The organism is Rhizobium fabae (genome assembly GCF_003985135.1).
GTDB classification, from domain to species: domain Bacteria; phylum Pseudomonadota; class Alphaproteobacteria; order Rhizobiales; family Rhizobiaceae; genus Rhizobium; species Rhizobium pisi.
Window position 1 is genome coordinate 1 of record NZ_ML133652.1, and the last position, 57,671, is coordinate 57,671.

Below are 57,671 nucleotides of genomic sequence, written 5' to 3' on the forward strand. Positions count from 1 at the left end.
TGATCTCCAACAACGACGAAATGGCGATCGGCGCCATCCAGGCGCTGAAGGCGGCCGGCAAGGACATGACCAAGGTCGTCGTCGGCGGTGTCGACGCCACGCAGGACGCGCTTGCCGCCATGCAGGCAGGCGATCTCGACGTCACCGTCTTCCAGGATGCCGCCGGCCAGGGCAAGGGCTCGCTCGATGCTGCGCTCAAGCTCGCCAAGGGCGAAAAGATCGACAAGAAGGTTTATATTCCCTTCCAGCTCGTCACGCCTGCCAACGTCAAGGACTTCGTCACCAAGAACTGAGACGAGTGCCAACAGGATGCGGGCTTCGCCCGCATCCTTTCCGCCTGTCCGTATCCGGAGGAGATGATATGGCCGTCAGTCCGACAACCATGGCCGCCGTGCGCGCGAGCGGCGCAGTTCCGAACGCGGAATATCTGCTGAGCGCCGAGGGCGTTCGCAAGGAATTTCCAGGTGTCATCGCGCTGGACGACGTGCAGTTCCGGCTGAAGCGCGCCTCCGTGCATGCGCTGATGGGCGAAAACGGCGCCGGCAAATCGACATTGATGAAGATCCTCGCCGGCATTTACATACCCGACAAGGGCGATATCCGCCTGAAAGGCGTCGAGATCCGGCTGAAATCTCCGCTTGACGCACTGGAGAACGGGATTGCCATGATCCATCAGGAACTGAACCTGATGCCGTTCATGACGGTCGCGGAAAACATCTGGATCCGCCGCGAACCGAAGAACCGCCTCGGTTTCGTCGATCACGGCGTCATGCACCGCATGACCGAGGAACTATTTACCAGGCTCAATATCGACATCGATCCCGACATCGAGGTCCGGTACCTGTCGGTCGCCAACCGGCAGATGGTCGAGATTGCCAAGGCCGTTTCCTATAATTCCGACGTGCTGATCATGGACGAGCCGACTTCGGCGCTGACGGAGCGCGAGGTCGAGCATCTCTTCCGCATCATCCGCGATCTCAGATCTCAGGGCATCGGCATCGTCTACATCACCCACAAGATGAACGAGCTTTTCGAGATCGCCGACGAGTTCTCGGTCTTCCGCGACGGCCGATATATCGGCACGCACGCTTCGACCGACGTTACCCGCGACGACATCATCCGCATGATGGTCGGGCGCGAAATCACCCAGATGTTTCCGAAAGAAGAAGTGCCGATCGGCGAGGTCATGCTCTCCGTCAAGGATCTTTGCCTCAACGGCGTCTTCAAGAACGTCTCCTTCGAGGTAAGGGCGGGCGAGATTCTCGGCGTGGCCGGCCTTGTCGGTTCCGGGCGTTCGAATGTCGCCGAAACGCTGTTCGGCGTGACGCCGGCAAGCTCCGGCTCGATCGAACTCTACGGCAAGCCGGTGACGATTTCGTCGCCGACCGAAGCTATCCGTCACCAGATGGCGTTCCTGACCGAGGACCGCAAAGATACCGGCTGTCTGCTGATCCTCGATATTCTCGAGAACATGCAGATCGCCGTTCTGCAGGACAGATATGTCAAGGGCGGTTTCGTGCAGCAGGGCGCCATCGAAGCGACCTGCGAAGACATGGCAAAAAAGTTGCGGGTGAAAACGCCCAATCTTTACGAGCGGGTGGAAAACCTTTCGGGCGGCAATCAGCAGAAAGTGCTGATCGGGCGCTGGCTGCTCACCAATCCGCGGATCCTGATCCTTGACGAGCCGACGCGCGGCATCGATGTCGGCGCCAAGGCGGAAATCCACCGGCTGGTGACGGAGATGGCGCGAAACGGCGTGGCAGTCATCATGATCTCGTCCGAAATGCCCGAGGTTCTCGGGATGAGTGACCGCATCATGGTCATGCATGAGGGGCGCGTGACCGGTTTCCTCAATCGCGATGAAGCAACGCAGATCAAGGTGATGGAGCTGGCTGCGCAGTGATGCGCCGTCGGCCATCGCCCAAGGGAGGTTTGACATGAGTACCAAGGCAGTAGAGGGCGCGGCTCCGCTCGCAACCCGTCAACGGCGGCGGCGCTTGCCGACTGAGCTCAGCATTTTCCTCGTGCTCGTCGGCATTGCGCTCATCTATGAAGTGCTCGGCTGGATGTTCATCGGCCAGAGCTTCCTGATGAATTCGCAGCGCCTGACGATCATGATCCTGCAGGTCTCCGTCATCGGCATCATCGCCGTCGGCGTCACGCAGGTCATCATCACCGGCGGCATCGATCTTTCGTCAGGCTCGGTCGTCGGCATGACGGCGATGATCGCGACCAGTTTCGCCCAGTCCTCGACCTGGGGGCGGGCCGTCTTCCCATCGCTGACCGACCTGCCGGCCGTCGTGCCGATCCTCGTCGGCCTGTTGATCGGGGCGGCCGCGGGTCTGGCGAACGGCGCGCTCATTGCCTACACCAAGATCCCGCCGTTCATTGCAACGCTTGGCATGTTCGTGTCGGCCAGAGGCGTGGCGAAGTGGTACACCAAGGGCCAACCGGTTTCCGGGATCACCGAGCAGTTTCATTTCATCGGAACCAAGGCGTGGCCGGTCGTCGTCTTCCTGGTCGTTGCGCTGATCTTTCACATTGCGCTGCGCTATACCCGCTACGGAAAGTTCACCTATGCCATCGGCGCGAACCCGCAGGCGGCGCGCGTTTCCGGCATCAACATCGAGGCGCATCTCGTCAAGGTCTACGTGATTGCCGGATTGCTTGCTGGCCTGGCCGGCATCGTTACGGCGGCCCGCGCCGAAACCGCACAGGCGAGCATGGGCGTCGGATATGAACTCGACGCGATCGCCGCAACCGTCATCGGCGGCACTTCGCTCACCGGCGGTGTCGGGCGCATCACGGGCACCGTCATCGGCACCATCATCCTCGGCGTCATGACATCAGGCTTCACCTTCCTCAGGATCGACGCCTATTACCAGGAGATCGTCAAGGGCTTCATCATCGTCGCGGCCGTCGTCATCGACGTCTACCGACAGAAGAAACGCCGCAAGCACTGATCTGCGGCCATACGATCCGAGGTTTTTCGCGGGGGCTTCGGCCCCCGTTTCGATTCTGGCGAAGCTCCAGATGTCGATGACGAATTTCTGAAAAAAGAGGTGGCGAATTCCGTCAGCTTTTCTATTCTGACTGCTTCATTCGCCCTCTACAGCGCCGCGCGTCTGAAAAGACGCGCAAAGGACGCTGTAGCACTTTGAATGCTGCATAATTTTATTCATAAATCGATTCCGATTTAAGGAATTATGCAGTAGGGCAGCGCAGGAAGACAGATGCAATTCGTATTTGACGGTCACAACGACGTTCTCCTTCGACTCTGGACCCATGCAAAAGACGGCAGCGACCCGATTGCGGAATTCGCAGACGGCACGACGGTCGGCCATATCGATGCGCGTCGTGCGAGAGAGGGCGGTCTTTCGGGCGGTCTCTGCGCCATCTATATTCCCTCGGGCGATCTCGTCTTTGCCGATCCTGATGCCGAAGGCCGCTATGTGACGCCGATGGCGGCTCCCCTCGATCCGCTGCCTTCCCTTGCCATCGCCAATGAGATGGCGGCGATCGCGCTGCGGCTCGACCAGGCAGGCGCCTGGCGGCTCTGCCGGACGGTGAAGGATATCCGCAGCGCCATGGCGGACGACATTTTCGCCGCCGTCATGCATATGGAAGGCTGCGAGGCGATCGGCGCCGATCTTTCTGCGCTCGAGGTATTCTATGCGGCGGGGCTTCGCTCGCTGGGGCCGGTCTGGAGCCGGCACAATGTCTTCGGCCACGGTGTGCCCTTCGCCTTCCCGATGTCGCCGGATACGGCACCTGGTCTCACCGATGCCGGTTTCGCGCTGGTGAGGGAATGCAATCGCCTCGGTATCCTGATCGACCTCGCCCATATCACCGAGAAGGGGTTCTGGGATGTGGCAAAAACGACGGACCAGCCGCTGGTCGCAAGCCACTCCAATGCCCATGCGCTGACCCCGGTCGCACGTAACCTGACGGACAAGCAGCTCGACGCGATCCGCGAAAGCCGCGGGCTTGTCGGCATCAACTATGCCACCGCCATGCTGCGCTCCGACGGCCGCTCGGACAGTGATACGCCGCTGGCCGACATGATCCGCCACATCGACTATCTCGTGAACCGTATCGGCATCGACTGCGTGGCGCTCGGCTCGGACTTCGACGGTGCTACCATTCCCGAGGAAATCGGTGATGCGGCTGGCAATCAGAAGCTGATTGCCGCTCTCAAGGAGGTTGGCTATGCTGATGCCGACCTCGCAAAACTTGCCCGTGAAAACTGGCTTCGCATTCTGGCCCAAGCTTGGCGGGAGGACCGCGCCTAAGCCTTTTCATCCAATCAAAAACAGGGGAACAAACCATGATGATCACCAAGCTCAGCCGCAATTTCCGTGTGCTTTCCGCCGGAGCCGCTCTTTCGCTCCTGATGATGGCGGCGCCTGCCGCTTTTGCAGAGACGCCTAAGGATACGCTGGTCGAGGGTTTTGCCATCGATGATATCATCACGATGGATCCGGGCGAGGCTTTCGAGCTTTCGACCGCCGAAGTCACCAGCAACAGCTACAGCCTGCTCGTTCGTCTCGACATCAACGATACGTCCAAGGTGAAGGGCGATCTCGCCGAGAGCTGGAGCGTTTCCGATGACGGCCTGACCTATACGTTCAAGCTGAAATCAGGCCTGAAGTTCGCCTCCGGAAATCCGATCACCGCCGAAGATGTCGCATGGTCGTTCGAGCGCGCCGTCAAGCTCGACAAGAGCCCGGCCTTCATCCTCACCCAGTTCGGCCTGACTGGCGACAATGTTGCCGAAAAGGCCAAGGCGACCGATGCCAATACCTTCGTCTTCACGGTCGACAAGCCCTATGCGCCGAGCTTCGTGCTGAACTGCCTGACGGCAACTGTCGCTTCCGTCGTCGACAAGAAGCTGGTGCTGGAGCATGTGAAGGCGGTGACGCCGGATGCCGAGCACAAATACGACAATGATTTCGGCAATGAATGGCTGAAGACCGGTTATGCCGGTTCCGGCGCCTTCAAGTTGCGCGAGTGGCGGGCCAATGAAGTCGTCGTGCTGGAACGCAACGACAATTATTACGGCGACAAGCCGAAGCTCAACCGCGTGATCTATCGCTACATGAAGGAAAGTTCGGCGCAGCGGCTGGCGCTCGAAGCCGGCGATATCGACATCGCCCGCAACCTGGAGCCGGGCGACATCGACGCCGTTTCCAAGAATGCCGATCTGGCAACGACAAGCGCACCCAAGGGCACGATTTATTACGTCAGCCTGAACAACAAGAACGAGAACCTGAAGAAGCCTGAGGTCCAGGAAGCCTTCAAGTACCTGGTCGACTACGATGCGATCGGCGCGACCCTCATCAAGGGGATCGGCGAAATCCATCAGACCTTCCTGCCGAAGGGCCAACTGGGCGCCCTCGACGAAAATCCCTATAAGCTCGACGTCGCCAAGGCCAAGGAACTGCTCGCCAAGGCCGGCGTGCCCAACGGTTTCTCGATCACGATGGATGTGCGCAACACCCAGCCGGTGACGGGTATCGCCGAATCCATGCAGCAGACGCTGGCGCAGGCCGGCGTGAAGATGGAAATCATCCCCGGCGACGGCAAGCAGACGCTGACCAAGTATCGCGCCCGCACCCACGACATGTATATCGGCCAGTGGGGCTCGGACTATTTCGACCCGAATTCCAACGCCGATACCTTTACCGGCAATCCCGACAATTCCGATGCGGGCACGGTGAAGACGCTTGCATGGCGCAACACCTGGGAAGCGCCTGAACTCGACAAGGAAGCCAAGGCCGCCCTTCTGGAACGTGACGCCGCCAAGCGCGCCGCCATGTACCAGGATATCCAGAAGAAGTATCTGGCAAACAGCCCCTTCGTCTTCATCTTCCAGCAGACCGAGGTGGCCGGCTACCGCAAGAGCGTGAAGGACTTCAAGCTGGGTCCGAGCTTCGATACCAATTTCGTCGGTCCGATCGCCAAGGAATAATCCGGCGGGATTGACTGGCTTGAGTTCCGTGGAAACAACACAGGAGGCGCGGCCCCGAAAGGGCCGTGCCGGCGCCTTCGCAAAGGCGCTAGGGCGGTTCCTGTTTGCCGCCGTCACCACCTATTTCGGCCTGCTGGCCGTTACCTTCTTCATCGGCCGCGTCGTGCCGATCGATCCCGTGCTCGCCATTCTTGGCGATCGCGCACCAGCTCATGTCGTCGAGCGCGTACGACGCGAGATGGGCTTCGACCTGCCGCTCTATGAGCAGTTCTATATCTATATCAAAGGCATCCTGTCCGGCGATTTTGGCAATTCGGTGCTGACGACCAATCCTGTGATGGTGGATATCCGCCGTGCATTCCCGGCAACGGTCGAGCTTGCGACGCTCGGAACGCTCATCGGAGCCTGCGTCGGCGTGCCGCTCGGCGTTCTTGCCGCGGTGCGCCGCGGCAGCATCGCCGACCAGGTCGTGCGCGTCGTCGGCCTCATCGGTTATTCGGTGCCGATCTTCTGGCTGGCGCTGATCTCACTGGTGATCTTCTATGCGCAGCTGCGCTGGGTGGCCTTTCCCGGCCGCATCGACATCGTCTTCGAATATACCTTCACGCCGATCACAGGCTTCTATCTGCTGGACAGCGCCTGGCAGGGGCAGTGGGATGTCTTCTACGATGTCTTTCGCCACATCATCCTGCCGGCATCCCTGCTCGGCTATTTCTCCCTCGCCTATATCAGCCGGATGACGCGCAGCTTCATGCTGAACGAGCTTTCCCAGGAATATATCGTTGCCGCGCGCGCCAAGGGGCTTTCGGAAACGCGGGTAATCTGGGGCCATGCCCTGCGCAATGCCGCCGTGCCGCTTGTCACCGTCATCGCGCTTTCCTATGCCGGCCTGCTTGAAGGATCGGTATTGACCGAGACTGTCTTCTCATGGCCGGGCATCGGGCTATACATCACCAATTCGCTGCAGAACGCCGATATGAACGCCGTGCTCGGCGGCACGATCGTTATCGGCACTGTTTTCATCGGCATCAACCTTCTGTCCGATCTTCTTTACCGGACACTCGACCCGAGGACGCGAAACCGATGACGGTTCCCGCCAGCCCATCCCCTGCGATGAGCCGCCGCGAATGGCTGCTTTCCGACCGGCCGCAATCGCGCACGCAGGCCCGCCTCGGCCGCGCCTATGTCACTTGGCGACAGTTCACGGCAAACAGGCTCGCCGTCGTCGGGCTGCTTGTTATCGTGGGGCTGCTCCTGGTGGCGGCTTTCGCCGATCTCATTGCCACGCATGATCCGGTCGTCGGCGATCTGCGCAATGCCCGCCTGCTGCCGCCTGGAACGGACGGCTTTCTGCTTGGTACGGACGACCAGGGCCGTGATATCTTTTCGCGGCTGATCTACGGGTCGCGGCTGACACTGCTCGTCGTCGGGCTCGTCGCCATCATCTCCGCGCCGATCGGGCTGATCGTCGGCACGGTATCGGGTTATGCCGGCGGCTGGGTCGATGCGACGCTGATGCGCATCACCGATATCTTTCTCGCCTTTCCGAAGCTGGTGCTGGCGCTTGCCTTCGTCGCCGCCCTCGGCCCCGGCATCCAGAACGCGATCATCGCCATCGCCATTACCTCGTGGCCGCCCTATGCCCGCATCGCCCGCGCCGAGACGCTGACGGTCAGGCGTTCCGACTATATCTCGGCGGTGAAGCTGATGGGCGCCTCGCCGCCGCGCATCATCGTGCGTCACGTCATGCCGCTCTGCATTTCCTCGCTGATCGTGCGGGTGACGCTCGACATGGCGGGCATCATCCTGACGGCGGCCGGTCTCGGCTTTCTCGGCCTCGGCGCACAGCCGCCGCTGCCGGAATGGGGTGCGATGATCGCCTCGGGACGACGCTTCATCCTCGATCAATGGTGGGTCGCGGCGATGCCCGGCATCGCCATCCTCATCGTCAGCCTGGGCTTCAACTTGCTCGGCGACGGCCTGCGCGATGCGCTCGATCCGAAGGAGAGCGGGCAATGACGACGCTTCTGACGGTCGATAACCTCAAGGTCAGCTACCCCACGCGGACCGGCGTGATTGAGGCCGTGCGCGGCGTCTCCTTCACGCTCGGCAAGGAAAGGCTCGGCATCGTCGGCGAATCCGGTTCCGGCAAGTCGCAGACCGGCCGGGCCATCATGGGGCTGACGCCGAAACACGGCATCGTCACGGCCGACAGGCTCGATTTCAGCGGCATCGACCTCATCAAGGCCTCTGCCGCGCAAAGGCGCAGCCTGCGCGGCAAACGCATCGCCATGATCCTGCAGGATCCGAAATATTCGCTCGACCCCGTCATGACGATCGGGCGGCAGATTTGCGAAACGTTGCGCACGCATGAGAAGGTCGGCAAGGCGGAGGCGCGCGATCGGGCGCTCGCCATGCTGGAAGCGGTGCAGATCCGCGATCCGAAACGGGTGTTCGACCTGCACCCGCACGAGGTCTCGGGCGGCATGGGGCAGCGCGCGATGATCGCCATGATGCTGATTGCCGGACCCGAACTGCTGATCGCCGACGAGCCGACCTCGGCGCTCGACGTGACGGTGCAGCTCGATGTGCTGAGGATCATGGACAGGCTGGTGTCGGAGCGTGGCATGGGGCTGATCTTCGTCTCTCATGACCTGAGGCTGGTCTCTTCCTTCTGTGACCGCGTCATCGTCATGTATGCCGGAAAGATCGTCGAGGAACTCGCGGCCGCCGATCTCAAACATGCGCAGCATCCCTATACGAAAGGGTTGCTGAACTGCATGCCCGAGATCGGCGTAAACCGACATCCGCTGCCGGTGCTCGACCGCAGGCCGGAGTGGGCGGCATGAACGCAGCTCTCGCGATCGATAATCTTAGCGTCGTCTACGATCAGTTTCATGCGCTGAAGGATGTCGACATTACCGTCGAACGCGGCGAATCCTTCGGCCTCGTCGGCGAGTCCGGCTCGGGCAAGTCGACCTTGCTGCGCGCAGTTGCCGGGCTTGCGCCCGTTAGCGGCGGGACGATCCATATCGACGGCGAAGCGCTGAGAGGTTCGAAACGCAGCAAAGCCTTCTACCGGCGCGTGCAGATGGTCTTCCAGGACCCCTATGGCTCGCTGCATCCGCGCCAGACGATCGACCGGCTTCTGCTCGAACCGCTTGCCATTCACGGTATCGCCGACGGCGAAAGGCGCATCGCGCGCGCCCTTGACGAGGTTGGTCTCGGCAATGGTTTCCGTTTCCGCTACCCGCACCAGTTGTCCGGCGGCCAGCGGCAGCGTGTGGCGATCGCAAGGGCGCTGATCGTCGAGCCGTCCATTCTTTTGCTCGATGAGCCGACCTCGGCGCTCGATGCCTCGGTGCAGGCGGAGGTGCTGAACCTGCTGGAACAGATCCGCCGCGACCGCAAGCTCACCTTCGTGATGGTGAGCCACGATCTCGGTGTCATCACCCATATGTGCGACCGGCTCGCCGTGATGCGCAACGGCGCTGTCGTCGAGCGGTTGAGCTCGGAAGAGCTGGCGAAAGGCTTAGTTCAGGCGGACTATACGAGAAATTTGATGATCGCCAGCAAGGGTTTCGTCAAAGCCTGAAGGGTAATCTTTTCAAGCTCTTGAAAAGAAAAGATCGGCGACGGCGTTAAGGATAATGGTTTCCTAAAAGACGACCAATCAGCTAGACTATTGACAGTTGCCCCGGTTCTGTCATGATCCCGTTAACGATTGTTAGCTTTCGTGATCGATGGAGGTTGAGGCATGTTCTTTCTCGGTGGGATGACCATGGGTTACCTCGATCCTCCCGTCAAAGCCGAGCGCAGGGAACAGGGTTCAGTATCCCTTCCTGCGGAAAAAGACCGCCGGCTGATCGACACGCCTGCCAATCCGCTCGAGAACGAGAACGTCGTTGAACGCTCGTTGATCTGGGCATGGCGTACGCTCTGCTAAAAGGGCTGGTTGAATTTTTCCTTCCGTTCGCTCTAGACGGAAATTTATCTCTACCTACCTGATAGAGAATATAAGAATATGACCGCGAGCCGCACAACCGGCCGCATAATAACAACGGAGGCGACATATGGCAGATCTGGGTATTTCGCATGCTCACGTGAACCACTATGGTTCCGCATCAAACAAGAAGCCGCTGACGACGCGCAACAGGTTTCAGGCGGCGCTGCATGGAGCGATCTTCACAGCGGCCTTCCTGTTCGTCGTAGCCATGGTTTGCGGCGTCGTCGGTTAATCCGACGGATCATAAGCTTCGGCAGGTGCCGGAGCTGCAGCGGTTTCCGCTCTCTCGAATTCCGGAACATTTAATCTGTCTCGGCATTCTCCTGACAATCGAATGTCAAAAGGAGAATGATCATGAGAGGTATTCTATTGTGGTTGATCGGTATTCCAATCCCGATCATCATCCTTCTTTACCTTTTTCACGCCGTCTAGAGGCCGTCGTATCGAATTTATTCGTGCGACGTGCTTGGATTCTTGTTGCAATCGGCTGCACGAGATTGCTGTATTCTTCTTGATACATCAGCAATCGGCCGTCAGGCGGGCGAAGCAAGCTCTATTCCACACGCGGACCAACCGTCACCGGGCGCATGATCCATGCGATCATGCGCCTTTCCTTTGTCCGAAATCGAAGAGCTCTTGCATTGACGGACCTAAACGTGCCGCGACCTTCAAATTCGCTTGCCACGTTTCAGGTCTTTGGTTTTGCGCGACATCTCTAAATGGCCGATATTTCCGTCACCCGCGGGCCGGAAAAACCCGCCCGAGGCCGCAATTCATACCCCTTGACTTGAATTATCCCGATGGTGTCCAAATTTTCGCCATGGCTTTCGCAGAGAGGATACCGATGGTCCCTATCACCCGTCGGGCTGCGCCCCGAACCAGGGCTTAACCCATTCGAAAACGCTTGGCCCTAGCGTCATTTGTCCCGCCTTCATCGATCTTCGAAGAATCGGGCTCCGTTCATGTAGCAGTCATGATAAGCAGTGCAAAAGGCTGAGCAAAACAGCCATAACTTTGTTTGGATCCAGAACCGAACCCATGTCCATTTCCAATCTTTCTCCGAGCCTTTCGCGCGAACCCGATACGAAGCAGATCGATCACAACGATTCGATCCGCTCGACCTACCTTTCCATTGAAGACATCAAGGCGATGGGCGATGCCGTCGCCCGCAACGGCGTCGACCGGCTGCCGGCTTTCGCCCCCTTCGATTTCTTCGCGCGCCATAAGGAAAACGAGAAGGAAATCCTTCGCGTCTACCGCACCACGGCGACTGATGTCGAGGCCGGCGAGACCATCACGCCGGCGGCAGAATGGCTGCTGGACAATCACTATATCGTCGAAGAAGCGATCCAGGAGGTGCGGCGCGACTTCCCCCGCCGCTTCTACCGCGAATTGCCGACCATGTCCGTCGGCGGCGTCGAGGTGCCGCGCACGCTCGTGCTTGCCTGGCTCTATGTCGCCCATACCCATAGCACGATCTCGCAGGAGAGCCTGACGGCGCTGGTCGACGGTTTTCAGGCCAACGAGACGCTCAGGATCGGTGAACTCTGGGCATTGCCCTCACTCGTGCGCTATGTGCTCGTGGAAAATCTTCGCCGCATTTCGAGCCGCGTCGAAGCCAGCCGGCGCCTGCGCCGCCGCGCCAACGAAGCGGCCGACGAGCTGGTGCGCCTGAGCGATCCGACGAAAGCCGCCGCCTATCTGAAGACGCTGGAGCCGCTTGCCGAGGACAATACGTTCTCGACGCAATTCCTCTACCGCCTGCGCGACGGCTCGCAGACCTCGAGCCTCGCGATCACCTGGCTCGACGAGCGGCTGGAAGAACTCGGCCGCAATACCGAAGAGGCGACGACGGCCGAACACAGCCGTCTCTCCTCCGGCAATGTGACGATGGGCAACATCATCCGCAGCCTTCGCGAGATCGACGATACCGAATGGTCGGTCTGGGTCGAGCAGGTGAGCCATGTCGACAAGCTGCTCTGGGAGCATTCGGACTACGGCATTCTCGATTCCGGCTCGCGCAACAAATACCGCAAGCAGATCGAGAAACTGGCCAAGCGCTCGCCGTTGACGGAAATGGAAATCGCCCAGCTGGCGCTCGACATGACCGATGCCGCCAAGGCCTCGGGCGAGCCGCAGCCGCATGAACCGAATGTCGGTGGCTTCCTGTCCGGCGCACAGCGGCCGAAGCTCGAGGCGCGGGCGAGCTACCGCCCGACGATCACCCAGCATTTCGTGCGCGCCGTGCGCCGCTTCAACTGGCTGTCGATCGCCGTGCCCGTCATGCTGCTGACGATCATTGCCATGGCGATCGTCGGCAAATTCATGGCGAATGCCGGCATGGGCCCGGTTGAAATCGCCGTCCTGCTGATCATGTTCTCGCTGCCGGCGTCGGAGGGGGCGACAGGTCTCTTCAACACCGTGCTTTCCTTTTTCGTGACGCCCGCCCGTCTCGTCGGCTACGAGTTCAAGGAAGGCATTCCGGAGGATGCGCGCACCCTGCTCGTCGTGCCCTGCCTGATCTCGAACCGCGACAGCGTCGACGATCATGTGCGCAATCTCGAGGTTCATTATCTCGCCAATCCGCGGGGCGAAATCTATTTTGCACTGCTCAGCGACTGGCCGGACAGCGATGTCGAGGAAACGCCCGCCGATCTCGAGGTTCTCGACTATGCCAGGCGCGAGATCGCCAATCTTTCCGCCCGCTATGCCTACGACGGCAAGACGCGTTTCTACCTGCTGCATCGCCGCCGCCTCTACAATCCGTCCGAAGGCGTGTGGATGGGTTGGGAGCGCAAGCGCGGCAAGCTGCACGAGCTGAACATGCTCCTGCGCGGCGACCGCGACACCACCTATCTGCCGGGCGCCAATGCCGTGCCGGCCAATGTGCAATATGTCATGACGCTCGACGCCGATACACGCCTGATGCGTGACGCCGTCACCAAGCTCGTCGGCAAGCTCTATCATCCGATCAACCGCCCGGTCATCAATCCGAAAACCGGCCGCGTCGAAAGCGGCTACGGCGTGCTGCAGCCGCGCGTCACACCGTCTCTGACGACGGGCAAGGATGCGTCGGTCTTCCAGCGCGTCTTTTCGATCAACCGCGGCCTCGACCCCTATGTCTTCACCGTTTCCGACGTCTATCAGGATCTCGCCGGAGAGGGCACCTTCACCGGCAAGGGCCTCTATCATGTTGATGCCTTCGAAGCGTCGCTGAAGGGGCGGATCGAAGAGAACTCGGTGCTCAGTCACGATCTTCTCGAAGGCTCGATGGCGCGCTGCGCGCTCGTCACCGACCTCGAGCTGGTGGAAGATTTCCCGATCCGCTACGAGGTGGAAACCTCGCGCCAGCATCGCTGGGCGCGCGGCGACTGGCAGCTCCTGCCCTATATGTTCAATCCGAAATACGGCGTCACGGCACTCGGCCGCTGGAAGATGTTCGACAATCTGCGCCGCTCGCTGACGCCGATCGCCTGGTTCTTCGCCTCCGTTCTCGGCTGGTATTTCATGGGTCCGCTCGGCGCGCTCCTCTGGCAGATTCTCTTGATCTTCTGCCTCTTCGTCGCGCCGACGCTATCCCTCATCAATGGCATCATCCCGCGCACCAGCGATATCGTCGCCCGCGCCCATCTCTATACGGTCTGGTCCGATATCACCGCCGCCAACGCGCAAGTTGCGCTGCGCATCGTCTTCATCGCCGATTCGGCCTGCATGATGGCGGATGCGATCGGCCGTTCGCTCTACCGTCTGTTGGTCAGCCGCAAGCTGATGCTGCAGTGGCGGACCGCCGCCAGCGTTCAGGCCGGCGGCCAGGGAACGCTGATCTCCTATTACAAGGCGATGTGGCATGCGCCGGTATTGGCGCTGCTGGCGCTCGGTTTCGCAGCCCTTCCCGGCGGCAGTGCCTTCTTCGTCGGCATTCCCTTCGCACTGCTCTGGATCCTGTCGCCTGTCGTTGCCTGGTATGTCAGCCAGTCGGCGGAGACCGAAGACCGGCTGGAGGTGGCCGATTCCGTGTCGAGCGAACTGCGCAAGATCGCCCGGCGCACCTGGCGTTATTTCGAGACCTTCACGACGGCCGAGCAGAACTTCCTGCCGCCGGACAATATCCAGGAAACGCCGCATGTCATCGTTGCGGCACGCACCTCGCCGACCAATATCGGCGTCTATCTGCTCTCCGTCGTCTCCGGCCGGCATTTCGGCTGGTTCTCCTTCGAGGAGACGCTCGAGCGGCTGGAGCAGACGATCGCGACGATCGACAGGATGGAGAAGTTCCGCGGCCATCTGTTCAACTGGTATCACACCGATACGCTGCAGACGCTTGGGCCGCGTTATGTCTCCGCCGTCGACAGCGGCAATCTCGCCGGTCATCTGATCGCCATTTCGTCTGCCTGCCGCAACTGGGCCGAGGCACCGTCGGCTCATATGCAGGGCAATCTCGACGGCGTCGGCGATACGGCTGGCATTCTCGGCGAAGTGCTGGCGGACCTGCCTGACGACCGCAAGACCGTGCGTCCGCTGCGCCGGCGGCTGGAAGAGCGCATCGTCGGCTTCCAGAACGCGCTTGCCGCCGTCAAGCGCGAGCACGAATTCGCCTCGATCCGCATCATCAACCTCGCCGTTCTCGCACGCGACATCGAGAAGCTCGCAGCCAATCTCGACCATGAGGTCAAGTCGAAGCAGAGCGAAGAGGTCACCCAGTGGGCGGCATCACTGGTAAAGGTCTGCGAGGCGCATATATCAGACAGCACCTTCGACCTTTCCAAGGTCGATGCGCTGAGGCCGCGCCTGGTGGCGGTGCGCGACAAGGCTCGCGATCTCGCCTTCTCAATGGATTTTGGCTTCCTGTTCCGGCCGGAGCGGCGCCTGCTGTCGATCGGCTACCGCGTCGAAAGCGGCGAACTCGACCAGGCCTGCTACGATCTTCTCGCTTCGGAATGCCGCCTGACCAGCCTCTTCGGCATCGCCAAGGGCGATCTGCCGACGGAGCACTGGTACCGCCTTGGCCGCCAGGTCGTGCCTGTGGGTTCACGCGGCGCGCTGGTTTCCTGGTCCGGCTCGATGTTCGAATATCTGATGCCGCCGCTCGTCATGCAGGAGCGCGGCGGGGGTATCCTCAACCAGACCAACAATCTCGTCGTCGTCGAGCAGATGAACTACGCCCGCAAGCTCGGCATTCCGTGGGGCATTTCGGAAGCGGCCTTCAATGCCCGCGACCATAACCTCAACTATCAATACACCAATTTCGGCGTGCCGACGCTGGGCCTGAAGCGTGGCCTCGGCCACAATGCCGTCATCGCACCCTATGCCTCGCTGCTTGCCAGCCAGTACGACCCGCCGGGTGCGCTCGAAAACCTGCAGAAGCTGCGCAAGGTCGGTGCGCTCGGCAAATTCGGCTTCCACGACGCCGTCGACTTCACGCCGACGCGCGTGCCGGAAGGCAAGAAATGCGCGGTGGTCTACAACTACTATGCCCACCATCATGGCATGTCGATCGCAGCCGTCGCCAATGTCGCCTTCAATGGCCACCTGCGCGAGCTCTTCCATTCCGATCCCGTCATCGAGGCGGCCGAACTCCTGCTGCAGGAAAAGGCGCCGCGCGACATCCCGGTCATGAGCGGCAAGCATGAATCCGATACGCCCGCCAGCATCCAGGACGACCTCCTGCGTCCGGAGCTCCGCAAGATCAGCGATCCGGCTTCGCGCGACCGCGAACTCGTGTTCCTGTCGAACGGCCATTATTCGATGATGCTGACGGCGACGGGCGCCGGCTACTCCCGCTGGAACGGCCTTTCCGTTTCGCGCTGGAAGGCCGATCCGACCGAAGACCGCTGGGGCACCTTCATCTTCCTGCGCGATACGGCCACCAACGAGTGGTGGTCGGCGACCGCTGAGCCGAAGGGCGTCGAAGGCGAGAAGATCAAGGTCGAATTCGCCGACGAGAAGGCGCACTTCACCAAAACGGTTGGCGAGCTGACGAGCGAGGTCGAATGCATCATCGCGACCGAGCATGATGCCGAGGCCCGCCGCGTCACCCTGCTCAACATGGGTGGAGAAGACCGTTTCATCGAAGTCACTTCCTACCTCGAACCCGTCATCACCTCCGACGATACCGACAATGCGCATCCGGCATTCGCCCGGATGTTCGTCAAAACCGAGATCGGCAAGCGTGGAGACGTCATCCGGGCGGAACGCAACAAGCGCGATCCGAACGAGCCGAACATCAGCGTTGCGCATCTGATCGTCGACAATGCCGGCGACACCCGCCATACCGAATTCGAGACCGACCGTCGCAAGTTCATCGGCCGCGGCCGTAGCCTTGCCGATGCGGCCGCCTTCGATCCGGGTGCTGTGCTTTCCGGCAGCGACGGTTTCGTGCTCGATCCCGTGATGTCGCTGCGCCGCACCGTGCGTGTGCCGGCCGGCAAGAAGGTCAGCGTGTTCTTCTGGACGATTGCCGCGCCGACCCGCGACGAGGTCGACAAGGCAGTCAACCGCTACCGTCATCCCGACGCCTTCAACCACGAGCTCGTCCAGGCCTGGACGCGCACGCAGGTGCAGATGCGCCATGTCGGCGTCACCTCGCAGCAGGCGGCTGCCTTCCAGCATCTCGGGCGCTATCTTGTCTATCCCGATATGCAGCTGCGCAGCGATCAGGGGACCGTCGAGGCCGGCCTGCAGTCGCAATCGGCGCTGTGGCCGCTGGCAATCTCCGGCGATTTCCCGATCTTCACGCTGCGCATCAACGACGACATGGATCTCGACATCGCCCGTGAGGCGCTGCTGGCGCAGGAATATCTGCGCTCGCGCGGTGTCACCGCCGATCTCGTCATCATGAACGAACGCGCCTCTTCCTATGCGCAGGACATGCAGCACGCGCTCGACGCCATGTGCGAAAACGTGCGCCGCATGGGCCAGGCCGACGGTCTGCGCCAGCATATCTTTGCTGTCCGCAAGGACCTGATGGAGGAGGCTACCTATCACGCGCTGATCGCGGCTTCCCGCGTCACCCTGCATGCGAAGAACGGCAAGGTGGTCGATCAGATCAACCGCGCAGTCGCGTTGTTTGCACCCTCCAAGGAGGAGCTGCAGGAGATGGAACGGGCCGAGCGCGCCAAGCCTCCCGTCAAGCGTGTTGCGCCGGTGCCGCCGCCTGCCGTGCCCGCCGTCGTCATCGAGGAGGAAGGCGATCTCGACTTCTGGAACGGCATCGGCGGCTTTGCCCGGGACGGGCGCGAATATGTCGTTCGTCTCGCCGGCGGCCATGCGACGCCGCAGCCGTGGATCAACGTCATCGCCAACGACAAGTTCGGCTTCCATGTGTCCGCGGAAGGCGCGGGCTTCACCTGGAGCGCCAACTCGCGCGACTACCAGCTGACCTCCTGGTCGAACGATGCGGTGGTCAACCGTTCCGGTGAGGCGTTTTATCTCGCCGATCTCGACAGCGGCGCCGTCATGACGCCGTTCGCAGCACTTTCCCGCCGGCCGGACATCCGTTTCGAAGCCCGCCACGGGCTCGGCTATTCCGTCTTCTCCAGCATCCAGAACGATATCGCACTGGAACTGACGCAGACGATCGCCCGCGAAAAGCCGGTGAAACTGCAGCGCCTGCGCCTGCGCAACACCGGTTCGACCGGCCGCAGACTACGTCTCTACGGTTATGTCGAATGGATCCTCGGCAACAATCCGGGACGCACGGCATCTTTCATCCTGTCGAAGCATGACGAGGAGACGGGGGCGCTGTTTGCCACCAATCCCTACAGCATCGATTATTCCAACCGCACCGCCTTCTTCGCGGCGAGCGAGACGCTTTCGAGCTTCTCGGCAAGCCGGCGCGAATTCATCGGCAAGGCGGGAACGATCCATGCGCCGCAGGCCGTCACCTCTTCAGCCGTCCTTTCCGGCACGACGGAACTCGACGGCGATCCGGCCGCGGCACTGGCGATCGACATCGAGCTCGCTGCCGGCGAGGAGCGCGACTTTACCTTCTTCCTCGGCGATACCAGGACGGAAGAGGAAGCGCGCGCCGTCATCGCCGATATCCGCAAGGCTTCGTTCGACGGTACCGTCGAGGCGAACCGTGCCTTCTGGCAGGACTTCACCGGCAGGCTGCAGATTTCGACGCCGGATCAGGGGATGAACAATCTCGTCAATACCTGGCTACCCTATCAGAGCCTCGGCTGCCGCATCATGGCCCGCACCGCCTTCTATCAGGCAAGCGGCGCCTTCGGCTTCCGCGACCAGCTGCAGGACACGCTGGCCTTCGTGCTGCACGAGCCTTCGATCGCCCGCCGGCAGATCCTGAACGCCGCCTCGCGCCAATTCCGTGAGGGCGACGTGCAGCATTGGTGGCTGCCGGGAACGGGAGCGGGCGTTCGCACGTTGATCTCGGACGACGTCGTCTGGCTGAGTTACGCAATCCATCACTATTGCAGCGTCACCGGCGACAAGAGCGTGCTCGACGAAGAGCTTGCCTTCCTGGAAGGCCCGGCTCTTCTCGAAGGCCAGCACGACTCCTTCTACAAGCCGGAGATTTCCGAGGACAAGGCAAGCGTCTACGAACACGCGGCGCTAGCGCTCGATCTCGCCATCGCCCGCAAGGGGAAGAACGGCCTGCCGCTGTTCCTCGGAGGCGACTGGAACGACGGCATGAACCGCGTTGGCATCGGCGGGCGCGGTACCAGCGTCTGGCTCGGCTGGTTCCTGGCGGGTGCATTGCGCTCCTTCATTCCCTATGCCGAAGAACGTGGCGACACGGCGCGCTCGGAGCGCTGGTCGGTGCATCTCACCGAATTGAAGAAGGCGCTCGAAACTGCGGCCTGGGATGGCGGCTACTACCGCCGCGGCACGTTCGACGACGGTACGTTGCTCGGCTCCAAGGAAAGCCCCGAATGCCGGATCGACTCGATCGCGCAGTCCTGGAGCGTGCTTTCTGGCGAGGGCGATCCCACCCGGGCCGTCAAGGCGATGGATGCCGTGCTCGATCAACTGGTCGACGAAGATGCCCGCATCATCAGGCTGTTCACCCCGCCTTTCGTCAATTCCGCCAGGGATCCCGGCTATATCAAGGCCTATCCGCCGGGCGTGCGTGAAAACGGCGGGCAATATACCCATGCCTCGACCTGGGTGGTGATGGCGCTGGCGGAGCTGAAGCGGGGTGACGACGCCTTCCGCTGCTTCCAGATGCTCAACCCGATCACCCATGCGCTGGACAAGGCTTCGGCGGAGCAATACCGCGTCGAACCCTATGTCGTTGCGGCCGACGTCTACGGGCATGATCCCTATACGTCGCGTGGCGGCTGGACCTGGTACACCGGTTCCGCCGGCTGGCTCTACCGTGCCGCCGTCGAAGGCATTCTCGGCATCCGCCTGAAGGCCGGCCGGCTTTACGTAAAGCCGGCGCTCCCTTCGGAATGGGACGGTTTTGCGGCAGAGGTGGAACAGGGCGGCGGCAAATACCGCATTTCGGTCTCAAAAGCGTCCAATGCCAGCGGCTACACTCTGTCGATCAACGGCAGCGAAGTCACCGATCCCGAAGAGGGATATCCGCTCGGATAACAGCGTTCTCCACGCTGAAAAATACGGCGATTCGCGACGGCCAAAAGGGAACCCTTTTGGCCGTCGTCGCGTTTGCAAAAGCGGATAATAAGGAGAGACCCATGGCAAGCACGCCGACCCAAGCCATCGTCCCTGGGCGCAGTTCCCTATCCGCAGCTGCGCCAGCGCGTGACACGAGGCTCGACGTTTTGCGTGGCCTGGCTCTGATCATGATCTTCATCAATCATGTTCCCGGGCAGATCTTCGAATATGCGACAACGAAGAATTTCGGCTTTTCCGATGCGGCCGAGGCCTTCGTGCTGATATCGGGCATTGCCGTCGGTCTTGCCTATGGCTCGCGTTTCGAGCCGGGTAATCGGCTCAGGATGGCGATCAAGGCGGTCAAGCGTGCCTTCACGCTCTATCTCGCCCATATGATCACGACCTTCATGACGCTGGCGCTGTTCATGTGTGGTGCCTGGCTGTTTCATCGGCCGGGCCTGCTGGTCGAAATCAATATCCTGGCGGTGCTGATGAACCTGAAGGAAGGCATTCCGGCGCTTCTCCTGCTCGGCCACCAGATCGGCTACAACAACATTCTGCCGATGTACGGCGGAATGATGCTGATGGTGCCGGTCATTCTGCTCCTGAACGCGCGAAGCCCGCTTCTGGCGCTCGCCGTCTCGGCCACGGTCTGGCTGCTTGCCGGCATCTATCAGGTGGCGCCGCACAACATGCTGATCGAAGGCTACTGGTTCCTCAACCCGCTCTCCTGGCAGTTCCTGTTTTCGATCGGCATCGTCTCGATCCTGCATATCAAGCGCGGCGGCACGATCCCGCGCCATCCGCTGCTGTTTGCCGCCGCTGCCGGCTATGTCGCGCTGTCCTTCGTCTGGGTGACGGGCCATCTCTGGATTTTCGGCAACTCGCTGGCAGCACTTGGCCTACCGACCGTCGTCACCGGCTTCGACAAGACCTTCCTGTCGCTGCCGCGGCTGCTGCATGTGCTGGCGCTGACCTATCTCGTGATCAGCATTCCGGCGTTCTCGCGTATCCTGCGCCGTCCCGCAGACAATCCACTGACGATCCTCGGCCGTCATTCGCTGAACATCTTCGTCGCCGGCACGATTCTCGCCATGATCGGCCAGGTGGTGCTCTACATCACCAACAAGGACCCGCTGGTCGGCCCGCTCTTCGTCATCGTCGGGATCGCGACCCAGTTCACCTATGCCTATTATCTCGAGCGCAAGCGCCGGCAGGACAAGGTCAAGGCAAAGCTCGTCACCGAGAGGGCCACGATTCCCGTTCCCGTCCGCATCGGCGGAACAGCGAATGCCTATCGCCGGAACGACCGGAAATAAGGATCGGGTTTGTAGATCGACGGCAAGGAGCTGGTGGCCGATGGCCGCCGGCTCAATTTTTATGGGCGAGAATGTTCACCAGCTTGCCGAACGGATCGCGCACGAAGAAACGCCTGACGCCCCACGGCTCGTCGGCCGGGCCGTATTCGATGGGAAAGCCCGCCGCCGACATGGCCCCGAAGGCGGTGTCGAGATCATCGACCTCGATCGAGAGGTCGGGAACGGGCGTTCCGGAGCCGCCTTCGCTGGCAATGCTGAGCTGGAGGCTCATCTGCCTGGCCGCGCCAAACGTGGTGATCCAGCCGTGATCCATGATCACGTCGAGACCGAGGATATCCTCATAGAAGCGCTTGGCGGGCGTAGTGTCCGGCGCCTCGATATTGGCGACGATGCGCAGGACCTTCATGGGTTCGCTCCCGGATGTGCAGTGGTGAGGGGAGGATAGGGAAGATCGGCGGAGGATCAATCAGTATCGTCCGTCTGAGACGCTATGGCGTGTGGTTATCTCCTTCGTCCTGCCGAGCATCTTCCACAGGTGGGGAGATCGGATGTCCCGATCACGACGGTATTTGATGCGGCAAGCTTTGCGACGTTTGATGTTTGTGGGGAAATGGCCGGCAGGGCTGAGGGGAGCCCCTTGGCACGACCCCAAAACCAAACAAAAAGGCCGGAAGGAGCGATCCTTCCGGCCTTCGTCTGAAACCTCAACCGATCAGGCGGCTTCGGTGGTGTGTGCCTTGCGGACCTCTTCGTCCGTCAGGATGCCGCTGGCGCGCAGCAGGGCGGCGAAACGGCCGTTGCTGTGGCTGAGCTCGTCGAAGCTGCCCTGCTCGACGACGCGGCCGTCATCCAGGAAGAGCACCATATCGGCTTCGCGGACCGTCGACAGGCGGTGGGCGATGATGAAGGTGGTGCGGTTCTGGCGCAGATTGTCGATCGCGGCCTTAACGCGGGCTTCGGTCTCGACGTCGAGCGCCGAGGTTGCCTCGTCAAGCACCAGGATCGGCGCGTCCTTGAGGATGGCGCGGGCGATCGCGATGCGCTGGCGCTCGCCGCCGGAGAGCTTGTTGCCGCGCTCGCCGACATGCGTGTCGTAGCGATCTTCGCGGGTCTCGATGAAGTCGGCGGCAGCGGCGGCTTCGGCCGCACGGCGCATCTCCTCTTCGCTCGCGCCCTCACGGCCGAGGCGGATGTTGTCGCTGATCGAACGGTTCAGCAGGCCGGCATCCTGGAAGACGGTGGCGATGTGGCGGCGCAGCGACTTGCGGGTCACCTTGGTGATGTCGGTGCCGTCGACGAGGATCTGGCCGCCCTGGGCATCGTAGACACGCTGCAGCAGGTTGACGAGCGTCGTCTTGCCGGCGCCGGTCGGGCCGACGATCGCAACCGTCTGGCCTGCCTTCACCGAGAAGGAGACGTTGTGCAGGCCCTGCGAGCTGTTGCCGAAGCCGAAGGACACGTCGCGGAACTCGATCGCACCCTTGACGTCCTTGATCTCGCCGTTGCCGGCAGGCTCCTCGCGTTCACGCACCGAGTCTTCCAGCTTGTAGAAGTCCTCGAGCTTGGAGCGGGCTTCGAAAATCTGCGTCGCGAACTGGCGCATCAGGTCGAGGCGGCCGATCAGCAGGTTGGCGAAGCCAATGAAGGCGATGACGTCGCCGACGCGAATCTGGCCGGACTGAACGAGCAGCGTGCCGATGATCAGGACCACCATCATCGCGATGGTGGAGGCCATGCGGTTCAGCGCGCTGGCGATCGCCCACCAGTCGAGCACCGGATACTGCGCTTCGAGCAGGCGGTCGGCGAAGGATTTCAGCGCCTTGGTTTCAGCCTCGATGCGGTTGTAGCTGTGCAGGACCGAAACGTTGCTGATCGAGTCGCTGACATGCGAGAAGACGGTATGATAATGATTTTCGACCGATGCCTGACCATCCTTGGTCCGGCTCATGACGACGCGGCCGATCAGCCAGTAGGCGATGCCGAGCACGATCAGCACGGCCGAAAGGCGCAGGTCCATCGACATGGCGGTCGGCACCAAGAGCGTAAGCGCGATGACCGTCGACAGGTGGTTGCGCATGAATTCGAGCCAGAGGCCGAACAACGTCTCGCAGGCGCGCAGCAGCGTATGCAGCGCGTTGGAGGTGCCACGCTGATGGTGCCAGCCAAGCGGCATGGAAATGATGCGGCTGAAGGCTTCCGTCAGCAGCGTCGCGCGCCGTCCATGGGCAAGCCTGTCGGCCTCGCGGGCCACAAGGACGAAGGCGATGGTATTAAACACGGCAAAGGTTGCCCACATGAAGAGGATGGGCTTGACCTCACCCTTGCCCGAGATCGCATCGATGATGCGACCGAACAGGATTGGTTCCGCGATGGTGATGGTCGCCAAGACAATATTTGCGAGAACCACCAGGGATACGCGGAGCTTATAGGCGCCAAGATAGCGCAGAGCCCTTGCATAGACCTTGAAAAGCGACACGTCTAACCTCTTGTGCATCTGCGAAAAACGGGATGATGTGATGCTACAAAAGGTTACCTGAACCGGCGATTAACAGAGCATTCAGGGTTCAGCCGGGGTGATGGTTAACACGAACGTACTATCGCAGGGTGCGACGAGATGACAATGGCGCGAAAATTGCCGCTTAGGTATATGTCGCGACAATTTGCACTTGCATTTTAATCAATGTTTAGCACAGCATTAAATTAGAGACTGCATTTTATTGAGAAGACCGTTTCGCGACCAATCTGAAAAGCCGCCGACGGCCTCGCAAGGGGCAATTTTTGTGAATATTAATTCGTTAATTCAATTGCTTGTAATTCTGGAGGAGTGCTCGAAACCCGAGGCCCTCGTCGGCGAGCTGGAACAGGTGATCCGGGGATGCGGCTTCGAATATTACAGCCTGTCGCGCCATTCGCAGCAGAATCCCGAACCCTGGGCCGACATGCTTGCCGGCCGTTGGCCGGAACAATGGCAGCAGATATATGCCGCAAAAAAATATCTCCTGGTCGATCCGATCGTACGTTATCTCGCCCAAGCGCAGCGGCCGTTTCGCTGGCGGGAGAGCATGGCGGCGTTCCGCAGGGATGCGCATGAGCGGCGCATGGAGCAGATGATGGTCGATGCCTTCGGCCACGGGCTGGAGGACGGCTATATTTTTCCGATTCATGGACGCAGCGGCATTCTCGGCGGCCTCAGCATCAGCGGCAAGCCGGTCGAGCTCTCGCCGGTGGAGATCGCGTTGTTCGAAGCGGTGGCGCGCAAGACCTTCTGGCGGCTGCTTGATTTGAAAGGCGAGGCGCAGTCGCTGGAAACCGTGCTGCCGGCCGAAACACCGCTGACGCGGCGCGAGATGGAAATCCTGCGTCATCTCGCCGAAGGCATGACCTCGATGGAGATCAGCAAGATGCTGAAGATCTCGAACCACACCGTCGACTGGTACATGAACGGTCTGCAGGATAAGCTGAAGGCGAAGAACAGGCAGCAGGCAGTGGCACTTGCCTTCCGTCACGGCCTGATAAGCTAGGTTTCTTTTTCATTCTCATCGTCAAGGCCGCGGCAGACTTCCTGCCGGCATGTTTTGGCATGGCGAGAAAGTGCATTTCGCAGTCGCAAGAGAAATTGAACTTCTCGTGACAAGAAGTTAAGAATTTTCTTCGCGGGTGCAGCATGCCCGTGTCTGAACGACGGAGGAGACCGTTTTGCCCATATCCAAGATACTCGTTGCCAACCGCTCCGAAATAGCCATTCGCGTGTTCCGCGCGGCCAACGAGCTTGGAATAAAAACGGTGGCGATCTGGGCGGAGGAAGACAAGCTGGCGCTCCACCGCTTCAAGGCCGACGAGAGCTATCAGGTCGGCCGCGGCCCGCATCTTGCGCGCGATCTCGGGCCGATCGAAAGCTATCTGTCGATCGACGAGGTCATTCGCGTCGCCAAGCTCTCTGGCGCCGATGCCATCCATCCGGGCTACGGCCTGCTGTCGGAAAGCCCTGAATTCGTCGATGCCTGCAACGAGGCCGGCATCATCTTCATCGGTCCGAAGGGCGACACGATGCGCCAGCTCGGCAACAAGGTTGCGGCACGCAACCTAGCGATCTCGGTCGGCGTGCCTGTTGTGCCGGCAACCGAGCCGCTGCCGGACGATATGGCCGAAGTGGCGAAGATGGCGGAAGAGATCGGTTATCCCGTCATGCTGAAGGCCTCCTGGGGCGGTGGCGGGCGCGGCATGCGCGCAATCCGCGATCCGAAGGATCTCGCCCGCGAGGTGACCGAGGCCAAGCGCGAGGCGATGGCCGCCTTCGGCAAGGACGAGGTCTACCTTGAAAAGCTCGTCGAGCGCGCCCGCCATGTCGAAAGCCAGATCCTCGGCGACACCCACGGCAATGTCGTGCATCTCTTCGAGCGCGACTGCTCCATCCAGCGCCGCAACCAGAAGGTCGTCGAGCGCGCACCGGCACCCTATCTCTCGGAAGCGCAGCGCCAGGAGCTCGCCGCCTATTCGCTGAAGATCGCGGCGGCGACCAATTATGTCGGCGCCGGCACCGTCGAATATCTGATGGATGCCGATACCGGCAAATTCTATTTCATCGAGGTTAATCCGCGCATCCAGGTCGAGCATACCGTGACCGAAGTCGTCACCGGCATCGACATCGTCAAGGCGCAGATCCACATTCTCGACGGCTACGCGATCGGCACGCCGGAATCAGGCGTCCCGAAGCAGAAGGACATCCGCCTCAACGGCCATGCGCTGCAGTGCCGCATCACCACCGAGGATCCGGAGCACAACTTCATTCCGGATTACGGCCGCATCACCGCCTATCGCTCGGCATCCGGCTTCGGCATCCGCCTCGATGGCGGCACCTCCTATTCCGGCGCCATCATCACCCGTTTCTACGATCCGCTGCTCGTCAAGGTGACGGCCTGGGCGCCCAATCCGTCCGAGGCGATCGCCCGCATGGACCGGGCGCTGCGCGAATTCCGTATTCGCGGTGTGGCCACCAACCTGACCTTCCTCGAAGCGATCATCGGTCATGCGAAGTTCCGCGACAACAGCTATACGACCCGCTTCATCGACACGACGCCGGAGCTCTTCCAGCAGGTCAAGCGCCAGGACCGCGCCACCAAGCTGCTCACCTATCTCGCCGACGTCACCGTCAATGGCCATCCCGAAGCCAAGGACCGGCCGAGGCCGCTGGATAATGCCGCCGAGCCGGTTGTTCCCTATGCCAACGGCAATACCGTGAAGGACGGGACGAAGCAGCTTCTCGACACGCTCGGTCCGAAGAAATTCGGCGAATGGATGCGCAACGAGAGGCGCGTGCTCCTGACCGACACGACAATGCGCGACGGCCACCAGTCGCTGCTCGCCACCCGCATGCGCACCTACGACATCGCCCGCATCGCCGGCACTTACGCGCATGCGCTGCCGAACCTCCTGTCGCTCGAATGCTGGGGCGGCGCGACCTTCGACGTCTCCATGCGCTTCCTGACGGAAGATCCGTGGGAGCGCCTGGCGCTGATCCGCGAGGGCGCGCCGAACCTTCTGCTGCAGATGCTGCTGCGCGGCGCCAATGGGGTGGGCTACACCAACTATCCCGACAATGTCGTCAAATACTTCGTCCGCCAGGCGGCGAGGGGCGGCATCGACCTCTTCCGCGTCTTCGACTGCCTGAACTGGGTCGAGAACATGCGCGTGTCGATGGATGCGATTGCCGAGGAGAACAAGCTCTGCGAGGCGGCGATCTGCTATACCGGCGATATCCTGAACTCGGCGCGGCCGAAATACGACCTGAAATACTACACCGACCTTGCCGTCGAGCTGGAGAAGGCCGGGGCGCATATCATCGCGCTCAAGGACATGGCGGGCCTCCTGAAGCCGGCGGCGGCGAAGGTCCTGTTCAAGGCGCTGCGCGAGGCGACCGGCCTGCCGATCCACTTCCACACGCATGATACGTCAGGCATTGCGGCGGCGACCGTTCTTGCCGCGGTCGAAGCTGGTGTCGACGCCGTCGATGCGGCGATGGATGCGCTCTCCGGCAACACCTCGCAGCCCTGTCTCGGCTCGATCGTCGAGGCGCTCGCCGGCTCCGAGCGCGATCCGGGCCTCGATCCGGAGTGGATCCGCCGCATCTCCTTCTACTGGGAAGCGGTGCGCAACCAATATGCCGCCTTCGAAAGCGATCTCAAGGGTCCGGCATCGGAAGTCTATCTCCACGAAATGCCGGGCGGCCAGTTCACCAACCTCAAGGAACAGGCCCGTTCGCTTGGCCTGGAGACCCGCTGGCATCGTGTGGCGCAAGCTTATGCCGACGCCAACCAGATGTTCGGCGACATCGTCAAGGTGACGCCGTCCTCCAAGGTCGTCGGCGACATGGCGCTGATGATGGTCAGCCAGGACCTCACGGTTGCCGATGTCGTCAGCCCCGACAGGGAAGTCTCCTTCCCGGAATCGGTGGTTTCGATGCTCAAGGGCGATCTCGGCCAGCCGCCGTCGGGATGGCCGGAAGCGCTGCAGAAGAAGGCGCTGAAGGGAGAGACGCCCTATACCGTGCGTCCTGGCTCGCTGCTGAAGGAGGCCGATCTCGATGCCGAGCGCAAAGCCATCGAGACGAAGCTGGAGCGCGGGGTGAGCGACTTCGAGTTCGCCTCCTACTTGATGTATCCGAAGGTCTTCACCGACTTTGCGCTTGCCTCCGATACATACGGCCCGGTCTCGGTGCTGCCGACGCCCGCTTATTTCTACGGGCTGAAGGACGGCGAGGAACTGTTCGCCGATATCGAAAAGGGCAAGACGCTCGTCATCGTCAACCAGGCGATGAGCGCGACCGACAGCCAGGGCATGGTGACCATCTTCTTCGAACTCAACGGCCAGCCGCGCCGCATCAAGGTGCCGGACCGCGCCCATGGGGCGACGGGTGCTGCCGTCCGCCGCAAGGCCGAAGTCGGCAATGCCGCCCATGTCGGCGCGCCGATGCCTGGCGTCATCAGCCGCGTCTTCGTCTCGCCCGGCCAGGTGGTCAATGCCGGCGACGTGCTCGTCTCCATCGAGGCGATGAAGATGGAAACCGCGATCCATGCGGAAAAGGATGGCACGATCTCCGAGGTGCTGGTGCGCGCCGGCGACCAGATCGACGCCAAGGACCTGCTCGTCGTCTACGGCGGGTGAGCTATTGGACTGCCGGGGCGATCAAAGGTCGCTCCGGCCATTCTCTTCGATCACTTGATCGTGTGCGACCGCCAATCGGAATACGAGACTTTTAAACGTTTTCCGGCGTCTCCGACTTGCCCTGCATGGCGCTTGTTTCCTAGAAACAACTCGGCGCATAGCCTGAAAGAATTATGCGCCATTTCAAGGAGCGTTGCTGAAGCGTCTTATCGGGCGCGGCGCTCCAGCGAACCCGCCGTTCAACAGGAAAGAAGCCCATGAGCCAGTTGAAAATCGCCGTCATCGTCGGAAGCACGCGTATCGGCCGCTTTGCCGATCACCCCGCTCAATGGATTGCCGAAACCGCCGGAGCGCGTTCGGAGCTTGCCATCGAGGTGCTGGATCTTCGTGATTATCCGCTGCCGTTCTTCGGCGAGGCGCGTGCAACCGAAGCCGAAAACGAGACCGCTGAGCGCTGGAAGAAGAAGCTGCGTGAATTCGACGGCTATATCTTCACCGCGGCCGAATATAATCATGCGCCGACCGCCGTCCTGAAGAATGCCATCGATCTCGGTGAATTCATTCAAAAGCCGGTCGCCTTCATCGGTTATGGCGGCGTCGGCGGCGCGCGTGCGGTCGAGCATCTGAGGCTGATCTTCGTGGAAATGGGTGCCGCCTCGGTGAAAACGGGCGTGCACATCGCCTTCAGCGAATATCTGAGCGTGCTGAAGGAAGGCAAGAGCCTCGGCGATTATCCGCATCTCAACGAGGCGGCCAAGAACCAGCTCGACCAGCTCATCTGGTGGGGCAATGCGCTGAAGGCAGCGCGCTCGGTCATCACCTCGGCCTGAGGCAGGCCGCAGAACCGTCCAGAAGAACGCCTAAAGCCGTCTCACGTGAATCACGATTCACGTGAGACAATTCAGATATCGTAGGTATGTGCGGCGTTGATCGTCGAGATGAAGCGCTTGGTGCGTTCGCGCTCCGGCGCGCTGAAGATCGCCTTGGCGCTGCCTGTTTCCACCACATTGCCGGCTTCCAGGAAGACGACGTCATTGGCGATCTTGGAGGCAAGCCGGAGATCGTGGGTCGCCATGACCATCGTCGTGCCCTCGCGGGCAAGCTGGCCCAGCACATCGACCACCTCGGCCGAAAGCTCCGGATCGAGCGCCGAGGTCGGTTCGTCGCAGAGAAGGACGCGCGGTGAAGGCGCAAGCGCCCGGGCGATCGCCACACGCTGCTGCTGGCCCCCCGAAAGCGTCGAGGGCCAGGCATCGGTCTTGTGCGCCATCCCGACCTTGGTCAGCAGCTCATTGGCGCGCTCACGCGCCTTTTCCCTCGGCCACTTCAAGACCGTCACCAGCCCTTCCATGACGTTCTCGATCGCCGTCTGGTGCGGGAAGAGCTGGAAATTCTGGAAGACCATGCCGGTTTGCCGGCGGATTTTCTGGATCGCTTGCCAGCTCGTTCGTTTGCCGGGCGCGAAGGAGAGCGTCTCCTCCCCGAGGCGGATGGCGCCTGATGTCGGGATTTCGAGCAGGTTGATGCAGCGCAGCAGCGTGCTCTTGCCGCCGCCGGACGGCCCGACCAGCGCGGTAACACTGCCCTCGGGAATGCGGATGCTGATGTCCTTCAGAATGACGGCGTCGCCGAAGCGCTTTTCGATGTTGGAAAGCTCGATCATGCATTTGCCTCCAGCATGCCGCCATAACGCGCGAAGCGGCGCTCGAGCCGCACCTGCAGCTGCGAGAGGACGGAACTCAGGACGAGATAGACCAGCGCCGCCTCGATATAAAGGATCAGCGGTTCATAGGTGGTGGCGACGATGCGCTGAGCCGCCTGGAAGAGTTCCGGCACCGTGATGGCAGCGGCAAGCGACGTATCTTTCACAAGCGAGATGAAGGTGTTCGACAGCGGCGGCACGGCGACGCGGGCGGCCTGCGGCAGGATGGTGCGGCTCATCGCTTGGCGCCAGCTCATGCCGATCGAATAGGCGGCCTCCCATTGGCCTTTGGGCACCGAGGAGATAACGGCGCGGATGATCTCGGAGCTGTAGGCGCCGATATTCAAGGTAAAGCCGATCAAGGCGGCCGGAAAGGCGTCGAGCAGGATGCCGATGCTCGGCAGGCCGTAGAAGATCACGAAAAGCTGGACGAGCAGCGGCGTGCCGCGGATGACCCAGACGTAGAAGCGGGCGATGGCTGTGACCGGGGCCGGGCCGAAAAGGCGGGCAATCGCGGTGATCAGGCCGAGGATCAGGCCGAAAGCAAAGGAAAGCAGCGTCAGCGGGATGGTGAAGATCAACCCCGCCCAGAGGAGCGAGGGTAGCGATTCCGCCATCAGTTGGAGCCAGTGCGGCAAGGGGATGTTCCCTCTCGGTTGGGTGATATCTCGGAATACCCCTCCCGAACCCCTCCCCACAAGGGGGAGGGACTTAATCTAGCTCCCGCTCCCCGCACGAAATAGCGACCGAGCTGCAAGTCGAGACGTTTGTTTTGAGATGAGGGGGTGTTCCGCCAAAGCCCCTCCTCCTTGTGGGGAGGGGACTTTTTAAATGGACCTTACTTCGAAACGTCCTGGCCGAAATATTTGTCGGCGATCTTCTTGTAGGTGCCGTCGGCCTTGATGTCGGCAAGCGCCTTGTTGATCGCCTCCAGCAGTTCCGGCTCGTTCTTGCGGATGATGATGCCGGAGTAATCGGCATTTTCCTGCTGGGCGGCGATCTTCACCGGCGCGTCCGGCTTGTGCTTCTTGAAATCGAGGAAGGAGAGGCTGTCGTTGATCGTGGCGTCGGCGCGCTTGGTCAGCACGAGCTGGATCGACTGGTCGAAGCCGTCGGTGCCGACGAGTTCGGCGCCGGACTGTTCTGCGAGCTTGCCGAAGTTGCTGGTGAGCGACTGGGCGGCCTTCTTGCCCTTCAGATCGGCGAAGGTCTTGATGCCCTCGTCGCCTTCGCGGACGATCAGCACGGCCTTGGATGCGATGTAGGGCTCGGAGAAATCATATTTCTGCTTGCGGGCCTCGGTGATGCCGACCTGGTTGATGACGGTGTCGTAGCGCTTGGCATCGAGGCCGGCGATCAGGCCATCCCATTTGCCTTCGACGAACTCGGCCTTGACGCCGAGCTTTTTGGCAATCGCTTCGCCGATCTCGACGTCGAAGCCGACGAGCTTGCCGCTTTCGTCATGATAGGTGAAGGGCGCATAGGTGCCTTCGGTGCCGATCTTGAAGACGCCGGCCGATTTGACGGCAGCGAGGTTTTCGCCGGCATGGGCGGGCAGGAGGGCTGCGGCCTGAATGAGGGCAGCAGCGGCGACGGTTTTCAACCAGTTCATTGTTCTATCCATCCTTGGGAGGTTGTGATCGGATGAGGGATACTTTGCAGAAAACTAGGGCGCGGGAAGCGTAGAAAACTGCGAATAAAAGCAGCAACTGCAAATATTTTTCTCAAGCAGCCGTTCGAACCATGAATCCTGCAGAAACAGGCATCACGCTCCGACGCGGCGGCGCAGCCTTTCGCTGACGATAATGATCAATCCGGCGCTGAGGATCATGGCCGCGCCGACGACCACATTGTGCGTGGGGATGTCGGCCCAGATCAGGTAACCCAAGAGGAAGGCCCAGACGAGAGAGCTATACTCGAATGGTGCAAGCACGGAGACGGGGGCTTGGCGCATGCCTTCAAAAAGGGCGAACTGGGCGCAGCCGGCAACGACGCCTGTGGCAATGAGCAGCGTGAGCTGCGTCATATCGGGGGTCTGCCACGTGTAGAAAACGGCAACGCCGGTCATGGCAAGAAAAAAGACGTTGGAAACGGTGAGCTGGACAATGGTCTTCTCGTGCAGCGAGGTCTTGCGCAGCAGCACCATGGCGGAGGCCCACAGGACGGCGGCCTGTAGCGCCAGATAGACCGGCCAGGAGATGGTGAGGCCGACCGGATTGCAGGCGATCAAGACACCGACGAAACCGACGCTGACGGCTAGCCAGCGCGCCGGCGTGACCTTCTCCTTCAGAATGAACCATGCGAGCAGGGTGCCGACGACTGGGGCGGCGTAATAGAGCGTCGTCACTTCGGCAAGCTGCAGGCGGCTTGCCGCGGAATAATAGGAAAGCCAGGCACAAAGAAGCAGGATGCTGCGGGCGATCATCGGCTTGATGATCGGCGATGTCATCGTCTGGCGGACGAGTTTGCCGCGACCATAGGCGAGACAACCGACGAGGATCGTGAGGCTGCGGAAAAACAGGATCTGCCAGACGGGGATGCTTGAAGTCAGGATCTTGATGATCGCGTCATGGAAGGTGAACGCCATATAGGCGACTGTCGTGAGCAGGATGCCCAGGCTGACGGAGTTTTTCACGGGGAGACGCACCAGGTGGCGGATATGCCGGAGGGAATCGGGAAGGATGAATCGATATTCCCGCCTCTCAGACCGGTCAATAGGACATATCTCGCTCTGATAGCGAGCTTTGTTTCAAGATGTCAGGAAACGTGTAATGGTGCATGTTGCTTGCACGGTCATAAGCGTTTATGCACGTTTTTGGTATTTCGGGTATTGAACCGGTAGGAACATGCAGGATTTTCTGTTGCGAGAGCGTCAAGGCGTCATTTCCGAGCGGCTGCGGCTGAACGGCCGCGTGCTGGCGGCGGAACTTGCGCTCGAATTTGGCGTCTCCGAGGATACGGTGCGGCGCGACCTGCGCGAAATGGCGGCGGCGGGGCTCTGCGAGCGGGTCTATGGCGGCGCGCTGCCGGTTTCCCCGGCGCATGGGAGCCTGACGCAGCGTGTGAGCTTTGCCGCCGACCGCAAGCAGGCGCTGGCGCGGGCTGCGGCAAAGCAGATCGCCGCCGGTTCGTGCGTGTTCTTCGATGCCGGCAGCACCAATCTGGCGATTGCAAACGCCTTGCCGGCCGAACTCGAGCTGACGGCCACGACCAACGCGCCGGCGATCGCCGCGGTGCTTATCGACAAGCCTGCCGTCAACGTCATCCTGATCGGCGGCATGGTGGACCGGCAGACGGGCGGCGCGCTCGGCGCCAAGGCCTTGCGGGACATGGAGCAGATTTCGCCCGATCTCTGCATTCTCGGCGCCTGCGGAATCGATCTCGAGGCCGGTATTACGACCTTCGGCTTCGAAGATGCGGAGTTCAAACGGTTTGCCGCGTCGCGGAGCAAGCGAGTTCTGGCGGCTGTAACCTCGGAAAAATTCGGCACCGCCGCGCCCCACAGCGTGCTGCCGGTTGCGCATTGCGAATGCCTCGTCGTCGAGCACGATGCCGATCCCGCTATTCTCGCCGGCTATCGCGAGCGCGGATGCAGGACTGTCATCGCCGAGAAAACGAACTGAGCCGCCGTCACAGAGTTTAAGGAAATCGGGCGCTTGCAAGCCCGGCAATGAGGAAAGACCGGAAAATGGATAGTCATGTCAGTGCGCCTGGGGTCCGGAGCGGCTTCGTTACCAAAAGCAGGGCGGCGGTTTCCCTGCTCTTTCTGATGAACGGCTTTGTCGTCGGCTGCTGGGCCCCGAAGATCCCGGACTTTGCCGAGCGTCTGGCGCTGAGCAAGTTCGAGTTGGGGCTGATGATCCTCGTCTTCGGTGTCGGCTCGCTGGTCATGATGCCGATCGCCGGCGCGCAGATCGCCAAACATGGCTCGCGTATCGTCGTTCAGGTCCTGGCTGTCTGCGTGCTGCCGCTGCTGCTGGCATTGACGCTCGCGCCAAATGTGATCACCGGGGCAATCTCGCTCTTCCTGTTCGGCGGCTTCATCGGCGCAATGGATGTGGCGATGAATGCCAATGCCGTTTCGGTCGAGAAATCCATGCGCCGCGCCATCATGTCGTCCTGTCACGCTTTCTGGAGCCTTGGCGGACTGATCGGCTCAGGTCTCGGCGGCATCGTGATTTCCAAGCTCGGCATTCTCGGCCATGCGCAACTGGCAACCGTGCTGGCGGCGATCTTCCTGGCCGTCGCCTGGCCGATGATCCTTGCCGATCCCCCGCATCCCGACACCAAGAAGGAAAAGACAAGGCTGCCGATGGTGGCGCTGCCATACCTGCTTGGATTGATGGCGCTGTTCTCCATGGTGCCGGAAGGCGCGGTTCTGGATTGGGGCGCGCTTTATCTTCGGCAGGAAATGGATGCGTCGGTAGCGCTTTCCGGTCTCGGTTTCGCGGCCTTTTCGGCGACCATGGCGATTATGCGTTTTGCCGGCGACCTGGTGCGCGATCGTCTCGGCGGCGTCAAGACGCTGCGCATCTGCACGCTGTTTGCCATCGTCGGCATGTTGTTTGCAAGCCTTGCGCCGAATGCCGAGATCGCCATCCTGGGCTTTGCCTTTTGCGGCATCGGCATTTCCAACATGGTGCCGATCGCCTTCTCGGCGGCGGGCAATATTCCCGGCCTCAAGCCCGGCATCGGCATCTCGGTCGTCACGACCATGGGCTATTCCGGCATGCTGGTTGCGCCGTCCGTGATCGGCTTCGTGGCTGAACATGTCGGTTTTGCCGTCGTTTTCATGGCGCTGCCGGTGCTGCTTCTGGTCGTTCTCTTGTTCTCCAGGCTTGCCCGCTACGCAGACGGCGTTTCCGGCGGAGGTCACTGAGCCTCCTCCAAGCAAAAGTGATATCGGGGGCGGTTGACAAGAAAGCGGTCATGATCCACCTGAAAGACACTGTTTTAAGGGGTGCAAGAGCTTTTCATGTCTTCAGCCGCCGATTTTGATCCGAAACCGCGCCGTGCTTCCGTTGCCGTCGATGTCGGCGGCGTCATCGTCGGCGGCGGCGCGCCGATCGTCGTGCAGTCCATGACGAATACCGATACCGCCGATATCGATTCGACGGTCGCGCAGGTCGCGGCCCTCCATCGGGCGGGTTCCGAGCTGGTGCGCATCACCGTCGATCGCGACGAAAGTGCCGCCGCCGTGCCGAAGATCCGCGAGCGGCTGCTGCGGCTCGGCATGGACGTGCCGCTGATCGGCGACTTCCACTATATTGGCCACAAATTGCTCGCCGATCATCCGGCCTGCGCCGAAGCGCTGGCGAAATACCGCATCAATCCCGGCAATGTCGGCTTCAAGGACAAGAAGGACAAGCAGTTCGCCGAGATCATCGAGATGGCGATCCGCTACGACAAGCCGGTGCGCATCGGCGTCAACTGGGGCTCGCTGGATCAGGATCTGCTGACGGCACTGATGGACCAGAATGCGGAAGCCGGTTCGCCGCTTTCAGCCCGGCAGGTGACGCGCGAGGCGATCGTGCAGTCGGCGCTGCTTTCGGCGGCGCTTGCCGAGGAGATCGGCCTGCCACGCAACCGCATCATCCTGTCGGCCAAGGTCAGCCAGGTGCAGGACCTGATCGCCGTCAATTCCATGCTCGCCGAGCGCTCCAATCACGCGCTGCATCTCGGCCTGACCGAGGCCGGCATGGGCACCAAGGGCATCGTCGCCTCGTCGGCGGCGATGGGCTTCGTGCTGCAGCACGGCATAGGGGATACGATCCGCGTGTCGCTGACGCCCGAACCGAACGGCGACCGCACGCGCGAAGTCCAGGTGGCGCAGGAAATCCTGCAGGTCATGGGCTTCCGCCAGTTCGTGCCGGTCGTTGCCGCCTGTCCCGGCTGCGGACGCACGACCTCGACCGTGTTCCAGGAGTTGGCGCAGAACATCCAGAACGACATCCGCAAGAACATGCCGGTCTGGCGCGAGAAATATCCCGGCGTCGAGGCTTTGAACGTCGCCGTCATGGGCTGCATCGTCAACGGGCCGGGCGAGAGCAAACATGCCGATATCGGCATTTCGCTTCCCGGCACCGGCGAAACGCCGGCCGCCCCGGTTTTCATCGACGGCAAGAAAGCGCTGACGCTGCGTGGTCCCAATATCGCCTCCGATTTCGAGGCGCTTGTCGTCGACTATATCGAGAAGCGCTTCGGCCAGAAGACGGCTGCGGAATGAGAGCCTGCGATTTCGGATGAGCCGGTATTGGTCTGATATCGTCAGCAAGCTTCAACCCTATGTCGCGGGGGAGCAGCCCCGCATCCCGGGCCTGGTCAAGCTCAATACCAATGAGAATCCCTACGGGCCATCCCCGAGGGCGCTCGAGGCGATCAGGCAAGCTGCGGACGATCGTCTCCGGCTCTATCCCGATCCTGCCGCCACCGAATTGCGCGAGACGATAGCAGCCCGTTTCGGTCTGACGGCGGACGAAGTCTTCGTGGGCAATGGTTCCGACGAGGTTCTGGCGCATGTGTTTCAGGCGCTGCTGAAACACGATCTGCCGCTTCTCTATCCCGATGTGACCTACAGCTTCTATCCGACCTATAGCCTGCTATACGGTATCGAAGCGATCGAGATCCCGGTCGATGATACGTTCCAGATCCGGCTCGCAGATTATGACAGGCCATGCGGGTCGATCATCATCCCCAATCCGAATGCGCCGACCGGCATCGGTCTACCGCTGGCCGGAATCGAGGCGCTTCTTGCCGCCCATCCGGATGCCGTCGTCGTGGTAGACGAGGCCTATGTCGATTTCGGCGGTGAAAGCGCCATCCCGCTGATTTCCCAATATCCCAACCTGCTTGTCGTTCAGACCTTGTCGAAATCCCGCTCGTTTGCAGGGCTGCGCGTCGGTTTCGCGCTGGGGCAGCGGGATCTGATCGAGGCGTTGGTGCGTGTCAAGGACAGCTTCAATTCCTATCCGCTCGATCGCCTGGCGCAGATCGCCGCGACCGCCGCGATCAAGGACGAGGCATGGTTCGAGACATGCCGGAAGAGGCTCATTGCCAGCCGGGACCGTCTCGTTCGGGAACTCGAAGCGCTGGATTTCGAGGTGTTGCCGTCCCAGGCGAATTTCGTTTTCGCAAGGCACGCAAGCCGGGCGGGTGCCGCGCTTCAAGCCGCTCTGCGGGAGCGTGGCGTTCTCATCCGGCATTTCGCCAAGCCGCGTATTTCGGACTTCTTGCGCATCAGCATCGGCACGGACGAGGAATGTGCCCGTCTGGTTTCCGCTCTCAAGGAAATACTGGCAGCCTGATTGTCGGCTCAGCTCTTCCGGTCGGCGATGAAATGCGCCGCGGCGGTCAGGGTCGAGGCGCGGGCGCCGTAAGGAGCAAGCAGCGCTTCGGCATCTTCGACGTGCCGGCGGAGCTGGGTCTCGGCCCATTCCATCCCGTGGAGCGCGACGAGCGTTCCCTTGCCGCGGGCTGCATCCTTGCCGGTGGCCTTGCCCATGGTCTCGGCGTCCGAGGTCAGGTCGAGAATGTCGTCGGCGAGCTGGAAGGCAAGGCCGATCTTTTCGCCGAAGGCCCGCAGGCGGCGGCGATCCTCGGGCGAGCTTCCCGCGATGATGGCGCCGGCCTCGCAGGCAAAGCGGATCAGCGCGCCTGTTTTCATCGCCTGGAGGCGGATGATGCCGGCCTCGTCGGGGGCCTGTCTTTCCGCAGCGAGATCGAGCGCCTGGCCGCCCGCCATGCCGCCGAGGCCGGCGGCGCGGGCGAGCGCCAGCACCAGAGAGGCCTTGTCCGTGTCGGGAAGGGTTGTTTCCGGTGCGGCGATGATGTCGAAGGCATAGGTCAGCAGGCTGTCGCCTGCGAGGATCGCGGTGGCTTCGTCGAATTTGATATGCACCGTCGGTTTGCCGCGGCGGAGATCATCATCGTCCATGGCCGGCAGGTCGTCATGCACCAGTGAATAGCAGTGGACGCATTCGAGCGCTGCGCCGACGCGAAGTGCTGCCTGTTCGTTGCCGCCGAGAAGGGCCGCACTTTCGACGACGAGGAACGGACGCAGCCGCTTGCCGCCGTTCAGCACGGCATAATGCATGGCGCTGCGCAGCGCTTCGGGCCTGGTGATTTCATCGGAAAGGGAATTCGGTGAAAGCAATGCTTCGAGCAGCGCCTCGATTTCGCGGGCGTTGTTCTTCAGCCTCGTTTCGAAAGTATCCCGGTTCGCGTCCATGGGCGCTGTTTGGCATGAGGTGCGGGGGGCTTGCAACGGAATTGTCGATGACTGCCGCAAGATTTCCCATGTGCTCTGGCATAAGCGCCGCGCAGGCGTTATGAGACGACAGGAGCGAAATCGGGCTGGGGACATTGGATATAGCGCCGGAGATAGAGGAGAGCGTCGAGACGCCGGCCCGTCGGCAATGGTTCGGAGACCGCCGTGTATTGAAACGCATCGTTCTTGCCGTGCTGGCGCTGCTGATCCTTCCCTACGCGCTGATCTTTTTCTATATGCTGCCCTTCATCCATCCCGTCTCGACGTTGATGCTGCGCGATCTCGTGCTGCTGCGCGGCTATGACCGCAGATGGGTGTCGCTGGACGAGATCGCCCCGGTTCTGGTGCAGTCTGTGATGATGTCTGAGGACGGGCAATATTGCTTTCACGGCGGCGTCGACTGGGCCGAGATGCGCATGCTGGTCGAGGACACGCTGAAGGGCCAGGCGACGCGCGGCGGCAGCACGATCCCGATGCAGACGGCGAAGAACCTCTTCCTCTGGAACAGTCGCTCCTTCGTGCGCAAGGCGCTGGAGCTGCCGCTTGCGGTCAGCACGGACTTCGTGCTGTCGAAACGGCGGCTGATGGAAATCTATCTCAACATCGCCGAATGGGGCCCTGGTATCTACGGCGTCGAGGCGGCGGCCCAGTATCATTTCAAGGTGCCGGCGTCGAAACTGACGCGGCGCCAGGCGTCGCTGCTCGCCGTCTCGCTGCCGAACCCCTTCGATCGCAATGCCGGCAAGCCCGGCCGGAGGCTCAGGACACTCGCCTCCGTCATCGAACGGCGGGCGCAGGGTTCGGGCGATTACATCAAATGCATCTATAAGTGAGATCAGAACTTGTCGCTGGAAGGGCCAAGCGTCATCTGACATTCTTAGTTCTGCCATATGGGCGAGTGCAGTCCCACCAGAACCCCTGAGTCGCCATGACCATCACGACGCTTTCGCCCGAACTTCTCCGTTTCTCAAAGACCCATAATCCGAACTCGCCCGCCCATCTCGGCAGCCGTTATCGCAAGGTCGGCGGCTTTCTGCCGGAAGCCGGCAACACCATCGTCTGTCATTCCGTGAAGGGTTCGCGCACGCAGATGGCGCTGATCGAGGCACGGGAGAAATATCTGGCGATGCCCGAGGCTCCGCAATTCCTCTTCACGCCGATCTCGAGCCTTCATATGACGCTTTTCGAAGGCATCATCGAGTCCAGGCGCCAACAGGATTACTGGCCGGGAGACATCCCTCTCGATGCGCCGATCGACGACATGACCGAGCTCCTGGCGGCACGGCTTGACGGTTTCTCGATGGCCGAGCCCTTCCACATCGCCGTCGTCGAAGCCCGACCGTCAGGCCTGCTCGTCGACGGCGCGACGGAGAAGGACCGCAGGGTCATGCGCGCATGGCGCGACGCATTTGCCGATCTTCTCGGCTATCGCCAGCCGAACCATGCGGACTACCAGTTCCATGTCACCTTCGCTTATGCAATCGAGGCGCTGGAGGACGAAGCCCTGCCGCGCTGGCAGGCGATGCTCGACGAGGTGACGGCCGATATTCGCCGCAAGGCTCCGGTTTTCGAGCTTGCGCCGCCGGCATTCTGCGTGTTCGAGGATATGAACCATTTCCATGAACTGCTGATCTTCGATTTCGACAGCTGACGGAAAAGGCCCATGAACAAACCGACGCTCTTTATCGCCAACAAGAACTATTCCTCTTGGTCGTTCCGGCCATGGATGGCGCTGACCGGCGCCGGCGTCGATTTCGAAGAAGTCCTGATCCCCTTCGACTATCCGGGCGGAAATCCCGACATCAAGGCCGTGTCGCCGACCGGCCGCGTGCCGGTTCTGCAGCACGGCGCATTGAAAATCTGGGAATCGCTGGCGATCATCGAATATGTCGCCGAGCTTTATCCGCAGGCGGGCCTTCTGCCGAGCGACCGGGCGGAACGGGCGCTTGCCCGTTCTGTTTCGATGGAGATGCTCTCGGGCTTTGGCGCCCTGCGCAACGCCTGCCCGATGAATATCCGCCGGCCGAAGGGCAGGATCGCACTGCCGGACGGCGTCGAAGCCGACATCGACCGCATCGAGACGATCTGGCGCGACCTCCTGCAGAAATCCGGCGGACCGTTTCTCTTTGGGGGATTCAGCGGCGCGGATGCGATGTTTGCGCCCGTCGTCAACCGGTTCGATATCTATGATCTCGTCAGCCGCGACGATACGCTGGCCTACATGGAGACGATGAGGGCGCATCCGGCCTGGCGGAAATGGGAAGAGGCGGCCCGCGCCGAGCCCTGGATCGTCGAGGAGGACGAGGTCTGAGGCTCGAATCTTCGGTCTCGCAAAAAATACGCATGGGGACTGGTCAAGCTCGCCCCTTGCATGTATAAGCGCGCCAAATTCCGAAATCGCGACATGTCCGTTTCGGCCGCCAGTCTGGCCGTGGGAATGTTTTGCCCGCAAGTGGAGTAAGTAAAATGGCTGTACCGAAGAGAAAAACGAGCCCGTCCAAGCGCGGCATGCGCCGTTCGGCTGATGCGCTGAAGGCTCCGACCTATGTCGAAGACAAGAACTCCGGCGAACTGCGCCGTCCGCACCATATCGATCTGAAGACCGGTATGTATCGCGGCCGCCAGGTTCTGACGCCGAAGGAAAGCGCATAATTTCCCGATCCGGTTCGTCCGATCCAAAGTTCAAAGGCCGGCGTCACGCCGGCCTTTTTGCATTTTGGCCGGGGCTCTACCCATGTCCTTCAGATCGCCTCCGTTGATGCCCGGTACAGGCGCTGAGAGATCTTCGATGTCGATTGAACACGAAACCATCCTGGAAGACTTGCGTCGGAGAGAGCCGATCTTTCACCGGCGCGAATTCGGGACAAGCCGTGATGATCTGTTGCAGATGACGGATGAGGGGTTTTGGGAAATCGGCGCCAGCGGGAAGATCTACACGCGCGAATTCGTCATCGCCAATCTGCTGGAGCGCTACAAGCAGCCGGAACCGCATGATTGGCTTTGCGAGGATTTTTCCATCAGTGAACTCGCCGAGAGCCTGTATCAGATCAATTACATACTAAAAGAACCGGATCGGACGACACGCAGAACGACCCTGTGGCGAAGATCCGACGGCGGCTGGAAGATCGTTTTTCACCAGGGCACCGTGATGGCGTGAAGACGCAGGTCCGGACAAATCCTGCGCGGCGATCCTCCAATATCGTTCAGGCGGCAAATATAATATTTGCAATGGCTTGAAGTAGGACGACGGTTTACGGCAGTATTCTCATCGCGCCAGGAGATTTACCGATGAGAGCCGCCATGCCGCTGATGATTATCCCGTTTATTCTTTACAACCTGGCGATGCTCGGCCTGATGGGCGACGGCGGCATTGCTGCGTTGCATCACGACATTATCGTGTTGTCGATGCTCTCCGGCGCGATCTGGAGCATGGCGCTCGGCGATCTCTTCATCGTCATAGCACTCGTCGTGCTGTTCTTCGAAATCCTGAAAGCAACCAGAACCGGTCCCGGCAATCTGATCAACCACATCTTGTCGATGCTGGTGTTCATCGCCTTCCTGGTCGAGTTTCTGCTCGTCCAGGATGCGGCAACTCAGGTATTCTTCATCTTGATGACGATCGCTCTGATCGATGTAATCGGCGGTTTCGCCGTCTCGATCCGCAGCGCCGGGCGGGATGTCTCAATCGGATTATAGGTTGTCGAGCTTGGTCTGGAGGGCGCGCAGCTGTTCCTTCAGCTCGTCGATATCCTTGGCCTCGGCCTTGCGGCTTTCCTTGGCGGGCGGCGTCATGAAGGGCGAGAACATCTGCATCGCCTGCTGAAACAGCTCGGTGTTGCGGCGAACCTGGTCTTCCACCATCTGCATCGGCAATTGCAGGTTCTTGCCGATCGGCGTCTCGCCGAAGGCGCGGTTCACCTGTTCGCGCATCTGCGCCTGCTGCTCGGTGAAGGCGCGCATCGAATGTTCGAGAAAGCTCGGCACGACCATCTGCATCTGGTCGCCGTAATAGGTGATGAGCTGGCGCAGGAAGGAGATCGGAAGCAGCGTGTTGCCGGTCTTCGATTCCTGTTCGAAGATGATCTGGGTCAGCACCGAATGGGTGATATCATCTCCGCTTTTTGCATCCTGGACGATAAAATCTTCGCCCTTCTTCACCATCTCCGCTAGGTCTTCCAGTGTCACATAGGTGCTGGTGCCTGTATTGTATAAGCGGCGATTGGCGTATTTCTTGATGACTATCTGACCCTCATTCTTCGCCATATCAGTCTCCTGAACCCCCGTCTGATTTATGGATGTTCCTCCACTTCAGACTGTAAACGCAAAAGAAGGCCGGTGACAATCTCTTTGTGCGATGCGGCAAACCTTTAACAGAGCAGATGAATCGGCTTTGGCGGCTGCCGGCGAAAAATGGCGCCCCCCGGTCTTCGCGTTTGACTTGTGGTCAAAGCTTTGCCAGTTTCCACTTATGTAAGTGAGACGAAAAACGAGGAGCGTCCCCATGAGCAATTCATCCATCGTCATCGCTAGCGCAGGGCGAACAGCAGTCGGTTCGTTTAACGGCGCTTTCAGCACTGTTCCCGCGCATGAGCTCGGAGCCGCCGTCATCAAGGGGGTGCTTGCTCGCGCCGGCGTCGATGCCGGAGAGGTGGATGAGGTGATCCTCGGCCAAGTGCTTGCCGCCGGCGAAGGCCAGAACCCTGCCCGCCAGGCAGCGATGAAGGCCGGCGTTCCGAAGGAAGCAACAGCCTGGGGCGTCAACCAGCTCTGCGGCTCCGGCCTGCGCGCGGTGGCGCTCGGCATGCAGCAGATCGCCACCGGCGACGCCAGGATCATCGTTGCCGGCGGCCAGGAATCCATGTCGATGGCGCCGCATGCCGCGCATCTGCGCGGCGGCGTCAAGATGGGCGACATGAAGATGGTCGACACGATGATCAAGGACGGCCTGACCGACGCTTTCCACGGCTATCACATGGGCGTCACCGCTGAAAATATCGCGCGGCAGTGGCAACTTTCGCGCGACGACCAGGACCAGTTCGCCGTCGCCTCGCAAAACAAGGCGGAGGCGGCACAGAAGGCCGGCCGCTTTGCCGACGAAATCATCCCCTACGTCATCCAGACCCGCAAGGGCGACGTGACCGTCGATGTCGATGAATATATCCGCCACGGCGCCACGCTGGAGGCGATGGGCAAGCTGCGCCCGGCCTTCGACAAGGAAGGCACGGTCACCGCCGCGAATGCCTCCGGCCTCAATGATGGCGCCGCTGCGGCGGTGCTGATGAGCGAGGCGGAAGCCGTCCGGCGCGGTATCCAGCCGCTCGCCCGCATCGTGTCCTGGGCAACGGCCGGCGTCGATCCGTCAATCATGGGCACCGGCCCGATCCCGGCTTCGCGCAAGGCGCTCGAAAAGGCCGGCTGGTCGGTCGGCGACCTCGATCTCGTCGAAGCCAATGAGGCCTTCGCGGCACAGGCCTGCGCAGTCACCAAGGATCTCGGATGGGATCCCGGCATCGTCAACGTCAACGGCGGCGCGATCGCGATCGGCCATCCCATCGGCGCGTCCGGCGCACGCATCCTCAACACGCTGTTGTTCGAAATGAAGCGCCGCGGCGCGAAGAAGGGCCTTGCCACGCTTTGCATCGGCGGCGGCATGGGTGTCGCCATGTGCTTCGAAGCACTTTAAATAGCATACGATCCGAGTTTGATTAAAAGTCCTGCTGGGTGGCAGGACAAAAAACAAAAGGGGAGCGGAACATGAGCAGAGTGGCTTTGGTCACCGGGGGTACTCGCGGTATTGGTGCAGCCATATCCCTGGCGTTGAAAAACGCCGGATACAGGGTTGCGGCCAACTATGCCGGCAACGACGAGAAGGCCAAAGCCTTCCACGACGCCACCGGCATCGCCGTGTTCAAATGGGATGTTTCGGACTACGCCGCCTGCGGTGAGGGAACAGCCAGGATCGAAAGCGAGATCGGGCCGGTCGAAATTCTCGTCAACAATGCCGGCATCACCCGCGACGCGATGTTCCACAAAATGTCGCCGCAGCAGTGGCACGAGGTGATCAATACCAACCTCAGCGGCCTGTTCAACATGACGCACCAGGTCTGGACCGGCATGCGCGACCGCAGCTACGGCCGTATCGTCAATATCTCGTCCATCAATGGCCAGAAGGGCCAGATGGGCCAGGTGAACTATTCTGCGGCCAAGGCTGGCGATCTCGGCTTCACCAAGGCGCTGGCCCAGGAAGGCGCGGCGAAAAACATCACCGTCAACGCCATCTGCCCCGGTTACATCGGAACGGAGATGGTGCTTGCCGTGCCGGAGAAGGTGCTGAACGAACGCATCATCCCGCAGATCCCGGTCGGCCGTCTCGGCGAGCCGGAAGAGATCGCACGCTGCGTCACCTTCCTCGTCTCCGACGATGCCGGCTTCATCACCGGCTCGACGCTGAGCGCCAATGGCGGGCAGTTCTTCGCCTAATCGGGTCGCAATCTTTCAGATTCGTTCCCCGCACTTTCGGTCTTTGTTCTTACGTATGTCGCGCAAAACCGCCGCATGGTTTTGCGCGACATGCTTTAGCACCAGTCCGGAAATCGAGATCGATTTCGAAAGGATCATGTGTGGATTGAAAGCGATGGCGTGTCCGGCAGGACGCGCTCAGGACTGCTGAGAAAGTCCGCCAACGCCTCTTTATCTCAAGTACCTCCGCACCATTGATGTGCAGCAGATCCTCGGCACAAGGCCGAGGATGACGCTGGGAGTGCGCGTTCACCCCGAAGCGGATAGGCACGAGGGCGATATCGTGACTTTGGTGGCTGTTTCGCGAACGCTCAAGAGCGGCGGTCGGTCGGATGCCGTTGCGCGCGGACCTTGACAGGCACTTTTCGTAGTGAGCGGTCTTCATTGCGAAGGGCTGATATTGCGGTCGTCAGGAATGCCGACGCGATGAGAACGGCGACAGCGGAATTCAGGAAAATCTGGGCCATGGAAGCGTTCCTTTCAGGCGCGCGGGGTGGCTCGTGTTTGCCTCGGGCGGCGCTCCTGCCTGCCCTTTGCGCTCATAAAGGAAATATGCGCCTGCCTGACGGGTGCCGGTAGATTTGACTTTCGCGACCGATCGTCAACGCCATGTTGACGGATGCAAAAAGAAAACGGGCGCCGAAGCGCCCGTTGGGAGTCCGATATGGGTTGCTGATCAGCAACGAGCCTCGTAGCGGCGGCCGTAGCGGTCACGATAGATGCAGTAGCCGCGGCGTTCGACCGAATGGCCGATGAGGGCACCGGTCAGGCCGCCGGCAACGGCGCCGACGGCGGCACCACCCCAGCTGTTGGTGACGACGCCACCGATGACCGCGCCGGTGCCGGCGCCGATCGCCGTGCCTTGCTCGGTCGCCGTGCAGGATGCCAGAGCGCCGACGAGTGCGCCAACAAGAACAATCTTCTTCATCATGTCGTAACTCCCCAGTTTGGTGGCCTTTAGATGCGGCCCATTAGTACAAGGATAATGATAATGACGAGAACTAGCCCCAAACCGCCGGAAGGTCCATAGCCCCAGCCACGGCTGTAGCCCCAATTCGGCAAGGCTCCGATCAGGAGCAGAATGAGGATAATAAGAAGTATCGTGCCAAGCATGGTGTGTTCCCTTCATTTCATCCGCATTTTCGATGGACGAGAAACACGCATTGGCGATTTTTGTTCCCGGTTCAGCGCTGGAAATGTGGCGCGCTCTGGTCTTCGCCATTCCGGAAAATCGCTCATATGGTTAAAAAGGCATTTAAATACAATATGTTGCGGTGAACAAAGCGGGAAAACTGCAATGTCGCCGATTCGTCAGCGATTCGTTCCGTATTTGATCGACGCGCCGCTCTCGGCCACTTCGGCTTAACGTCTTCTGAATCCGGCTTTCCAAAGATTAATGCCGATGCGGGGATACAAGACGAGGAGATCTATCGGCGATCCGCATCTAGCGTTCCGGTGCAGCTTCGCCACCAAATGTGGCCGTGAACGAAAGGCGAAAATGGCACGGTCAGCGATTCGTCTCCGATTCGTTCCGGCTTTGGTCGAGAGATTAATTTCGGGCGCAATTTTCGATTGCCGGCGATCAGCCTGACATCATGAATCGCGACGGCGAAAATGCGAAGGAGCGGGAGTCGCGCGATTCAGCATCTAGTGGGAAAAAGTGATTCAAAATCAATACTTAGCCGTGAACAAAAGCTGAATCAGCTGGAGTCAGCGATTCGTCGCTGATTCGTTCTCACGCTGTTCCGAATCGCAAAGGCGGATGTTCCGCAGGACTCGCAAAGGTCGCAATCCTGGTGGCATTTTTGAAATCTTCCCTTGCGTTTGCGGCGGCGGCTGTCCATGTGTTCTGTGCTTCAATCTGGGGGAGCGAGATTTTCCTGGGGCCTTTGGCCTCGTTTGCATGGATCCATGACTCTGACTTCGCAGCCGATGATTCTGAGCGGGCGCGGTGTGACCGCAGTGCTCGGACCAACCAATACCGGCAAGACCCATTATGCCATCGAGCGCATGGTCGCGCACGGGACCGGCGTGATCGGCCTGCCGCTCCGGCTCCTGGCGCGCGAGGTCTATACGCGGGTGGTGGAGAAGGTCGGCGTGCAGAACGTGGCGCTCGTCACCGGCGAGGAAAAAATTTCGCCGCCCAATGCGCGGTTTTCCGTCTGCACCGTCGAGGCAATGCCGCGTGAGACCAAGGCCGCCTTCGTCGCGATCGACGAGGTGCAGCTCGCCGGTGATCTCGAGCGCGGCCATATCTTCACAGACCGCATCCTGCATCTTCGCGGCCGTGAGGAAACGCTGCTGCTCGGCGCGGCGACGATGCGGCCGATCCTGCAGCAGCTTCTGCCCGGCATCACCGTGGTCGAGCGGCCGCGGCTTTCGCATCTTTTCTACGCCGGACAAAAGAAGATCACCCGGCTGCCGCAGCGCTCGGCCATCGTCGCCTTCTCGGCCGACGAGGTCTATGCCATTGCCGAGCTCATCCGCCGGCAGCGCGGCGGCGCGGCAGTCGTGCTGGGTGCGTTGAGCCCGCGCACCCGCAATGCGCAGGTGGCGCTTTATCAGGCGGGCGACGTCGAATATCTGGTGGCGACCGATGCGATCGGCATGGGCCTCAATCTCGATGTCGATCACGTCGCCTTCGCCCAGGATCGGAAATTCGACGGCTACCAGTTCCGCAATCTTAATCCGGCCGAACTCGGCCAGGTCGCCGGGCGCGCCGGCCGGCACGTGCGCGACGGGACCTTCGGCGTCACCGGGCAGGTCTCGCCCTTCGACGAGGAACTGGTGCAGCGCATCGAGGGGCATGAATTTGACAACGTCAAGGTTCTGCAGTGGCGCACAACCGGGATGGACTTCTCCTCGATCCAGTCGCTGCGCGCCAGCCTCGAAGCAGGGCCGCGCGTGCCGGGGCTGACGCGGGCGCTGCCGGCGGTCGACCAGCAGGCGCTGGAGCAGCTTTCTCGCTACCCCGAGATCATCGATCTTGCCGACAGGCCCGAACGCGTCGAAAAACTCTGGGAGGCTTGTGCGCTTCCCGACTACCGGCGTATTACCCCGGCACAACATGCCGATCTTATTTCGACCCTCTTTTCCGATCTCGTGCGCTATGGCACGGTGAACGAACAGTTTCTCGCGGAGCAGGTTCATCGCTCCGATCGGACAGATGGGGAAATTGACACGCTTTCGGCGCGAATCGCGCAGATAAGGACCTGGACCTACGTTTCGAATCGTCCCGGCTGGCTGGCCGATCCGACACATTGGCAGGAAAAGACGCGGGAAATCGAAGATCGATTGTCCGATGCGTTACATGAGAGGTTGACGAAACGCTTTGTTGATCGCAGGACATCTGTGCTCATGAAGCGCCTGAGAGAGAATGCGATGCTGGAAGCTGAAATCAGTGTGAATGGCGATGTCTTCGTTGAAGGACATCATGTAGGGCAATTGAGCGGATTCCGCTTCACGCCGGTGGCGGGAACGGACGGACCGGATGCCAAGGCGGTTCAGGCTGCGTCGCAGAAGGCGCTCGCGCTCGAGTTCGAAGCCCGAGCGGCCCGGATGCATGCCGCGGGCAACAGCGACCTGGCGATTGGTTCGGACGGGCTGATCCGCTGGCTGGGCGACCCGGTGGCGCGGCTGTCGGGCAGCGATCACATCATGCGTCCGCGCGTGATCCTTCTGGCCGACGAACAGTTGACGGGCAATGCCCGCGATCACGTCGCCGCCCGCATAGAACGCTTCGTCAATCATCATATCAGCACGGTGCTGAAGCCGCTCGACGATCTGTCGCGCGCCGAAGATCTGCAGGGTCTCGCCAAGGGGCTGGCCTTCCAGCTCGTCGAGAATCTCGGCGTGCTCTTCCGCCGCGACGTGACCGAAGAAGTGAAGTCGCTGGACCAGGAGGCGCGCGCCTCCATGCGCCGCTACGGCGTGCGGTTCGGCGCCTACCATATCTTCGTTCCCGCGCTCCTGAAGCCGGCCCCGGCCGAGCTCATCACGCTGCTCTGGGCACTGAAGAACGATGGTCTCGACAAGCCCGGGTACGGCGATCTCATTCCCGTGCTCGCCGCCGGCCGCACCTCCGTCGTCACCGATCCGAGCTTCGAGCGGATGTTCTACAAGCTCGCCGGCTTCCGCTTCCTCGGCAAGCGCGCCGTGCGCATCGACATTCTGGAACGGCTTGCCGATATCATCCGTCCGCTGCTGCAGTGGAAGCCCGGCCAGAACAATCGTCCGGAGGGCGCCTATGACGGCCGCCGCTTTACGACGACGACGGCGATGCTGTCGATCCTCGGCGCGACGCTGGAGGACATGGAAGAAATCCTCAAAGGCCTCGGCTATCGCGCCGATGCAGTGAAGGCGGAAGAGGCATCGGCCTATCTTGCGACGCAGGATGCGACCTCCGCGCCTGCTGCCTCGACGGAAACGGCCGCGGAAGAGACGGCCGACAAGGCCGATCACGACGATGCCGACGCAGCAGCCGAAGAGACCGGCGCCGAGGCGCCCGCAACCGAGGTGCCTGTCGCGGAAACGGCTCCGGCCGAGGCTTTGGCGGCAGAGACATCTGACTCGACGGAAGCATCTGCTCCCGCAGAAGCGGTTTCCGCTCCTGGGGAAACCGGCGAGCCCGTGGAGCCGAAGCCGGTCCTTCTCTGGCGTCTCGGAGGCCGCAACGATAATCAGCGCCAGGCGCGCGGCGGCCATGGTGAGCGCCGTGGCGGCCAGGAGCGCGGTCAGAACCAGCAGGAACGCGGCGACCGCAATCGCCGGCCGGGCGGTGGCGAAGGCAATCGCGGTGGTGACGGCCGCGACAACAATCGCCCTAACCGCGGCAAGGACGGCGACGGCCGGGACGGCGGCAAGCCGCAGCAGGCAAGGGGCGATCGCAAGGACCAGCCGCGCGGCGACCGGCAGGACCGTGGCGACCGCAAGGATCGCGGCGAGCGTAACGATCGCAACGACCGCAACAACAATCGCGGCTCGCAGCCGCTGCGCTTCGAGGCCAAGCCGCCGCGCAAGGAGAAGCCGATCGATCCGGATTCGCCTTTCGCCAAGCTCGCGGCTCTCAAGGAGCAAATGAAGAAGTAATCATGAGCGGGGAGACACAGCCGACAAGCGGTTCGCGCCAGCGCATCGACAAGTGGCTGTTCTTCACGCGTATGGTGAAATCGCGCTCGCTGGCGCAGAGCCATGTCCAATCCGGCCATGTGCGCATCAACGGCGAGCGTTGCAGCCAGCCGAGCCAGATGATCAAGCCGGGAGACCGCGTCGAGCTGACATTGGAGCGGCGCGACGTCGTTCTGGTCATGCGTCTCGCCGGCGAACGGCGTGGGCCTTACGAGGAGGCGCGCCTGCTTTACGAAGACCTGTCCCCGCCGCCGGACGAGGCAAAGCGTCTCACGCCTTACGAGCAGGCGATCAGGGCGACCGGCTCGGGCCGGCCGACCAAAAAGGACAGACGCGCAATCGACAGACTAATGTCGGACGAGGATTAGAAAACTCTGTCCGAGGTGGCCGCTTTTGCAGATCGTTTATCCTTGAAATCCGCCGCCAAAGCCGATAGTTGACTGACAACCTGCCGGAAGCGTGCTTGCCTCCCAAGCCTGTCCACGTTTTTCTTCCGGCACGGGGATAGGCGCGACGTTCCAGGTTGCCCGGCCCCACCGCATGGAAATCCTGGAGTTCTTCATGACCTATGTCGTGACCGACAATTGCATCAAGTGCAAATACACCGATTGCGTGGAAGTCTGCCCCGTCGACTGCTTCTATGAAGGCGAGAATTTCCTCGTCATTCATCCCGACGAATGCATCGATTGCGGTGTCTGCGAGCCTGAATGTCCCGCCGAGGCCATCAAGCCCGATACCGAGCCGGGCCTCGACAAATGGCTGAAGATCAACACCGAATATGCCGCCATCTGGCCCAATATCACGGTCAAGAAAGATCCGTTGCCGGAGGCCAAGGCGATGGACGGCGAGGCCGGAAAGTTCGAGAAGTATTTCTCGGAAAAGCCCGGCTCCGGCGACTGAGGCAGCACCCGTGTCCGGTCACCGGATTCGGGCGGCAACGCGATGAAACGTTTTAAATCCTGCGTGTAGCATATGGGTGACGTGTGTTGCCCGCATGACTCACGTGAAGCAAATTATTGATTTCCTCATATTTTTGTGATAGGTTTCGTGCACTGTTCCATTTGTGGCATGACGCATGCCCAAAACCATCACGAAAGCAAAACCAATCCGTTCCGCGGTTTCCGTGACATATCAACGCCTTGAGCGTCGGGTCCCAAGATCGCGCGCAAGAAATATTTGCTTTTGCCTGATCGGACCAGAGTGAAGTCACCCGACGGATATCACCGTCTCACCCGGGCCTGACTGACCCGGCTCCGGCCGCCGCCGGAAGCGTAACAGGGAGTTTTTGAATAGAATGACGACTCAGCAGAAAAAGCCTTCTACAGCACGTCACGGCTTCAAGACCGGTGAATCGATCGTCTACCCCGCTCACGGCGTCGGTACCATCACCGCTATCGAAGAGCAAGAAGTTGCCGGCATGAAGCTCGAACTTTTCGTTATCGATTTCGAGAAGGACAAGATGCGCCTGAAGGTTCCGGTTGCGAAGGCCATGAGCATCGGCATGCGCAAGCTGTCGGAAACGGATTTCGTCGAGCGTGCTTTGAAGGTCGTGCAGGGCAAGGCGCGCGTCAAGCGCACCATGTGGTCCCGTCGCGCCCAGGAATATGACGCCAAGATCAATTCCGGCGACCTGATTTCCATCGCTGAGGTGGTGCGCGATCTCTATCGTGCCGAAAACCAGCCCGAGCAGTCCTATTCCGAACGTCAGCTCTATGAAGCTGCGCTCGACCGCATGGCGCGCGAAATCGCCGCCGTCAACAAGATGTCGGAAACCGAAGCCGTTCGCCTGGTCGAGACCAATCTCAACAAGGGTCCGAAGCGCGGCAAGGCGATCGAAGAAGACGATTCGCAGGACGAAGCCGCATAAGGCGAGCCTGTTTTCCCTATCAAAAACCCGGCCATTGTGCCGGGTTTTTTTATTGGAACTTTTTCCCGCCTGCCGCGTTAACACACGTAATTGCGGACTCTTCGCCGGGCCATGGCCTCGCCGGCGAACCGCTGTTCCGTCAATGTTCGGTGAGGAGCGGATCATGCCTTTTCAATATTGCCCATCTGGCAACCTGAAGAAACTGGTCCAGCCCGGCCGTCTCAACGGCACATGATGAGAAATAGGGCCTCCCCCTGAAAAGTCCAGGGGCGAGGCCTTTATGCATTCAGAACCCCATTCGGTCCGGACAGCGATGTTCCGGAAGGTGTGTTTTATTGTTCATTTAGGGCGAGAGGCCTGTTTCAGGAGATCGAAATGAAGAACATGTCTGCAGATCGGCGCATGATCAAAATCGCGATGGCCGCCCCCTATCTCGCCCGTCAGGAAGAGCACGATCTCGCCACCCGCTGGAAGGATCACGACGACCGCGGCGCGCGCAACCAGATCGCCATGGCCCATATGCGCCTCGTCATTTCCATGGCCGGCAAGTTCCGCAATTTCGGACTGCCGATGAGCGATCTCGTGCAGGAGGGGTATGTCGGCCTGCTGGAGGCTGCCGCCCGCTTCGAGCCGGAACGCGACGTGCGCTTTTCGACTTATGCAAGCTGGTGGATCCGGGCTTCGATCCAGGATTATATCCTGCGCAACTGGTCGATCGTGCGCGGCGGGACGAGTTCGGCGCAGAAGGCGCTGTTCTTCAACCTGCGCCGCCTGCGCGCCAAGCTCGCCAAGGGCGATACCCAGCTGACGCTGCAATCCATCCACCAGGAAATCGCTGCCGCCTTGGGCGTCAGCCTGGCCGATGTCCAGACCATGGACGCGCGGCTTTCCGGCAACGATGCTTCGCTGCAGGCGCCTTCCGTCTCCGGTGATGCCGAGAGTGCGGAGAAGATGGATTTCCTCGTCAGCGACGATCCTCTACCGGACGAGCAGGTTTCCAACATGATCGACGGCGAACGCCGCCGCGTCTGGCTCGCCTCGGCGCTGAAACATCTGAACGAACGCGAGATGAAGATCATCAGCGCCCGGCGGCTGGCGGAAGACGGCGCCACGCTCGAAGAGCTCGGCGCCGATCTCGGCATTTCCAAGGAGCGCGTGCGCCAGATCGAAAGCCGGGCGATGGAGAAGCTTCGCAGCGCGCTCGTCAGCGCCGATCCGCATATGGCCGCCTACGCCTGAATCTAGAGCTTTGTTTCCACGCGGCTCCGGACGCAAAACCGCCGCACGCTTTTGCGCGACATGCTTTACCTCCAGCAGCACAGACTGGCCCGGCGCGAGCCGGGCATTTTTATTCGGCGATGATTTTGACGCGGTCGCCGGGTGAAACGGCTGCGCCCATCGGCAGGGCGTTGATGAGCTTGAAGAGATCGAGCTTGCGGTCGGTGCCCATCATGCGGACGGCGAGCGTCGAAATGTTCTCGCCCGGTCGGACAGTGACGACGCGGATGCGCAGCGGCTTCAGCGAGGCTGCTTCGGCCGGCGTCATGCGCCGGAAACTGGTGCGCAGGACATTGGCCGTCGGCTCAAGGGCATCGCTGCCCTTCGGCACGGCGGTCAGGAACCGGAAAATCTGTGAATTGTTGCGGATCACGGTGACGTCGAAATCCCAGCGATCGGCGCTGGCGCGCGCGGTGGCGGCTTCCATGCCATTGATGGTGATCGGCTGGATGGTCGACGGGTCGAGGCCGGTCACCCAGCCGCTGGAGATATAATTGGTGAGGCTCTGGTTCTGGTTGTCAGCGACGCCGTCGAAGCGGACAGCGATGTCGTTCGGACCGGTCGCCATCACGGCTTCGACCTTGTTGTCGATCTTGAAGTCCGGCGGCACGTCGAAGCGGATGCCGAGGCCGCCGTGCAGGAATGTCTGGCCGCGCACATAGCCTTCCTCGGGGCTGTCGCCGTAGAGCAGGCCGTCTATGCCATCGAGATAATAATCGCGGCCCTTGTCGCCGACCGAACCTTCCTGGCCGAAGGCGCGTGCGTGCGTGCGGGCAAGCTCGATGCGCTGGGCCGAATTTGGGTGGCTCGACAGGAAGTCGAGGCTCTGGTCGGCCTCGGGATCGACCGACATGAAGCGGCTATAGGCCGCCATGGAATCGAGAAAACGGGCTGCGGAATAGGGGTCGTAGCCAGCTTCGCCGAGCATCCGCACGCCGATGACATCGGCCTGCAGCTCCTGCTGGCGGGAGAAGGCGGCGAGCCGGAGTTTGCCACGGGCAAGCGCCTGCTTGCCGGCGATATCGCTGGACAGGACTTCGGCAACGACGCGGCTGGCGATCACCTCAGCCTCTTCGCGCTTCTGTCGCTCGATGCCGTGGTTTGCCGTCACGTGGCCCATCTCATGCGACAGCACGGCGGCGACCTCGGAGGCGTCGTTGGCAAGGGCGAGCAAGCCGCGGGTGACGTAGAGATAGCCGCCCGGCAGCGCAAAAGCGTTGATCGCCGGCGAGTTCAGGATGGTGATGCGATAGGACTGGCTCGGATTTTCCGACACCGCCGTCAGTGCGCCGGCGATGCGGGCGACGAGGCGCTCGGTCTTGGCGTCCTTGTATTCGCCGCCATAGCTTGCCACGATGCGCGGATGCTCGCGGGCGCCCATCGCTGCGCGCGGATCGTTCTTCTGGACCTCGTCGACGATCTGCGGATTGGAAGAGGGCGACACGCTCGGCTGATAGGATTGCTCGATCAGCGACTGGCAGCCGTTCAACCCCATGGCGAGGGCCGAAAGCAGCATCAGGCTCCTTGCGAAGCGGCGCGGCGCAGAGATGGCGTCACTGGAAAGCGCGGGCGATTTCCACGTCGTCAAGCCGTCCAGTCTGGTTTTCCGCATCATGTCGCTGTTTTGCCGGTTTGCTGCAGGTTCGGACCGGCTGTCGCAAGGGGGATTCAACAGGCGCGCACCCCTGATCTCGCACTGCACAAACGGCCGATACACGTCGTTGCTGTAGCTGATTTCCGCATCGGTTGCATAGCGAGACTCTGCTTAAATGTGGCGCCGTTGCATTTTGGCAAGCATTGGGGGTTGAAGCTTCCCCTTCGCTCGGATGAAATTATGGCGAAAGTTCCATCACAAAGCCCAGATTCGTCGGTAACGGCGAAAAAGAACGGGCCGATTGCGGCAACCGGTTCAACAACGGCAGTTCTGCGAGAAAATTGCAATCAAGGATAGTTTGCCGCGATGGCGAACGCCTCCTGGTGAAGCGTTCTGCGGATGCAATCCGAATTATTCCGCGGCTTCTGCCGCCGGCTTCGGTGTCATCTTCGTCTCGCCCGCGCGGGGAAGCTGCACGGGCTTCAGCATGAAGGCGGCCGTCAGGCCGATCAGCGCAATGGCACAGGAGGTCATGAAAAGCGGCGAGAAGGCAGCGGCATAGATATCGGCGACGGCCTGGCGGCTCGCTTCGGGAAGAGACGCCATCATCTTCGGCGTCAACTGCTCGATATCGGCGACGCCGGGAATGGAGACGCCGACCTTGCCGAGCCCGGAGGCAATGATGGCGCCATAGATGGATATGGCGATCGAGGCGCCTCCCATGCGCGACAAGGTTACCGAACCGGTGGCCGCGCCGACGTCGCGGGCAGGTGCTGCGTTCTGCACGCCGATCACGGGAACCTGCTGGGCAAGGCCGATGCCGATGCCGTGCAGCATCATGATCGCACCGATGAAAGCGATCGGCGTTCCTGCGTGGATCTGCGACATCAGCGCGAAGGCAACGGCGCTGCAGCTGAGGCTTGCAATAGCGAAGGGCTTGTAGCGTCCCGTCTTCGAGATGATGCGGCCCGCCGACAGTGACCCGCAGACGAGGCCGCCGGTCAGGAGGATGAAGAGAAGGCCGGCGGCGGACGGCGAAAGGCCGGTCGTGGTCTGCAGGAAGAGAGCGAGGTAGTTGACCATGCCGATGGCGATGGCGCCGCCCATGACCGATATCACCAGGAGCAGGCTGAAAGTCGAATTGCGGAAGAGCTGCAGAGGAACGATCGGCTCGGGCGCACGACGCTCTGTGAATACCCAGGCGACGGCGCAGACGACGCCGAAGGCGACAATGCCGATACTTTCAGGCGAGACCAACGCGCCGAACAGTTCGCTGCTGTCGGTGGCAAGCACGATGCTCGTCGTCGTGAGCGCGAGCAGCAGGGCGCCGGCATAATCGATCTTGGGGCGGCGATGCGGTTTGCGATAGGGCAGCATGAAGGCAAGCCCGGTCAGCACGATGAAGCCGATCGGCACGTTGACCAGGAAGATCGAACGCCAGCCGAAGAGATCGCTCATCGTGCCGCCGAGCACGGGGCCGATCGCGCCCGAGGCCATCAGCACGAGGCTGGAATAGCTTTGATAGCGCGCCCGCTCGCGGGGCTCGAACAGGTCGGCATTGACGGCAAAGATCGATACCATGATGCCGCCGCCGCCGAGGCCCTGCAGCACGCGGGCGGCGATCAGCGTGTTCATCGAGATCGCAAGGCCGCAGACCGCGGATCCCACCGTGAAGATCGTGATCGCTGCCATCATTACATATTTGCGGCCGAAGAGATCGCCGAGCTTACCATAGACCGGCATGACGGCGCTCAACGACAGGAGGTAGGCGGAGCCGATCCAGCCGAAGCGCTCGAGATGGCCGAATTCGCCGACGATCGTCGGCAGCGCCGTGGAAACGATCTGATTGTCCAGCGTCGCCATGAACATGGCCGTCATCAGGAAGAAGAAGAGGATAAGCCGGCGACGAGGATCCGTCACGAGCGGCGCAGGCGCGAGTTGCATGTCCATGAGGGCGTCATTCCGATTGGATACGCTTTTATGTGCTGTCAGCATATATTTGTCAATGGCACATGAATGCCTCCTGCATATTCAATTTCCGATCCCGCTCTGTTATGGTTCCGTCATGAATGAAGCCATGACCAAGACCTTGCCCAAAAACCCGGCCGATTCGGACGGCGAAAACGTGCCTCGCATCGGCCGGAGCATGACGCGCATGCGGCTGATGACCGGGCGGCGGCTGATCGGGCGTCTGGCGATCCAGAGCGCTGCGCCGGGTCTTGAGCTTTCGCATCTCGACGTGCTCGACGCCGTGCGCAGGGCGCAGCCCGCCGGCGAGGTCACGGTCGGCATGATCGCCGAGATGCTGCGCATCGATCCGTCACGGGCAAGCCGGGTGGTGGCTGATATGGTGGGGCGAAACGTGCTGCGCCGTGAGGCTTCGCAGGCCGATGCGCGGCGGATCGTCGTCGTCGTCACGCCGGCCGGTCAGGATCTGCTGGCCGAGATCGTCGCCCAGAAACTTGCGATCATCTCCGAGATCGTCTCCGACTGGCCCGAGGAGGATGTCGATCGCTTCGCCGCACTTTTCGAACGCTTTATCGGCGGTTACGAGGCGGTCTTCCTGTCGCGCGACAAGGATACGCCGGGCTGAAGCGGATGCCGCCGTTCGCCGGCCCTTCCCCTCGCCCCCCCGTTTGCGCTAAGGGCAATGCCCATGAGCCAATCCACCTTCACCATTCTGCTCGGCGGCGAACTCGGCCTGACGGAGCGCCTGCGCCATGCCATCGCCGGCAGCCGCTTCATTGCGGCCGATGGTGGCATGCGGCATGCGGTAGCGCTCGGTGTTACGCCGGAGCTCTGGGTCGGTGATTTCGATTCGACGCCTGATGATCTCGACAGTGCATTTCCCCACGTGCCGAAACAGCCCTATCCCGCGGCGAAGGCGGCAACGGACGGCGAGATCGCGGTCTCGGAGGCGATCGCGCGCGGGGCGGGGCGTCTGATCCTTGCCGGTGCGCTCGGCGGAGAACGCTCCGATCATGCGCTTCAGCATCTGCTGTCGGCCGTCAGCCTGGCGGAAGAGGGTTTCGACGTGCTGCTGACCTCCGGCAAGGAAGAGGCCGTGCCGCTGCTTGCCGGCACAATCGAACTGGACCTTCCCAAGGGCAGCCTGTTTTCCGTGCCTGGTTTCAGCGAGCTGAAGGGGCTTTCCATCGAGAATGCGCGTTACCCGCTTAAGGACTTCCATCTGCCTTTCGGTTCGTCGCGCACCATTTCCAACGTCGCGGAAGGCAAGGTTCGCTTTTCGCTCACAAGCGGCCGGGCAATTGTGCTTGCGCG

General features: G+C 61.3%; 48 protein-coding genes (1 of these 48 running past the window's edge). 35 read left to right on the forward strand and 13 right to left on the reverse strand.

The annotated features are described in order from the left end of the window. The 13 genes from EFB14_RS17320 to EFB14_RS17380 form a co-directional block, all read left to right on the forward strand. Nucleotides 1-293 (forward strand): substrate-binding domain-containing protein (locus tag EFB14_RS17320; protein WP_164737543.1); only part of this gene is annotated, 293 nt, incomplete at its 5' end. A gap of 68 nt (nt 294-361) precedes the next feature. After that, nucleotides 362-1,903 (forward strand): sugar ABC transporter ATP-binding protein, encoded by a 1,542-nt coding sequence (locus tag EFB14_RS17325; RefSeq protein ID WP_126827434.1) that lies wholly within the window; start codon nt 362-364, stop codon nt 1,901-1,903. A gap of 34 nt (nt 1,904-1,937) precedes the next feature. Then, nucleotides 1,938-2,963, forward strand: a complete 1,026-nt coding sequence (locus tag EFB14_RS17330) for an ABC transporter permease (RefSeq protein WP_126827436.1) — start codon at nt 1,938-1,940, stop codon at nt 2,961-2,963. Between the two features lie 270 nt (nt 2,964-3,233). Beyond that, nucleotides 3,234-4,292, forward strand: coding sequence for a dipeptidase (locus tag EFB14_RS17335; RefSeq protein WP_126827437.1), 1,059 nt, complete (start codon nt 3,234-3,236; stop codon nt 4,290-4,292). A gap of 35 nt (nt 4,293-4,327) precedes the next feature. Beyond that, complete coding sequence (locus EFB14_RS17340; protein ID WP_126827439.1) at nt 4,328-5,971, forward strand: ABC transporter substrate-binding protein; 1,644 nt, start codon at nt 4,328-4,330, stop codon at nt 5,969-5,971. A 19-nt stretch (nt 5,972-5,990) separates the two neighbouring features. Next, nucleotides 5,991-7,058, forward strand: a complete 1,068-nt coding sequence (locus EFB14_RS17345) for an ABC transporter permease (RefSeq protein WP_125845934.1) — start codon at nt 5,991-5,993, stop codon at nt 7,056-7,058. Next, nucleotides 7,055-7,990: an ABC transporter permease gene (locus EFB14_RS17350; protein WP_126827441.1), complete on the forward strand. Its 936-nt coding sequence runs from the start codon at nt 7,055-7,057 to the stop codon at nt 7,988-7,990. Before EFB14_RS17345 ends, EFB14_RS17350 begins: the two co-directional genes overlap by 4 nt. Then, complete coding sequence (locus EFB14_RS17355) at nt 7,987-8,820, forward strand: ABC transporter ATP-binding protein (protein ID WP_126827443.1); 834 nt, start codon at nt 7,987-7,989, stop codon at nt 8,818-8,820. The genes EFB14_RS17350 and EFB14_RS17355 overlap by 4 nt, the downstream gene beginning before the upstream one ends. Continuing rightward, a complete protein-coding gene (locus tag EFB14_RS17360) occupies nt 8,817-9,566 on the forward strand; it encodes an ABC transporter ATP-binding protein (RefSeq protein ID WP_125845937.1) in 750 nt (249 codons plus the stop codon). Before EFB14_RS17355 ends, EFB14_RS17360 begins: the two co-directional genes overlap by 4 nt. A gap of 162 nt (nt 9,567-9,728) precedes the next feature. After that, nucleotides 9,729-9,917: a hypothetical protein gene (locus tag EFB14_RS17365; protein WP_126827445.1), complete on the forward strand. Its 189-nt coding sequence runs from the start codon at nt 9,729-9,731 to the stop codon at nt 9,915-9,917. Nucleotides 9,918-10,044: 127 nt separating this feature from the next. Then, nucleotides 10,045-10,209, forward strand: a complete 165-nt coding sequence (locus EFB14_RS32940; RefSeq protein ID WP_164737544.1) for a hypothetical protein — start codon at nt 10,045-10,047, stop codon at nt 10,207-10,209. 806 nt (nt 10,210-11,015) lie between these two features. Further along, on the forward strand, nt 11,016-19,535 hold the full coding sequence (locus EFB14_RS17375; protein WP_126827449.1) for a glycoside hydrolase family 94 protein: 8,520 nt from the start codon (nt 11,016-11,018) through the stop codon (nt 19,533-19,535). Nucleotides 19,536-19,636: 101 nt separating this feature from the next. Beyond that, nucleotides 19,637-20,875: an OpgC family protein gene (locus EFB14_RS17380; RefSeq protein WP_126827451.1), complete on the forward strand. Its 1,239-nt coding sequence runs from the start codon at nt 19,637-19,639 to the stop codon at nt 20,873-20,875. A gap of 52 nt (nt 20,876-20,927) precedes the next feature. Here EFB14_RS17380 and EFB14_RS17385 read toward each other — a convergent pair whose 3' ends face one another. Together EFB14_RS17385 and EFB14_RS17390 are read right to left on the reverse strand one after the other, a co-directional pair. Then, nucleotides 20,928-21,281, reverse strand: a complete 354-nt coding sequence (locus tag EFB14_RS17385) for a VOC family protein (protein ID WP_126827453.1) — start codon at nt 21,279-21,281, stop codon at nt 20,928-20,930. Between the two features lie 306 nt (nt 21,282-21,587). After that, complete coding sequence (locus tag EFB14_RS17390; protein WP_126827455.1) at nt 21,588-23,351, reverse strand: glucan ABC transporter ATP-binding protein/ permease; 1,764 nt, start codon at nt 23,349-23,351, stop codon at nt 21,588-21,590. Between the two features lie 304 nt (nt 23,352-23,655). Between EFB14_RS17390 and EFB14_RS17395 the strand changes: the two genes are divergently transcribed. The 3 genes from EFB14_RS17395 (at nt 23,656) to EFB14_RS17405 (ending at nt 28,866) form a co-directional block, all read left to right on the forward strand. Continuing rightward, a complete protein-coding gene (locus tag EFB14_RS17395; protein ID WP_126827457.1) occupies nt 23,656-24,396 on the forward strand; it encodes a helix-turn-helix transcriptional regulator in 741 nt (246 codons plus the stop codon). 175 nt (nt 24,397-24,571) lie between these two features. After that, entirely contained in the window at nt 24,572-28,036 is a 3,465-nt protein-coding gene (gene pyc, locus EFB14_RS17400) for a pyruvate carboxylase (protein ID WP_126827459.1), read from the forward strand. A 257-nt stretch (nt 28,037-28,293) separates the two neighbouring features. Beyond that, nucleotides 28,294-28,866: an NADPH-dependent FMN reductase gene (locus EFB14_RS17405; RefSeq protein ID WP_126827461.1), complete on the forward strand. Its 573-nt coding sequence runs from the start codon at nt 28,294-28,296 to the stop codon at nt 28,864-28,866. Nucleotides 28,867-28,937: 71 nt separating this feature from the next. On the opposite strand, the gene EFB14_RS17410 is transcribed toward EFB14_RS17405, so the two are convergent. The 4 genes from EFB14_RS17410 to EFB14_RS17425 all read right to left on the reverse strand — a co-directional run bounded on the left by EFB14_RS17410 (nt 28,938) and on the right by EFB14_RS17425 (nt 32,373). After that, on the reverse strand, nt 28,938-29,699 hold the full coding sequence (locus EFB14_RS17410; protein ID WP_125845945.1) for an amino acid ABC transporter ATP-binding protein: 762 nt from the start codon (nt 29,697-29,699) through the stop codon (nt 28,938-28,940). Continuing rightward, on the reverse strand, nt 29,696-30,376 hold the full coding sequence (locus tag EFB14_RS17415) for an amino acid ABC transporter permease (RefSeq protein WP_126827463.1): 681 nt from the start codon (nt 30,374-30,376) through the stop codon (nt 29,696-29,698). Before EFB14_RS17415 ends, EFB14_RS17410 begins: the two co-directional genes overlap by 4 nt. Nucleotides 30,377-30,576: 200 nt before the next feature. Then, entirely contained in the window at nt 30,577-31,350 is a 774-nt protein-coding gene (locus EFB14_RS17420; RefSeq protein WP_126827465.1) for an amino acid ABC transporter substrate-binding protein, read from the reverse strand. A 153-nt stretch (nt 31,351-31,503) separates the two neighbouring features. Further along, on the reverse strand, nt 31,504-32,373 hold the full coding sequence (locus tag EFB14_RS17425; RefSeq protein ID WP_126827467.1) for a DMT family transporter: 870 nt from the start codon (nt 32,371-32,373) through the stop codon (nt 31,504-31,506). Between the two features lie 211 nt (nt 32,374-32,584). Here EFB14_RS17425 and EFB14_RS17430 point away from each other — a divergent pair, with 211 nt between their 5' ends. From EFB14_RS17430 to hisC, 4 genes are all read left to right on the forward strand, one after another. Next, on the forward strand, nt 32,585-33,361 hold the full coding sequence (locus EFB14_RS17430) for a DeoR/GlpR family DNA-binding transcription regulator (protein WP_126827469.1): 777 nt from the start codon (nt 32,585-32,587) through the stop codon (nt 33,359-33,361). 65 nt (nt 33,362-33,426) lie between these two features. Beyond that, the gene (locus EFB14_RS17435; RefSeq protein ID WP_126827471.1) at nt 33,427-34,617 is read left to right on the forward strand and encodes an MFS transporter; all 1,191 of its coding nucleotides are present in this window, start codon (nt 33,427-33,429) and stop codon (nt 34,615-34,617) included. Between the two features lie 96 nt (nt 34,618-34,713). Continuing rightward, nucleotides 34,714-35,964 carry a flavodoxin-dependent (E)-4-hydroxy-3-methylbut-2-enyl-diphosphate synthase gene (gene ispG, locus EFB14_RS17440; RefSeq protein ID WP_126827473.1) on the forward strand — a complete coding sequence of 417 codons (1,251 nt, stop codon included), beginning with the start codon at nt 34,714-34,716 and terminating at the stop codon, nt 35,962-35,964. 16 nt (nt 35,965-35,980) lie between these two features. Next, nucleotides 35,981-37,042: a histidinol-phosphate transaminase gene (hisC, locus tag EFB14_RS17445; protein ID WP_126827476.1), complete on the forward strand. Its 1,062-nt coding sequence runs from the start codon at nt 35,981-35,983 to the stop codon at nt 37,040-37,042. An 8-nt stretch (nt 37,043-37,050) separates the two neighbouring features. Here hisC and EFB14_RS17450 read toward each other — a convergent pair whose 3' ends face one another. After that, entirely contained in the window at nt 37,051-37,965 is a 915-nt protein-coding gene (locus tag EFB14_RS17450) for a polyprenyl synthetase family protein (protein ID WP_126827478.1), read from the reverse strand. A 134-nt stretch (nt 37,966-38,099) separates the two neighbouring features. Here EFB14_RS17450 and mtgA point away from each other — a divergent pair, with 134 nt between their 5' ends. The 6 genes from mtgA (at nt 38,100) to EFB14_RS17480 (ending at nt 41,700) form a co-directional block, all read left to right on the forward strand. Continuing rightward, nucleotides 38,100-38,837 carry a monofunctional biosynthetic peptidoglycan transglycosylase gene (gene mtgA / locus EFB14_RS17455; protein WP_126827480.1) on the forward strand — a complete coding sequence of 246 codons (738 nt, stop codon included), beginning with the start codon at nt 38,100-38,102 and terminating at the stop codon, nt 38,835-38,837. Between the two features lie 95 nt (nt 38,838-38,932). Continuing rightward, complete coding sequence (locus EFB14_RS17460; protein WP_126827482.1) at nt 38,933-39,655, forward strand: DUF1868 domain-containing protein; 723 nt, start codon at nt 38,933-38,935, stop codon at nt 39,653-39,655. Between the two features lie 12 nt (nt 39,656-39,667). Then, nucleotides 39,668-40,315: a glutathione S-transferase family protein gene (locus EFB14_RS17465; RefSeq protein WP_126827484.1), complete on the forward strand. Its 648-nt coding sequence runs from the start codon at nt 39,668-39,670 to the stop codon at nt 40,313-40,315. A gap of 155 nt (nt 40,316-40,470) precedes the next feature. Next, nucleotides 40,471-40,656 carry a 50S ribosomal protein L32 gene (gene rpmF, locus EFB14_RS17470; RefSeq protein WP_003543812.1) on the forward strand — a complete coding sequence of 62 codons (186 nt, stop codon included), beginning with the start codon at nt 40,471-40,473 and terminating at the stop codon, nt 40,654-40,656. 106 nt (nt 40,657-40,762) lie between these two features. Then, entirely contained in the window at nt 40,763-41,161 is a 399-nt protein-coding gene (locus EFB14_RS17475) for a nuclear transport factor 2 family protein (RefSeq protein WP_245438253.1), read from the forward strand. Between the two features lie 131 nt (nt 41,162-41,292). Beyond that, nucleotides 41,293-41,700, forward strand: coding sequence for a hypothetical protein (locus tag EFB14_RS17480; RefSeq protein ID WP_126827487.1), 408 nt, complete (start codon nt 41,293-41,295; stop codon nt 41,698-41,700). Here the strand turns inward: EFB14_RS17480 and phaR are convergent. After that, nucleotides 41,695-42,267, reverse strand: a complete 573-nt coding sequence (gene phaR, locus EFB14_RS17485; protein ID WP_126827489.1) for a polyhydroxyalkanoate synthesis repressor PhaR — start codon at nt 42,265-42,267, stop codon at nt 41,695-41,697. The genes EFB14_RS17480 and phaR overlap by 6 nt on opposite strands. A gap of 238 nt (nt 42,268-42,505) precedes the next feature. On the opposite strand from phaR, the gene EFB14_RS17490 reads away from it, so the two are divergent. Together EFB14_RS17490 and phbB are read left to right on the forward strand one after the other, a co-directional pair. After that, nucleotides 42,506-43,687, forward strand: a complete 1,182-nt coding sequence (locus EFB14_RS17490; RefSeq protein ID WP_126827491.1) for an acetyl-CoA C-acetyltransferase — start codon at nt 42,506-42,508, stop codon at nt 43,685-43,687. Between the two features lie 71 nt (nt 43,688-43,758). Continuing rightward, complete coding sequence (gene phbB / locus EFB14_RS17495; RefSeq protein ID WP_126827493.1) at nt 43,759-44,484, forward strand: beta-ketoacyl-ACP reductase; 726 nt, start codon at nt 43,759-43,761, stop codon at nt 44,482-44,484. A 350-nt stretch (nt 44,485-44,834) separates the two neighbouring features. On the opposite strand, the gene EFB14_RS32945 is transcribed toward phbB, so the two are convergent. The 3 genes from EFB14_RS32945 to EFB14_RS17505 form a co-directional block, all read right to left on the reverse strand. Further along, the gene (locus EFB14_RS32945; protein ID WP_164737545.1) at nt 44,835-44,990 is read right to left on the reverse strand and encodes a hypothetical protein; all 156 of its coding nucleotides are present in this window, start codon (nt 44,988-44,990) and stop codon (nt 44,835-44,837) included. Between the two features lie 209 nt (nt 44,991-45,199). Continuing rightward, nucleotides 45,200-45,454, reverse strand: a complete 255-nt coding sequence (locus EFB14_RS17500) for a glycine zipper domain-containing protein (protein ID WP_125845960.1) — start codon at nt 45,452-45,454, stop codon at nt 45,200-45,202. 26 nt (nt 45,455-45,480) lie between these two features. Then, complete coding sequence (locus tag EFB14_RS17505) at nt 45,481-45,636, reverse strand: DUF3309 family protein (RefSeq protein WP_017962528.1); 156 nt, start codon at nt 45,634-45,636, stop codon at nt 45,481-45,483. A 798-nt stretch (nt 45,637-46,434) separates the two neighbouring features. On the opposite strand from EFB14_RS17505, the gene EFB14_RS17510 reads away from it, so the two are divergent. The 5 genes from EFB14_RS17510 (at nt 46,435) to EFB14_RS17530 (ending at nt 52,756) form a co-directional block, all read left to right on the forward strand. Continuing rightward, on the forward strand, nt 46,435-49,611 hold the full coding sequence (locus EFB14_RS17510) for a helicase-related protein (protein ID WP_126827495.1): 3,177 nt from the start codon (nt 46,435-46,437) through the stop codon (nt 49,609-49,611). Nucleotides 49,612-49,613: 2 nt separating this feature from the next. Then, a complete protein-coding gene (locus EFB14_RS17515) occupies nt 49,614-50,018 on the forward strand; it encodes an RNA-binding S4 domain-containing protein (RefSeq protein ID WP_126827497.1) in 405 nt (134 codons plus the stop codon). Between the two features lie 193 nt (nt 50,019-50,211). Beyond that, entirely contained in the window at nt 50,212-50,550 is a 339-nt protein-coding gene (gene fdxA / locus EFB14_RS17520; RefSeq protein WP_126827499.1) for a ferredoxin FdxA, read from the forward strand. Nucleotides 50,551-50,944: 394 nt separating this feature from the next. Then, the gene (locus EFB14_RS17525; protein WP_003543775.1) at nt 50,945-51,517 is read left to right on the forward strand and encodes a CarD family transcriptional regulator; all 573 of its coding nucleotides are present in this window, start codon (nt 50,945-50,947) and stop codon (nt 51,515-51,517) included. 375 nt (nt 51,518-51,892) lie between these two features. Continuing rightward, nucleotides 51,893-52,756 carry an RNA polymerase factor sigma-32 gene (locus tag EFB14_RS17530; protein WP_018244054.1) on the forward strand — a complete coding sequence of 288 codons (864 nt, stop codon included), beginning with the start codon at nt 51,893-51,895 and terminating at the stop codon, nt 52,754-52,756. Nucleotides 52,757-52,865: 109 nt separating this feature from the next. Here EFB14_RS17530 and EFB14_RS17535 read toward each other — a convergent pair whose 3' ends face one another. Next, entirely contained in the window at nt 52,866-54,410 is a 1,545-nt protein-coding gene (locus tag EFB14_RS17535) for a M48 family metalloprotease (RefSeq protein ID WP_126827501.1), read from the reverse strand. A gap of 390 nt (nt 54,411-54,800) precedes the next feature. After that, complete coding sequence (locus EFB14_RS17540) at nt 54,801-56,339, reverse strand: MDR family MFS transporter (protein WP_126827504.1); 1,539 nt, start codon at nt 56,337-56,339, stop codon at nt 54,801-54,803. Between the two features lie 115 nt (nt 56,340-56,454). On the opposite strand from EFB14_RS17540, the gene EFB14_RS17545 reads away from it, so the two are divergent. Further along, nucleotides 56,455-56,982 carry a MarR family winged helix-turn-helix transcriptional regulator gene (locus tag EFB14_RS17545; protein WP_126827506.1) on the forward strand — a complete coding sequence of 176 codons (528 nt, stop codon included), beginning with the start codon at nt 56,455-56,457 and terminating at the stop codon, nt 56,980-56,982. A gap of 57 nt (nt 56,983-57,039) precedes the next feature. Then, nucleotides 57,040-57,671, forward strand: partial view of a thiamine diphosphokinase gene (locus tag EFB14_RS17550; RefSeq protein ID WP_183604878.1) — the 5' portion only. The gene runs 25 nt beyond the window's last position; 632 of the gene's 657 nt are visible here — the first part of the coding sequence; it begins with the start codon at nt 57,040-57,042; its stop codon lies beyond the right edge, outside the window.

What these genes read in the sequence shown, in the direction of transcription:
- EFB14_RS17545 (WP_126827506.1), top strand. Translation starts at nt 56,455, where the DNA reads ATGAATGAAGCCATGACCAAGACCTTGCCCAAAAACCCGGCCGATTCG.
- EFB14_RS17540 (WP_126827504.1), bottom strand. Translation starts at nt 56,339, where the DNA reads ATGGACATGCAACTCGCGCCTGCGCCGCTCGTGACGGATCCTCGTCGC.
- EFB14_RS17420 (WP_126827465.1), bottom strand. Translation starts at nt 31,350, where the DNA reads ATGAACTGGTTGAAAACCGTCGCCGCTGCTGCCCTCATTCAGGCCGCA.
- EFB14_RS17510 (WP_126827495.1), top strand. Translation starts at nt 46,435, where the DNA reads ATGACTCTGACTTCGCAGCCGATGATTCTGAGCGGGCGCGGTGTGACC.
- EFB14_RS17355 (WP_126827443.1), top strand. Translation starts at nt 7,987, where the DNA reads ATGACGACGCTTCTGACGGTCGATAACCTCAAGGTCAGCTACCCCACG.
- hisC (WP_126827476.1), top strand. Translation starts at nt 35,981, where the DNA reads ATGAGCCGGTATTGGTCTGATATCGTCAGCAAGCTTCAACCCTATGTC.
- EFB14_RS17500 (WP_125845960.1), bottom strand. Translation starts at nt 45,454, where the DNA reads ATGATGAAGAAGATTGTTCTTGTTGGCGCACTCGTCGGCGCTCTGGCA.
- phbB (WP_126827493.1), top strand. Translation starts at nt 43,759, where the DNA reads ATGAGCAGAGTGGCTTTGGTCACCGGGGGTACTCGCGGTATTGGTGCA.
- EFB14_RS17335 (WP_126827437.1), top strand. Translation starts at nt 3,234, where the DNA reads ATGCAATTCGTATTTGACGGTCACAACGACGTTCTCCTTCGACTCTGG.
- EFB14_RS17460 (WP_126827482.1), top strand. Translation starts at nt 38,933, where the DNA reads ATGACCATCACGACGCTTTCGCCCGAACTTCTCCGTTTCTCAAAGACC.
- EFB14_RS17535 (WP_126827501.1), bottom strand. Translation starts at nt 54,410, where the DNA reads ATGATGCGGAAAACCAGACTGGACGGCTTGACGACGTGGAAATCGCCC.
- EFB14_RS32940 (WP_164737544.1), top strand. Translation starts at nt 10,045, where the DNA reads ATGGCAGATCTGGGTATTTCGCATGCTCACGTGAACCACTATGGTTCC.
- EFB14_RS17450 (WP_126827478.1), bottom strand. Translation starts at nt 37,965, where the DNA reads ATGGACGCGAACCGGGATACTTTCGAAACGAGGCTGAAGAACAACGCC.
- EFB14_RS17465 (WP_126827484.1), top strand. Translation starts at nt 39,668, where the DNA reads ATGAACAAACCGACGCTCTTTATCGCCAACAAGAACTATTCCTCTTGG.
- EFB14_RS17515 (WP_126827497.1), top strand. Translation starts at nt 49,614, where the DNA reads ATGAGCGGGGAGACACAGCCGACAAGCGGTTCGCGCCAGCGCATCGAC.
- EFB14_RS17330 (WP_126827436.1), top strand. Translation starts at nt 1,938, where the DNA reads ATGAGTACCAAGGCAGTAGAGGGCGCGGCTCCGCTCGCAACCCGTCAA.
- EFB14_RS17380 (WP_126827451.1), top strand. Translation starts at nt 19,637, where the DNA reads ATGGCAAGCACGCCGACCCAAGCCATCGTCCCTGGGCGCAGTTCCCTA.
- EFB14_RS17530 (WP_018244054.1), top strand. Translation starts at nt 51,893, where the DNA reads ATGAAGAACATGTCTGCAGATCGGCGCATGATCAAAATCGCGATGGCC.
- EFB14_RS17505 (WP_017962528.1), bottom strand. Translation starts at nt 45,636, where the DNA reads ATGCTTGGCACGATACTTCTTATTATCCTCATTCTGCTCCTGATCGGA.
- EFB14_RS17360 (WP_125845937.1), top strand. Translation starts at nt 8,817, where the DNA reads ATGAACGCAGCTCTCGCGATCGATAATCTTAGCGTCGTCTACGATCAG.
- rpmF (WP_003543812.1), top strand. Translation starts at nt 40,471, where the DNA reads ATGGCTGTACCGAAGAGAAAAACGAGCCCGTCCAAGCGCGGCATGCGC.
- EFB14_RS17340 (WP_126827439.1), top strand. Translation starts at nt 4,328, where the DNA reads ATGATGATCACCAAGCTCAGCCGCAATTTCCGTGTGCTTTCCGCCGGA.
- EFB14_RS17405 (WP_126827461.1), top strand. Translation starts at nt 28,294, where the DNA reads ATGAGCCAGTTGAAAATCGCCGTCATCGTCGGAAGCACGCGTATCGGC.
- phaR (WP_126827489.1), bottom strand. Translation starts at nt 42,267, where the DNA reads ATGGCGAAGAATGAGGGTCAGATAGTCATCAAGAAATACGCCAATCGC.
- EFB14_RS17375 (WP_126827449.1), top strand. Translation starts at nt 11,016, where the DNA reads ATGTCCATTTCCAATCTTTCTCCGAGCCTTTCGCGCGAACCCGATACG.
- EFB14_RS17325 (WP_126827434.1), top strand. Translation starts at nt 362, where the DNA reads ATGGCCGTCAGTCCGACAACCATGGCCGCCGTGCGCGCGAGCGGCGCA.
- ispG (WP_126827473.1), top strand. Translation starts at nt 34,714, where the DNA reads ATGTCTTCAGCCGCCGATTTTGATCCGAAACCGCGCCGTGCTTCCGTT.
- EFB14_RS17410 (WP_125845945.1), bottom strand. Translation starts at nt 29,699, where the DNA reads ATGATCGAGCTTTCCAACATCGAAAAGCGCTTCGGCGACGCCGTCATT.
- EFB14_RS17490 (WP_126827491.1), top strand. Translation starts at nt 42,506, where the DNA reads ATGAGCAATTCATCCATCGTCATCGCTAGCGCAGGGCGAACAGCAGTC.
- EFB14_RS17475 (WP_245438253.1), top strand. Translation starts at nt 40,763, where the DNA reads ATGCCCGGTACAGGCGCTGAGAGATCTTCGATGTCGATTGAACACGAA.
- EFB14_RS17365 (WP_126827445.1), top strand. Translation starts at nt 9,729, where the DNA reads ATGTTCTTTCTCGGTGGGATGACCATGGGTTACCTCGATCCTCCCGTC.
- EFB14_RS17525 (WP_003543775.1), top strand. Translation starts at nt 50,945, where the DNA reads ATGACGACTCAGCAGAAAAAGCCTTCTACAGCACGTCACGGCTTCAAG.
- EFB14_RS17350 (WP_126827441.1), top strand. Translation starts at nt 7,055, where the DNA reads ATGACGGTTCCCGCCAGCCCATCCCCTGCGATGAGCCGCCGCGAATGG.
- EFB14_RS17480 (WP_126827487.1), top strand. Translation starts at nt 41,293, where the DNA reads ATGAGAGCCGCCATGCCGCTGATGATTATCCCGTTTATTCTTTACAAC.
- EFB14_RS17430 (WP_126827469.1), top strand. Translation starts at nt 32,585, where the DNA reads ATGCAGGATTTTCTGTTGCGAGAGCGTCAAGGCGTCATTTCCGAGCGG.
- EFB14_RS17385 (WP_126827453.1), bottom strand. Translation starts at nt 21,281, where the DNA reads ATGAAGGTCCTGCGCATCGTCGCCAATATCGAGGCGCCGGACACTACG.
- fdxA (WP_126827499.1), top strand. Translation starts at nt 50,212, where the DNA reads ATGACCTATGTCGTGACCGACAATTGCATCAAGTGCAAATACACCGAT.
- EFB14_RS17435 (WP_126827471.1), top strand. Translation starts at nt 33,427, where the DNA reads ATGGATAGTCATGTCAGTGCGCCTGGGGTCCGGAGCGGCTTCGTTACC.
- EFB14_RS32945 (WP_164737545.1), bottom strand. Translation starts at nt 44,990, where the DNA reads ATGGCCCAGATTTTCCTGAATTCCGCTGTCGCCGTTCTCATCGCGTCG.